We start from the raw sequence: 57,671 nt of genomic DNA on the forward strand, positions 1-57,671 counted from the left end.
CGTTCCACACGGCGTACGACACCCTCCTCGACCGCTGGCCCGCGCCGGGCACCGTCGGCACCGGCGGCGTCGAGCGGATCGACCTGGCCTCGGCGCGAACTCCCCGGCCGGCCTTCCGCCGTCTGTCCGGGCCATGCCCGCGGTCCCGGATCCCCGGTCGCCCAAGAGTTGTCCTGACACCCCCGTCGCGGCCTGACCGGATGTCGCCCGCCGCTCCTCCAGGCATCCCCCGCGAGCAGGGCCGTACGGGACCGTCCGGAACAGTTCCGTACGATCACGAACCTTGTCCTGCCTCTCTCCGATCGAGGATCTTCCGTGATGCACCCCTCTCCCCGGCACCCGGCCGGAAGCTCGGGGCCTTCCCCACGGAGGTTGTCCTTGCATCGACGAGCACAGTGGAAACGCACACGGTGATCGCGGCCGCCGCTCCGGCGACCGCCGGCACGCCGTTCGCGCTTTCCCAGGCACGCCTGCGGCGGTCACGGGGCCACCGCCGCAGGCGTCCGCCTTCGACCACGTGCTCTACTGGAACAGCGTCTTCCCCGACACCATCCGCACCCTTCCCCCGGGACGGCGTCGACCCGCGGTACAGCCACGACGGGGATCCAACCCGGCTCGCCCGGGCCCCACCGTCCACGTCACCCGGCGCGACCGGGGATAAGAACCGAACATCACCTCCAGGCCCTCCGGGCGGCGGAATCCGCTGACCGCGGGGGGCTGCCTCGCGTCATCGATCTTTGTTAGTGTTTCGCCCGGATCGACGCCAAAGCGTGGCTTGGGGGGATCGTCGTGTCAGGGCCGTTCAGCGCGCCTCCCCAGCCCGACGGCCTGACCAGTCCGGCCGAATTCGTCGCCGCGCTGGGCCGTCTCCGCCAGTGGTCCGGCCTGACCTACCGGCAGCTCACGGCCACCGCGAAGGCGTCGGGGGACGTGCTGCCGACCAGCACGATCGCGGGCGCCCTCGGGCGCACGACCCTCCCCAGAGAGGAGTTCGTGGCGGCCTTCGTACGAGCCTGCGGGCTCGGCGAGGACGACACGGCGCGCTGGGTGGCGCACAGGAAACGACTGGCCGCCGGCATGACGCTTCCGGCCGAGCCTCCCGACACGGCCGCCGGCCCGGACCACCCGCCCGTCCCGCCGGAACAGCCCGGCCGGGATGACCGGCCCGATCAGGCCGATCGCTTCGAGCCCGGCGGTCCCGGCGGGCGCGAGCAGCCCGTTCCCACGGCCCCCGCCCGGCCGGGCGACACGGCCGGACCGACCGGAGACGCCGTACGACCGGAGACCCGGGCGCTGCGGCGGTTCGCCGTTGCGGGGGCGGGCGCCGTGGTCCTGCTCCTCGCCACCGGCGCGGTCCTGCCCGGTCTGCGCGCCTCCTTGACCGGCGGCGACGCGCGGCCCCCGGCGTCTCCCGCCGCCGCGACGGCCGGGAGCGACCGCACGCCGCCCGACGGCTGGTACCACATGGTTCCCTCGCACGTCGCCGGACGCGACCTGTGCGTCGGAGAGGGACGCGAGCGCAACAGGCGGACCGACCGGCCCCTGGCCGTGCAGCGGCCCTGCCGGGACGTCATTCCCGACACCTACCTGCACGCGGCCGGCGGCGGCGCCCACGAGATCCAATGGCACCACCCCGAAGAGGGCCCCGGCTGCCTCACGGTGGACGAGGCGCTGACGGGCCCGGGCGCGCTGATCGCTCCCGCCGACTGCTCGGGGGCGCGGCACCAACGCTTCGTGCTGAAGCCCGTGGGGCCGGGGTTCGCCCTGCGCCCCCTGCACAGCGGGCTGTGCGTCGGAGCGCTGTACGGCGAGGCCGACGTGGCCCCCGGCGCGGAGCTCGCCCAGAAGTCCTGCACCGGGCGTCCCGATCAGGTGTTCCTCTTCCGCCCGGTGCCCGCTCCGACCTGGACACCACGCTGACATTCCTCCCCGTACGGCCCACGCCCGCCAGCGGCTGGCCATCCTTGCGCGTGAATCTCTGGCTATGACGCACCGAAAATCGGAATCCGGACTCGGAGCTTCTGAAAGTCGTTGACCAACCGCGCCTTGGCCGTTTTCATTGATGGGCACGTCACGAGACGGCCCCGATACCGAGAGAAGTCGAATGCCCCTCGGACCCCGTTTTCGCCGGGTTGCGGCGTTGCAGCGCCGATTCGTGGATCGAGAAGCCGCGTTCGAGGCTTTCGAAGAGGAACTCTCCCGAATCGGGCGAGAGCCGCGTGTCCTCAACATCACCGGCGTCGGCGGAATCGGCAAGTCGCGGCTATTGCGCGAGTTTGGCGAACGGGTCAAGGAGTCCCACCGGATCGCGTCGCTCGATCTTCAGGTGCCCGCTCATCGGCAGCAGGAGGACGCCCTCGCCGTACTCCGCATGGAGCTTGGCGGGCAGGGTGTCCGATTCGACCGCTACGACATCGCCTACGCGGTGCTGTGGCAACGCCTTCACCCGCATCTGGCTCTCACCCGCGCCGAGCTGCCGTTCGTCGAACACAGCGAGGTTCTGACCGAGGTCCTCGACGCCGCCGCCGGTGTACCGATATTCGGCACCGCGGTAGGGCTGCTAAAGCTTCTGGAAAAGGGCAACAGCAGCCGTAAGCATCGCCGCCGTCTGCGGGAGAATCAGATTCTTCGGCAACTCGACACGCTTCCCGGCGCTGCCCTGGTCGACGCCGTCACCTTCATGTTCGCCGAAGACCTGCGTGCCTGCAGTGAGGGCGAACCGTACGTGATACTCGTGGACGCCTACGAGGCCTTGGGTCGTACGCCCGGCGACGACGCCTGGCTCCGGGACCTGGCGGCCCAGCTCGATCGCGGTCTGACGGTGATCGCCAGCAGGGAGAGGCTGAGCTGGGATGTCCATGACGAAGACTGGCGGCGCGTCGTCCGGGAGTTTCCTGTCGAAGGACTGCCGATGGAGGCGCGGTTGGAACTGCTTACCGACGGCGGGATGAGCGATCCCGTCCACCGCCACGTCATCGCGCAGGCGAGCACAGGGCTGCCGTTCTACCTGCACCTGGCGACCGAGAGCCAGGCCGACGGCCATGCGATCTCCCAGGATGAGATCGCTCAGCGTTTCCTGCAGCATGTAACCGCCGAGGAGCGACGCTACCTGCAGTTGCTCAGCGTGACCCGGACATTCGACTATGAGCTGTTCCGTGGTCTGGCGGCGGCCTTTCACCTGCCCGGGGGCAGGTTGGCGTGGGAGGGTCTCATCGCCTACTCCTTCGTGTACCCGGCAGGCGACGGCTGTTTTCACCTGCACCAGCTCATGGCCGAGATGTTGCGGGCACGGCTCTCGCCAGAAATGATCGACGAGGCACACCGCGCCCTTCACGAGCTCTGGAGCATGCGAGCCGACGATCCTGCCGGCATCCGCGAGCTTGTCTTACACGGCCTGCACGCGCATGCGCTAACCGCCAACCAGCTACTGGTGTATGCCGACCGCATCACTGCCCGTGGTGGAGCCCGAGGCATCACCGGTCTGATGTCGGACCTACGGGCCTACCTCGACGGGCCTGAAGGTGCAGACAATCCCGCTCTTGAGGAAGCCGCCGCGTGCCTGGCGGCCGAGGCGGCCGTGTTGCTCGGCGATGCTGATCGGATCAACGAGCTGACGCCCAATGCGCCATGGCGGCTTGGGACGGAGCCCGGCGCGCGCTTGGCTGTGGCCGCCGCCCACGGCCGGCGGATCGCCGGACAGACGGCACGGGCTCTGCAGATTTACAGCGACGTCCTGGCCGTGCACAGCGGACCGGCAAGACGCCCGGCCGGCCTGTGGGCCGCCGATCTGCACATGGCCCAGGGCAGGTTCCGGCGGGCCTTCGAGCTGGCGGAGCAGGTCACCAGGGAGTGTCCTGACGACGACCTCGTGCTCCAGGGCGACCTGGCCCGGCTACGTCATCTGGCGCTCCGGTTTTCCTACGACTTCAGCGCCGCGGAATGGCATCTGCGCGAAGCTGCGCAGCACTACGAGCAGGCCCAGACGATCATTGGAACAGCGCTGGTGGCGACCAATCGAGCGGAACTGCTGGCTTGGACCGATCCGTTCGCCGCTGTCGCCGCCGCGAAGGAGGCCGTGGAGGTCAACTCCGAACTCGGCGCCATCCACGAGGTCGGTAAGGCGTACAGCGCTCTCGGCCAGGCCCTGCTGATGCTCGGACGTCACGCCGAGGCCGCCGAGGCACTCGACGCTGCCTGCTCGGCCCTGGAGAAGGCCCGCTATCGCTCGGGGCGGGCCCGCGCCGAGCTTCTACGCGCATGCCTGCATCTGCGCCGTGGGGAGCTGGACGGCGTGGCGGCCTCGGCACGCTGGGCGGTCGACGAGCTTCTCGGCGTCGAGGTCTACCCCACACTGATCGTCGTCGCCGACCACCTGCTGGAACTCGTGAACCGGCCTGATGAGAGGGTAAGGGCAGCCGCCCGGCGGGCCTGGCCGGCGATCGAACCGATCGACTCCCATGACGCGCTGGAGGACCGCATGACGCACTACCTGCGAAGGCTACTGGGATGACAGGCGACCCCTACCAGGCCGCGTACGAAGCCGCTTTGGAAGCACCAGGGAGCAGCGGCTTCTATAACAAGAACGTCCGAATCGACACCCCATCGGGTCCGGTAATCGTACGAATCCCCCTTCAGGAAGCCGACGAAGTCGACTTGCGGATCTGGCCGGAACATGAAGTCTTGTTGGTCATCGCGCCTTACGTGACTCATGCTCCCCGGCTCCTCCACATCTCCGACTCACCCGCGTACCAGGTGCACGAGTTCATCCCCGGCCTCGTCGTGGACGACATCGCGCCACGCGGTGACCATGTCCCTTCGGTCGTCCTGGACGCGGTCGTGGAGTTGTTCTCACAACTCGCGGCGGTCCCCCGCGGCGATCTCCCCGACCTGCCGCAGAACTGGCCGGCCGACGGGGACACAACCGCGTTCGCCCATGTCCTGTCCGACACCACGCAGCGCGTCTACGACGCCTTCGCCGACGAGTTCGCCTGTCTGTTCGCCGAACTGGGCGTCCCTGCCGATCCGCTGGCTGCGGCGCGGGCACGATGGCCTGCCATGGCCTCGCGCCCCTTCCGGCTTCTACATTCCGACGTCCACCGGAAGAACATGATCGTCGATGGCGCTCGAACGATTTTCCTCGACTGGGAGCTCGCCCTCTGGGGTGATCCGCTGTACGAGCTTGCCGTGCACTTCCACAAGATGGCCTACCAGGACGACGAACGGGAGACCGTACTCGGCCACTGGCTCGCCGCGATGCCTCCGGAGCTGACACGGGGCTGGAAGCAGGATCTGGATGCGTACCTCGCCCACGAACGGGTGAAGTCGGCGATCGTGGACACCATCCGCTACAGGCAGCTCATCGCCTCCGGAGAGCTGACGCCTGCGGAAGAGCAGGAACTGATCGACAAGCTGTATGCCAAACACACCGCGGCGGCGGCCGTCTGGGGCATTTCCCAGCCGGTGTCCCGAGAGACGATCGAGAAGTCGGTACGACGGGATTGACCGGTGCCCGTCATCTGTCAGAGATCCACCTCATGGCTGACCGTTGTCCACATGCTCTCGAACCACGTACGGGCCTGGGCGACGTACTGCGAGGCAGCCGAGGAGGGGTCATCGCTCACCGAATGGTGGAACAGCACCGTGTCCCTGCCCATAACGTCGTAGAGGTCTTTGCGCTCGCCATCAAGGCGAGCCGTGTGGCGGACGACCGGGTAGAAGCCGAAGAACACCTGCTCATGGTTGATCACGTACAGCTTGAAGGACGGCGTGGCCGCGTAAGCGCGCACCTCCACTGACGCCTTCCGCACAAGGCCGAGATCGGCGAGTTCGTGCACGCTGTCGGCGATGAGCTGGATGCTCCGCCGCAGAATCTGCCGGGCCCGCTGTCTGATGTCAGGTTCATCGGCAGGGCTTTCGACAAGGCGCGGTAGGAGCATCGGCTGCTCCAGGTCCGGGACGAGGATCCGTAGCGCGATCGAGTCGGGAGTAAGCCGCCCAATGCGGACCTTGTCGAGCGGCTCCTGCAGCACTCCCGCCAGAGTCTCTCCGGAAAACCCGGCGAAGTCGACCGAAACATCCCCCCGCTCGAACGCCCGCTCCAGGTGCGGACGCAGTTCGACTGGACGCTCGGTCCGTTCCCGGACGAACACGCCGCTCCCCTGCCGGGAGACGACGAGCCCTTCGTCCCGCAGCAGCCGGATGGCCTGCTGCACGGTCATCCGGGCCACGCCGTAGGTGGAGGCCAGCTCCGCCCCGGAGGGGAGCTTTTCCCCCGGCTCGAACCTCCTGGTCAGGATCGCCGCCCTGAGCGCGTTGGCCACCTGCTTGTACGGCGGCCGAGGGTCGTCGGGGTCCAGGCTCATCACACCCGAAGTCTAAGTTCACCTAGCCTGCCTAGCTCGGCTTTCATCAATTCCCTTGACACTTCAGTCACATTCCGTAATCGTGACGTCACGACTAGGCAACCTAGGCAACTTCCCCAACTTGAAGGAAACAGGCCAGATGACCAATGACACCAGCGCCCTCTCGCCTACGCTCCCCGACGAGGTCCGGCCGGAACTCGTCAACGCGATGATCCGGCTTCGCCCGGGTGGCCTCGCCTGGCGACGCACCTTCCCCGGCCGCCTAGAGCAGGTGCCCCGCGCCCGCCGCTTCGTACGGTTTCTTCTGGAGGACTCTCCCCTGAGCTACGACATCGAGCAGATCACCGCCGAACTCGCCGCCAACGCCGTAGTGCATACGAGCAGCGGCCACCTGGGCGGCACGTTCACTGTCGAGGTCACCCGTAAGCCCGCCGTCGTCCGCGTATCCGTCTACGACTGTGGTTGGGGCGGCACTCCCAGGTTCAAGCAGTGTGAAGACGACGGCTTGGCCGAGCGGGAGCGGGGTCTGGCCATCGTCGCCGCCCTGGCTTCCCGGGCCGGCTTTCGCGGCACGTAAGCCATCGGACACGTTGTCTGGGCCGAGCTCCTCACCAACCCAGAGAACAACAACAGCGACCTCACCCTCGCAGCCAGTCATAGGGGCAACGGAGACCGGTGATCTTCTCCACGTCCAGCCCTACGCCATGTTGCGACCCCTCATAGGGGCGACGGGGACTGCTGCTCGGCCTGCGGCCGGCCCAGGTCTCCTGTGGTAGGCCCATGACACGGTCATGTCACCGTGGTGGCGCTCGTCGCCCTCGACGCTCCTGCCCGCGCGTAACCCGCTGTTGTAGTTCTTCCCCGTACGGCGGATAAGGCGCGCCCACACCTTCTATGATCACCAATGAATGGGTTCTTCTATATGGAGCAGTGATCGCGCGAAAGGCGACGAATGACGGAGACGGGACGCGTTCCGGCGGGTATTAATCCGAAAGTCCCTAGCGTGGCGCGCATCTACGACTACTTCCTCGGCGGCAAGGACAACTTCGCCTCCGACCGTGAGGCGGCCGATCAGGTCATCCGGCTTGGGCGCGAGCAGGGGTACGACATCCCCGCGCTGGCCCGCGCCAACCGCGCCTTCCTCGTACGGGTGGTCAGGGAACTGGCCGAGGCCGGCGTTCGCCAGTTCCTCGACATCGGGACCGGCCTGCCCACCCAGCAGAACGTGCACCAGGTCGCCGCGACGTTCGGTCCCGGTTCCCACATCGTCTACGTGGACAACGATCCGACGGTTCTCGTGCACGCGCGCGCCATCCTCGCCGACGCGCCCAACACCGTCGTGGTGGAGGGGGATCTGCAGCGGCCCGAGGAGATCCTCGCCGACGAGCGGGTCCGAGCACACCTGGACTTCAGCCGGCCGGTGGCGATCCTCGCGCTGGCGATCCTGCACTTCTTCACCGACGACGCGGAGGTGAGCCGGATCGTCTCGACTCTGCGGGACGGGCTGCCCTCCGGCGGCTACCTCGCCATCTCCCACACCTATGTCCGGCGCTCCGACCAGAACAAGATGGAGCAGGCGCAGTCGGTCTACGGCAAGACCACCGCCGGGGGCTTCGTGCACCGTGGCCCCGGGGAACTCGCCGCCCTGCTCGACGGCATGGAGGTGCTGGAGCCCGGCGTCGTGCCCGTCGAGCTCTGGCGTCCCCGCCACGACCAGTATCCGGGCGACCCCGGCAACAGCGGTTACATCGGAGTCCTGGCCCGCCGGCCCTGAGTCCTCGCCGGCCCTCTTCGCCTTCTCAGCGCGCCGTCAGCGGTATCAGCGAGCGGTCTGTCAGCGGCTGACGGGCGCCCTCAGCGCCCTGTCAGCGCCGTCCGGCAGCATGAAGCCGTACGACGGACGGACGGCTGAGGAGACGCCGTGGAATATGCCATCCAGGCCGAGGGCCTGGCGAAACGGTACGGAGAGACGAAGGCGCTCGACGGGGTGGACCTGGAGGTGCCGCAGGGCCGTCTGCTGGGCGTCCTGGGCCCCAACGGGGCGGGGAAGAGAACCTCGTGATGATCGGCCGTCTGCTGGGCCTGACGAGGGCGGACGCCCGGCACCGGGCCGGGGACCTGCTCGACCGCTTCGCGCTCGCCGACGACATCGTGGTGTTCGACCACGGGAAGGTGATCGCGGAGCGGCACGCCGGACGGGCTGAAGGCGGCGACCGGGGGCCAGGTCCTGGAGGTGCGGCCCATCGAGGCCGCGCATGTCGACCTCGTCCGCCGTGTGGTGGCCGACGTGCTCGACGTCATGCCGGAGGTCTCCCAGGGCCAGGTCACGGCCCCGGTGCGCGACCCCGCGGCCGTCCCCGCGATCGTACGGCGCCTCGCGTCGCCTGGAACTGTGGGATGGCCGGCGTGGGTTTCAGCAGCCGGACGGCCTCGTCGTAGTGGCGCCGCGCCGTCTCGAGGTCGCCGTCCGCCCTGGCGAAGTCGCCCCGCACGTGTCACACCCCGGCCAGCCCGAGGGGGTCACCGGTGGCGCCGCACAGCCGCTCGGTCTCCCGCAGGGCCGCCTCGGCGGCCTCCCGGTCGCCCGCCGCACTCAGCGTGACGGCGAGGCGGGTCCGCAGGAACGGCGTCTCTACGGCCCCGACCTCCTTCAGGAGCGCGATCGCCTCCTTCATCAGGGGCACGGCCTTGCGGAGGTCGCCGCGCATCGCGTTCGTCTCCGCGAGGCCGCTCAGGCAGTTCCCCACCCCCCACCGGTCACCGACTGCCCTGAACGTGTCGAGCGCGAGCGCCAGGTCGGCGGCCTCGCCCTCCTCGGACCGGCCGGAGTTGAAGTACAGGTGGGCGCGGAAGATGCGGGCGGAGGCGGCCACAGCGACTTGTCCACCAGCCTGCCGAGCACGTCGATGTCGCCCCCGCAGACCTGCTCGGCGGCCTCCAGCGTGGCCCCGCCCGCGAACACCGCGAGCGGCATGCCGTCGAGCTCGCGGCAGATGCGCTCGATGTCGTCGCGCGCGCCGTCCACCAGATAGCCGGGCCGTACGGCGGCCGCCCGATCGGCCACAGCCTTTCACCGGTGATTCCGAGCGGCTCCCTGCTGGTGGCGAGGATGCGCAGGCCGGGGCACTCGGCGAGGAGCCGGTCGGCGAGCGCGGCGGCCGGCTCGACCACGTGCTCGCAGTTGTCCGGCACGATCAGCATGTCGCGCGCCGCCAGAGCGGAGACGAGCCGGGTCACCGGGCCGGACTCCCCGCCCGTCCCGGACGGCATGGCGGGCACGGCGCGCACGCGAAGCTGGTCAGCCGGGCCCGCAGGTTGCCCCGGCGCGGCGCGCGCGTCGAGCCGCCGGTGCGTGCTGCGGGCAGGCCGGAAGCGGGCTCGTCGGGGCGGTCCGCAGACGTGTGCTCGGGCAGCGGCGCCACGGTGAGCGGCGGCACCGTGTCCGCCCGGGCGAGCCCGGTGGGCGCCACCGCCCGTGACGGCCGCGTCCCCTCACCGGCGGGCTCGCCCCTGAGCATCGCGAGGTGGAGCTCGGCCAGCACGGGCGAGGGGTCGGCCCCGAGCCGCTCGGCGAACACGGACCGGGCCTCCTCGTAGGCGGCCAGCGCCTCTCCCGGCGGCCCGACCCGTACAGGGCGCGCATGAGCTGCCCGTGCGGCCGTTCCCGCAGCGGGTGGGCGGTGACGAGCAGCCGCAGCTCCGCGACCAGGTCGGCGTGCCGGCCCAGGGCCGGCTCCGCCTCGATCCTTTCCTCGGTGGCCGCGGTCCTGAGCTGTTCCAGCCGGGCCACCTCGACCTCGGCGTTCGGCAGGTCGGTCGGCGGAGCGCCGCGCCACAGGCCGAGCGCCTCACGCAGCAGGCCGGCGGCGCGGCCCGGTTCGCCCGCGGTCAGCGCCGCGGCGCCCTCCCTCGCGAGGCGGGCGAACAGGTGGAGGTCCACCTGGCCGGGGAAGACGGCCAGGCGGTAGCCGGACGGATCGCCGACCACCAGGCTGCGGTCGACCGTGGCCCGCAGCCGGGACACCAGCGCCTGCAGGGCGTTTCCCACGCCACTGGGCGGGCGGTCGTCCCACACCCCTGCCACGAGCGTCTCGGTGGAGACGGTGCGGCCGGTGTCGAGCAGCAGGAGCGTCAGCAGGGCCCGCAGCCGCTGCCCGCCGACCTCGACCGGCCGCCCGTCGCGCCGTACGTCGAGGGGGCCCAGAACGGCGAAGCTCATGCCCGTTCCCGGCGTGTCCCCCTGCATGCCTCGATTGTGGCGGATAAGGGCGCCCGGAGCCTCACAACCCGACATACCGATCCTCCGCACGTACGGATCGATTCGGGAGAACACGGAGGTCAACGGCCCGTACGGGCCCGGTCATCGGTACGGATCACCGCGATCCGGTCGGGGCACCTGTCCAATCCGCGTAGCATCATCGGGCATGGGGTCGCCGAGAAAATCAGCGGTCACGCGAGCCGCCGTCACGGTGACGGCGCTCACGCTGGCCGCGTCGGGCTGCGGAATCCTGGGCGGGGGATCGCCGAGGAACCTCGACGTCATCAGCGTGTCGAGCCCGCAGTTCCGCGACGGCGCGCCCCTGCCGGACGACTACTCCTGCAAGGGGGGGCAGGGCAACCCGCCTCTCCGCTGGTCGGGCACGTCGGGCGCCAAGTCGGTGGCCCTCGTGGTCGACGACAACAGTCCCCACAGCGGTCCGGAGGTGCACTGGGTGGTGTTCGACATCGACCCCGCGACGACCGAGCTGGGCATGAACGACGTCCCCCGGGGCGCCCGGCAGGGCAGGACGACGAGCGGGAAGGTGGGCTATGCACCCCCATGCCAGGCCGACGGCAGCTACCGTTTCACTGTCTACGCGCTGAACACGAAGCTCGACCTGAAGCAGGGCGCCGACCTCGCGGAGACCCTTGAGGGCATCGCGAGTCACACCATCGCCCGTGGGCGCCTCACGGCGAACACGATCGAGTGACATGCTGGGCACCGGAGGTAGTCGTGCTACACCAATCTTCACCTAGGGTGTGACAACGGTCATTGTGGTCGAGCAGAATCGGATCCAATTGCTGAGCGCAGGTGATCAAAGGGGGCAGGTCGCGTCGATGGCCGCGCGACCTCACCGGCGCCGCAGAAAGGCCATGGCCTTGAGGGTGGTGCTATGACTGCGGTCATTTCGGGTCTTGTCGCCGTCGTGCTTCTCGTGCTGCTGGTCGTGGCGCTGGGCATGCGGTCGATGAACCGCAGGGAGAGTGCTCTCTCCGCCGAGCGCATCAAGGCGATGGCTGAGAACAAGGGCCCCAAGCCCCGGCGGCCCGCCGAGGAGACGTTCTTCGAGAGCTTCCCCAAGGGGTTCGACGCCTTCGAGGAGCCCGAGAAGCAGCGCCCGGCGCCCCGCCCTGCCCCCCGCCCCGGCGGGCGGCAGGCGGCGCGGCCCGCGCAGCGCGGCGGCAAGCAGCCCGCCGCCCCCCGCGGCAAGCGCGGCGTGGACGAGTGGGGCGAGGCCGACGACTACGACGACGACTACTGGTCGCGCGTACGCGCCGACGACGGCGGCTTCGGGGGGACGATCGCCGCGAAGATGGCCACCCCCCGGCCGCTGGACGAGACCGCGGGCGCCGCCGGCGCCGCGGCCCAGGCGGCCGACCCCGACGCCGTGACCATGCAGGCCCCCCTTCCCGCCCGCCCCGGTCGCGCCCGGCGCGCCGACGCCGACGAGTTCGTGCCTCCCGCCGCCCCCGTCTCCGCCTCGGCCATGGCCGACCAGAAGACCGTCACCTTCTCCGCGCCGACCCCCGACCTGCTCGACGCCTCCGCCGCCCCCGCCGCCCCCGCCGCCCCCGCCGCTCCCGCCGCTCCGGGCGGCGCCCCCGCGACCGGCCCCTTCGACGCGAGCCGCACGACCGGCCCGTTCGACTCCCCCGCGATGGGCGGCGCCGCTTCTCCGGCGAGCGACCCCTTCGCGGCCGCCGCCGGGACCCAGGCGAGCGCGCCGGGCACGCCGGGGACACCGGGCACAGCGGGCACGCCGGGGACACCGGGGACACCGGGGACACCGAGCGCGTCCAACCGCAGGTCGAGCAGGTCCGGCCGGTCGTCGCGGGCGGCCCGCCGCGCCGCCGCCGCTGCCGGCGAGGCCGCGCAGGCCGGTCAGTCCGGCGGCTCCTACGACAGCCCGCGCGCCACGGGCCCGTTCCCGTCGTCGGCGGGCACCGGCTCGTACGGGACGCAGCCGGCCGCCGACCCCCTCGGGATCGCGGCGAGCACCGGCCCCTTCGGGGCCCCCGCCTACGACACGCCCGCGGGCACCGGGCCGTTCGCCTCGCAGGGCGGCGGGGGCTCCCACGGCGGCTACGACACGGCGCCGTCCTCCCCCATCCCGGCCACCGGGTCCTTCGTCGCCGGCTCGTACGACCCGGCCCGCACGAGCGGCGCGTTCGAGGCGGCATCCCCCGTCCCTCCGGCCGACGCCCTCGCCGACCCCGCGCCCCGCTCGACGGGCGGCTCCTTCGACGCGTGGGCGGCCTACGAGACGCCTCGTTCCGACGCCTACGATCCGTCCCGCGCCTCGACGGGCCCGTTCCGCGCGGCCGACACCTCGTCGTCGCACTCGCCCGCCGCGGCGGGCGCCGGTGTGACGGGTGCGGCCGTGACCGGCACCGACGGGGCCGGCGCCACCGACCCCGGCTGGCCGGTCGCGGGCAGCTACCCGCCGGTCCCCGCCGCCTCCGGTCCCGCGACGGGTTCCTCTTCCTGGCCGGGCGCCCGCGACGTGCTCGACGACCCGGAACCGCCGCGCGGCGCCTCCTCCTGGCCGAACGCGGAGACCTATCAGACCCCGGCCTACGACGGCTACTCGTCCGGTTACTCGGCGGAGGGCGGCTACCCGGCCGCCTCGACGCCGTCGCCCGCCGCGCCCTCCACCCCGTCGTACGAGGTGAGCACGGGCTGGGCGACGATCGACGCCTCCGACACGGTGGCCGGCGCCGCCCCGGGGACCGGTGCCGCCCCGGGGACCGCCTCGCCGTACGAGTCGGCGGGCTACGACGCGCCGTCGGGGCAGAGCCAGTACGGCTACGACCGGCAGCAGCAGGGATACGGCGGCGCGCATCCGTCGTGGCCCGAGCAGAACGCGGGCGGAAGCTGGCCCTCCTACGACGAGGTTCACGATGACGCCCCCACCTCGGCGAGCGGGCGGCGGCGGGGCAGCCACCGCAACCCGGAGAGCGACTATCCCGACTACTACCGGTGATTTTCCTGTCTCCTTCCTGGTGACGGCCTGCGCGGCTGACATATCGTCAGCCCATGACAATCAGTGACGACACGATCTCGCCACGTGACTGGAAGTCCGTGCTCCGGCACGATGTGCCCGCTTCGCTGGTGGTCTTCCTGGTGGCGGTGCCGCTGTCGCTCGGCATCGCGGTCGCGTCCGGCGCACCGGTGGCGGCGGGGCTCGTCGCCGCCGTGGTCGGCGGCGTGGTGGCCGGTGCCCTCGGCGGGTCCGTCGTCCAGGTGAGCGGCCCCGCCGCCGGGCTGTCCCTGGTGGTCGCCGAGCTCGTCCACACGTACGGCTGGCGCGCCACCTGCGCCATCACCGTCATGGCCGGCCTCCTCCAGTTGGTTCTCGGCGGGCTCAAGGTGGCGCGGGCGGCGCTCGGCGTCTCCCCCGCGGTCGTCCACGGCATGCTCGCCGGAGTCGGTGTGGTGATCGCGCTGTCCCAGCTGCACATCGTCCTCGGCGGTTCGCCGCAGCGCTCCGCGCTGGAGAACGTCCTCGAACTCCCCGCCCAGATCCTCGACAACCACACCCACGCCGTCATGATCGGCGTGCTGACTATCGGGGTCCTGCTCGTGTGGGGCCGGATCCCCCGGTTGCGCGCCGTGCCCGCCCCGCTCGCCGCGCTGGTGGTCGCCACGCTGACGGCCGCGGTGGCGGGCTGGGACCTGACGAAGGTGGACCTGAAGGGCGGGTTCTCCTCCGTCCAGGGACCGCTGATGCCGCAGGGCGACTGGCACGCGATCGCCGGCGCCGTCCTGCTCGTCGCCCTCCTCGCCGGGGTGGAGTCGCTGCTGACCTGCGTGGCGTCCAACCGCCTGCACGACGGTCCCCGCGCCGACCTCGACCGCGAGCTCACCGCGCAGGGCGTGGCGAACGCGGTGTCCGGCGCGCTCGGCGGCCTCCCGGTGTCGGGCGTCGTCGTGCGCACGACCACGAACGCGCGGGCGGGCGCCCGCAGCCGCTGGTCCACGGTGCTCCACGGGGTGTGGGTGCTGCTGTTCACCACGGCCTTCGCCTGGATGATCGCACTGATCCCCCTGGAGGCGCTCGCGGCGCTGCTGCTGTTCATCGGCGTCCAGATGGTCAACCTCGGGCACGTCCGCAACCTGCGCAGTCACCGCGAGATGCCGGTCTACTTCGTGACGATGGCCGGAGTCGTGCTGATCGGCCTGGCCGAGGGCGTGGCGATCGGCCTCGGGCTGGCCGCCCTGCTGGCCCTGCGCCGCCTGGCCTGGGTCTCGGTCGACGTACGGCAGGCGGGCGAGCGGCGCTGGCGGGTGGTCGTCACCGGGTCGCTGACGTTCCTCGGCGTGCCCCGGCTGACCGAGGCGCTGCGCGGCATCCCCGCGGGATCCGCGGTCGAGCTGGACCTGCACCTGGACTTCATGGACAACGCCGCCTTCGAGGCGCTGCACGCCTGGCGGCTGGAGCACGAGCGAACCGGCGGCGCCATCGACGTGGACGAGCCGCATGGCGAGTGGTACTCCGGTGCGATCAACGGCGTCCGGCTGTTCCCGGCCAGGATCCCGCCCCGGCACGACCGCTGGTGGCTGCCGTGGGCCTACCGGCGCCGCTCCCGTCCCATGCACGCCGGCGCCATGCACACCGGCACCATGCACGCCGGCACCGGGGACGCCGGCACCGTGGACGCCGGCTCCTACGCGGTGATCGGCGCGGACGGCGGGGACAGTGACGGCAGCGGGAGCCACGACGATGTCCCCGTGCTCTGCGAGCCGCAGGGCATGCCCGACCTGCTGGAGGGGACGCGGGAGTTCCAGCGCCGGACCGCGCCGATGGTCCGCCCGCTGCTCCACCGCATGGCCCGCAAGCAGTCGCCGTCGCATCTGTTCATCACCTGCGCGGACTCCCGGATCGTGCCGAACATCATCACCGCGAGCGGCCCCGGCGACCTGTTCACGCTGCGCAACATCGGCAACCTCGTGCCGCGTGCCGGCGCCGCCCCCGCCGACGACTCGGTCGCGGCCACGATCGAGTACGCCGTGAAGGTGCTCGATGTGCGCACGATCACGGTTTGCGGGCACTCGGGATGCGGCGCGATGGCCGCTTTGCTGGGCGAGGTGCCCGACCTGCCGGCGCTGCGCAGCTGGCTGCGGCACGGGCGGCAGAGCCTGGCCAGGTTCGTGGCGGCCGAGCCGTGCGACGACGACGCCGGGCCGCTCGACCGGCTCTGCCGGGTCAACGTCATCCAGCAGCTCGACAATCTGCGGACCCACCCGTTCGTGGACACCCTCGTACGGGCCGGGAAGCTGGAGCTCACGGGCCTGTACTTCGACATCGGCGCGGCGCGGGTGCACGTGCTGGAGCAGGAGCGCTTCACCCCGGTCCCCGAACTGCGCACCGGCTGAGCTCCGTGCCGGCCTGGCAGGGAGGAACGGCGAGCTTCGCTGTAAGCGGATCATGTCCGCCGACCGTGAAACTGGGCAGACGCCCGGCTTGGGCGGGCCAAGGATGACCGTATGAAAATTCTGGTAATCGGCGGTTCGGTGTTTCTCGGACGCGCCATCGTGGAGGAGGCGCTGCGGCGCGGTCACGAGGTCACGACGTTCAACCGGGGCAGGAGCGGGACGGACCTGCCCGGCGTGGAGGCGGTGCGCGGCGATCGAGAGAACACCGACGACCTGCGGCGGCTCGCCGACGGCAGGCAGTGGGACGCGGTGATCGACGTGTGCGGGTTCGTCCCCCGCGTCGTCCTGGAGTCGGTGCGCACGCTGTCGGGGCACGCTCCGCACTACACGTTCATCTCCAGCATCTCCGCCTACCCGGACTGGCCCGAGAAGTCCGGCATCGACGAGACCTTCCCCCTGCACGAGTGCCCGCCGGACGCGGACGCCGAGTTCGGCGACTACGGCGTGCTGAAGGCCGGCTGCGAGCGGGCGGTCGAGCAGCACTTCGACGGCGGCGCCCTGATCATCCAGCCCGGCCTGATCCTCGGCCCCCACGAGAACGTGGGCCGGCTGCCCTGGTGGCTCACCCGCATCTCCAGAGGCGGGCGGGTGCTCGCCCCGGGCAACCCGGCGCTGCCGATGCAGCTCATCGACGCCCGGGACATCGCGGCGTTCACCCTCGACCAGGCGGCCAGGGGCACCACCGGCCGCTACATGACGGGCGGGGTGCCGGGCAACACCACGTACGGCGGCTGGCTGAACGACTGCGTGGAGGTCACCGGCTCGGACGCGGAGCTGGTGTGGGTCGACGACAAGTTCCTGGTGGACCAGGGCGTGGAGATGTGGACCGAGCTTCCGCTGTGGGCTCCGGAGGCGGGCGACCAGGGCGTGTGGACGCACTCCTCCGCGAAGGCCATCGCCGCGGGTCTCGCCTGCCGGCCGATGCGGGAGACCGTCCGGGACACCTGGGAGTGGCTGAAGGACATCCCGGAGGAGCAGCGCAGCTTCGGCGGCCGGATGCAGCACGGCATCGACCCGGAGAAGGAGGCGCGCGTCCTCGCCGCCTGGGACGCCCGCTCCTGACCACGACCGCCCTGCCCGCCCGCTCGTCTGCCGGCGTTCGGGCGGGCCGAGCAGGCCGGGAAGAGCGGCGCGGACTCCCCTGCCGGAGCCGTCCCTGTGGACCGTAGGCTGTCGGTCATGATCTGGGTGGTTGTGATCGTGGCCGTGCTGGTCGTTCTCGCGGCGCTCGGCGCGGCCGGGCGCCTGCCGAAGACCTCGCGCCGGCGGTCCGCGCCGCGCCCCTCGCCGGGCAACCGCCCGTCAGGCCGTGCCGGCGGGACCACGAAGCCCGGAGGGCGCGCTCCGGCCGCGCGGCCGGGCACCAGGCCCGGTGGCGGCACCGCTCCCGGCACGAGGCGCGGCACCGCCGGACACGCCTCAGGGGCCCGGGGTGGAGGCCGGGGCGCCGGCCGCCCGGCGACCGGCGGCGAAGCGGGCTCGCGCGGTGGTGCGGCCACCCAGGCCGGCCCGCGTCCGGGTGAGATCTGGTGGGCCGACGTGCCCTACGAGGACGGGCCGGGCCACAAGGTGCGCCCCTGCGTGGTGCTCAGGACATACCGGGGCGGCGCCGAGGTCCTGAAGATCACGAGCCAGGATCGCAGCGACCGCGCCGACCATGTGGAGATCCCCACCCGCACCTGGGACCCGGACGCCGACCACAACAGCTTCCTCGACCTCACGGGGCCGGTCCGCGTGCCGGTCGCCGACTTCCAGGACAGGGCGGGCACGCTCGACGCGCGCGTCTGGCGGCAGGTCTGCCGCCTCCACGAGATCACACCGAACTGACCCGCGCACGCCCGTGGGAAGGCGCGCCTGTTGAGCCGCACCGTCTGAAGGCGGCCGGGTTGGTTCACCGCGACGATCCGGGCTCGCCCACGCCAGCGTGCGAGGGCAGCCCGGGCCACGGGCCCGGCCGCCGGCGTCATCGCGACGACGCGGGCCCTTCCGAGCCGCCGCGCGCCCGCAGACTCGCGGCGATGCCGTCGAGCAGCCGGTCCAGGCCGTACGCGAAGCGGTCGTCGGCGGCGGTGTACTCCCGCCCGGCCTCCTTCGTCATCCGCTCCAGCATGGGATAGTTCCCCGTCGCGATGAGCGACTGGATGTAGGACAGGTGGCCGGCCAGCCGCTGGGCCAGTGTGAGCCCCGTCCGCCGGAGCCCCTCGACCTCGGCCAGCTCGCTCTGGATGTAGCCGTTCACGTACGCGAAGACCGCGCCGACGAGGGTCAGCATCTCGTCGATGCTCAGGCCGAGGCCGTCGAGCATGCCGAGGGCGGTCTCCAGCAGACGCGCGCTGTTCGGGCCGGTCTGCGGGCGGCCGGCCGCCAGCGGCGCGAGCCACGGGTGGCGGAGCGTGGTGCGCCGGACCTGCCAGGCGAGCAGGCGAAGGCCGTCGGCCCAGTCGTCCGGCGGCCGTCGGTCCTCCGGCAGGTACTCCCCCACCGTGGTGTCGACCATGAGGTCGAACACCTCGTCCTTGCCCGTCACGTAGCGGTACAGGGACATCGTGCCCGCCCCGAGCTCGGCGGCGAGCCGCCGCATGGAGATGGCCTCCAGCCCTTCGGCGTCGGCGATCCTGATCGCGGCCTGCGCGAGGGCGGCGCGGCTGAAGCTCGGCCGCGGCCCCCGTGCGGGGCGCTCGGGTCGCATCCAGAGGTTCTCGTGGCCCGTCATCGTTGGTCGTCCCAGGTCGTCGCGCTATTGCGTACACCGTACCTGGTATGTAGGCTCGCATCGAGAAAGTGAGTACGCCGTACTCAGTTTTTGGACGGCCGGACGAGGGGATTCCCCATGCCCGCAAACATCGCCGGGGACGACTTCACGGTCCCCGGTCTCGAACTGTTCGACTTCCCGCCACTGTGGCCCGGCGCGCCGTACTGGCTGACCAAGCCCGTGGTGCTGGCGGCGGTCGGCATGGTCCTGCTGTGCGCGCTCGCGTGGGGGGCGTTCGCGCGGCCGTCGCTGGTCCCGCGCGGCCTGCAGCACCTCGGCGAGTACGGCTACCTGTTCGTGCGCGACCAGGTGGCCCGGCCGTTCCTCGGTGCGGACGCCGAGCGGTGGATGCCGTTCCTGCTCAGCCTCTTCTCGGTGATCCTGCTGTGGAACCTGTTCGGCGTGATCCCGGGAGTGCAGTTCCCGGTGAACTCCCACATCGCGTTCCCGGTGGTGTTCGCCCTGGTCGTGTACGTGATCAAGCTCTATCTCGGCTTCCGGCACCACGGGGTGGGCGGATATCTCAAGAGCCTGATGTTCCCGCCCGGCCTGCCGAAGCCGATCGCGCTGGTCCTGTACGCGCCGCTCGAACTGCTCTACACGTTCGTCACCTCGCTGTTCACCCACGCCGTACGGCTGTTCGCGAACATGTTCGCGGGGCACCTGCTGCTGGCGTTCTTCAGCGCGGTGGGGTTCTGGTTCCTCGCCGAGCAGCCGACCGTGCTCGGGTTTCCTGTGGGCCTGCTCAGCGTGGTCATGGCCGTCGTGATGACCGCCCTGGAGATATTCATCCAGTTCCTGCAGGCGCTCCTGTTCACCATGCTGGCGGCCATGTACATCGGCAACGCGCTGAACACCGACCACTGAGCGAGGGAATTTACTCACCGGTAACTGAGTATCGGCGCTCATGTCCCGGCAGGCGTACGCCCTGGACCATGGTGGCATGGCGCAACCGGTGAAATCCTCGTCGACGACGGCCTTCTACGTCCAGGCCGTCCTCTCGTTCGCGATCTCCCTCACGGCCCTGGCGGCCGGCATCTTCTACCTCCCGGTGACGGCCTGGGTGCGCTCCTTCCTCGCCATCGGGCTGATGTACGTGGTGACCTCGACGTTCACGCTGGCCAAGTGCGTACGGGACCGGCAGGAGGAGGCGAGCGTCGTCAGCCGGGTGGACCAGGCCCGGCTCGACAAGCTCCTCGCCGAGCACGACCCCTTCCGGGCCGAGTGAGGGCGAGCCCCGCTCGCGGAGGAGGGCAGACAAGAGGCGACCCCGGCCCGTCGCCGGGCCGAGGTCGCCTGCCGGCTCGACGAGGTCAGCCGGTCTTGCAGCCGTTGCCCTTGCCCGGCTTCGTGCAGTCCGGGCCCGGCGCGGCGACGACGGCGAACTTCGCCGTGCCCACGTTGGAGGTGTTGCCGGCCTTGTCGGTGGCCCGGTAGCTCACGGTGTGCGCCCCCGGCTGGCCCACCGCCACCGGCTTGGAGTACAGCGCGAACGGCTGCCCGTCCAGGGAGTACTCCACCGTGGCCACGCCCGACTCGCTGTCGGTCGCCGAGATGGTCACCGTGGCGGAGCCGACGTAGTTCCACGCCCAGTCCATGCTGCCGCCGAGCTGGGCCGACACCTGCGGAGCGGTGGTGTCCTTCTGCTCCGGCGCCACGACCTTGAAGCTCACGGACCCGACCGGCGAGGTGTTGCCCGCCTTGTCGGTGGCCCGGTACTGCACCGTGTGCGACCCGGTCTTGTTGACCGAGACCGGAGCCGTGTAGGCCGCGAACGCCGCGCCGTCCAGCGCGTACTCGACCTTGTCCACGCCCGACTCGGTGTCGCTGGCCGAGACGGTCACCGTGGCCGAGCCGACGTAGTTGCCGTCGGCGTCCTTGGTGCCCGACACGCTGGCCGACACCTGCGGCGCGGTCGTGTCCTTGGCCGGCGGGACCACCACGGTGAACGTCACCGACGCCACCGCCGAGGTGTTGCCGGCCTTGTCGGTCGCCCGGTAGCTCACCCGGTGCGCCCCCGGCTGGTCGACCGTCAGCGCCTTGGAATAGACCGCGAACGGCTGCGAGTCGAGGGAGTATTCGACCTTGTCCACCCCGGACTCGCTGTCGGTCGCCGAGATCGTGACGGTGGCCGAGCCGACGTAGTTGCCGTTCGTGTCCTTGTCACCGGACACCTGCGCCGACACCTGCGGAGGAGTGGTGTCCTTGGCCGGCGGAGCGACCACCTTGAACGACACCGACGCAACCGCCGAGGTGTTGCCCGCCTTGTCGGTCGCCCGGTACTGCACCGTGTGCGACCCGGCCGTGTTCACCGACACCGGAGCGGAGTACGTGGTGAACGCCCCTCCGTCCAGCGCGTACTCGACCTTGTCCACACCCGACTCGGTGTCGGTCGCCGAGACGGTCACCGTCGCGGAGCCGACGTAGTTGCCGTCGGCGTCCTTCTCGCCCGACACGTTGGCGGACACCTGCGGAGGCGTGGTGTCCTTCTGGTCCGGTGCGACGACCTTGAACGACACCGACGCGACGTCGGAGGCGTTCCCGGCCTTGTCGGTGGCCCGGTAGCTCACGGTGTGCGCGCCCGGCTGCTTGACCGCCACCGGCGCGGTGTACAGGCCGAACGGCTGCCCGTCGAGGGAGTATTCGACCTTGTCCACACCCGACTCGCTGTCGGTCGCCGAGACGGTCACCGTGGCCGAACCGACGTAGTTGCCGTCGGCGTCCTTGGTGCCCGTGACGCTGGCCGACACCTGCGGAGCCGTGGTGTCCTTGGCCGGCGGCGCGACCACCTTGAACGACACCGACGCCACCGCCGAGGTGTTGCCCGCCTTGTCCGTGGCCCGGTACTGCACCGTGTGCGACCCGGCCGTGTTCACCGACACCGGAGCGGAGTACGTGGTGAACGCCCCGCCGTCCAGCGCGTACTCGACCTTGTCCACACCCGACTCGGTGTCGGTCGCCGAGACGGTCACCGTGGCCGAGCCGACGTAGTTGCCGTCGGCGTCCTTGGTGCCCGTGACGCTGGCCGACACCTGCGGAGCCGTGGTGTCCTTGGCCGGCGGGACCACGACCGTGAACGTCACCGACGCCACCGCGGAGGTGTTGCCGGCCTTGTCGGTGGCCCGGTAGCTCACCCGGTGCGCCCCCGGCTGGTCGACCGTCAGCGCCTTGGAATACAGCGCGAACGGCTGCGAGTCGAGGGAGTACTCGACCGTGTCCACACCCGACTCGCTGTCGCTCGCCGAGATGGTCACCGTCGCGGAGCCGACGTAGTTGCCGTTCGTGTCCTTGTCACCGGACACCTGTGCCGACACCTGCGGAGCCGTGGTGTCCTTGGCCGGCGGAGCCACCACCTTGAACGACACCGACGCCACCGCAGAGGTGTTGCCCGCCTTGTCCGTGGCCCGGTACTGCACCGTGTGGGAGCCCACCTGGTTCACCGAAACCGGGGCGGAGTACGTGGTGAACGCCCCGCCGTCCAGCGCGTACTCGACCTTGTCCACACCCGACTCGGTGTCGGTCGCCGAGACGGTCACCGTCGCGGAGCCGACGTAGTTGCCGTCGGCGTCCTTGGTGCCCGACACGTTGGCCGACACCTGCGGTGCGGTGGTGTCCGTGGGGCCGCCGGGGGTGACCACGAGCTCGCCGACCATCTGGTGGCCGGGGATCGCGCAGAAGAAGCGGTACTTGCCGGGGGTGAGGTTCACCTGGACCTCGTGCCGGCCGCCGTCCGCGTCGTACGGGCTGGCGATGATGTTGACGCTGACGTCGTGGTTGTATCCGGGCGTCGACGTGTCGAAGGTCAGCGTGTGCGTCATGCCGAACGTGCTGCCGGTCGCCATGCTGTTCTCGAAGACGATCGTCGCGGGTCCCGCGACCGCCGTGGCCGGCGTGTCCTTGTACGCGGTCATGCTGTTGTCGGCGGTCCAGGTGAGCACCTGCGCCGCCGCCTGGCTGACCTGTTGCCGCGCCTCGGGCTTCGGCGCGGCGGCCTTGGCCGGCGACAGCCACAGCGCCGGCAGCGCCACGCACAACAGCACCACGGCCACGGTGGCGCGTAGCGCCATCCGTAGCTTCCCTGTCAGTAACTGCATCTGAGGTCGCACCTCACAGAACGTGCATGTGGGCGGGCGAACGGCGTCGCACGCCAGGGTCATGGGGATAGCCGGGCGGGGTCTCCCCCGCCCGGCTACCGGGTCAGAGCTCCCGCACCCGGATGTTGCGGAAGTCCGCCAGGTCGGTGTTGCTGTGGTTCTGCAGCCCGATGAACCCGCTGACGAACTGACGCAGGTCCGTGGCGGGGTCGCCGGAACGGGACGACGACTTGCCCGGGGTGTTGTCGAACTCGTTGATCACGACGCCGTTGCGGATGATCGTGTAGTGCTGCCCGACCACCCGGATCTCGTAGTCGTTCCACTGGCCCTTCGGGGTCGCCCCCGCCTTGTCCAGAGTGTTCGGCTGGAAGTTGTAGATCGAGCCCGTCTTCTGCGGCTCGCCCGTTTCGCCGTCGTAGATCTGGATCTCGTGGCCGCAGTAGATCGCGACCCACGCCTGCGACGTACGGGCCGATCCGACCGTGCCGCAGCTCCCGGCCGGACGCTGGTCCAGCGGGGTCCGCGGGTCGGGGAACCGGACGAACACGCCGGTGTTGGCCCGGGCCGTGCCCGGCGCGACGTCACGGAACTGCAGCCGCAGCGAGAAGTCGGCGTACGCCTTGTCGGAGTACCACAGCATGCCCAGCCCGCCGGAGGTGCGGATCGTGCCGTCCTGCTGCAGGTTGAACTGGCCGGACGGGGCCTGCGACCACCCCTGCAGGGACGCGGGCGTCCCGTCGAAGATGGTCTCGTAGCCGTTCGTCTTGCCGATGTCGGACTGCGCCGCCGCCTTGCTCAGCGCCGACGACTCCTTGTTGTCGATGACGCCGGCCTTGCGGAACTCGTTCACCATGTCGTTGAGGTGGCTGACGAACTCGCCGTGGTTCGACCACATGCGCTCGTCGTCGATCAGGTCGTTCATCGTGCAGCCGCCGCCGACGGCGCGGTTGGCCACGCCGGTGTCGGTGTCCAGCAGCCGGACCGTCGGCCGGGCGTCGGGCGCCGGGCAGCCGATCACGACGGTGATCTCGCCGGTCGCCACCTCGCCGTCGGCGTAGGTGACCTTCAGCTTGGCCTTGTAGGTGCCGAAGTTCGCGTACGTGTGCGTCGGGTCGGCCTCGGTCGAGGGCTTGCTGCCGTCACCGAAGTCCCACTCCCACTTCACGCCGCCGGCCCTGGTGCTGGAGAACACCACCGTCTTCGGCGTGCTCTGCCGCTCCGGCCGCACCGTGGCCAGGCTCGGGTTCGGCGTCGCCGGACCACCCTGGTAGCTGATGCGGATCAGCTTCTGGTTCGGGTGCAGGCTGAAGAAGCCACCCGCGTAGTCCAGCATGTACAGCGCGCCGTCCGGGCCGAACTTCGCGTCCATCCACGACTGCAGTTGGGTGGCGCCGCCGCCGGGCTGGATGATGGAGCGCAGGTCCTCGGCGAAGACCGGCGGCTTCGCGTCCTTGACGCCCTTCGGGTCGACGGTGACGGCGACCCGGTTGTTCGCGTTGGACTCGTCACCGATGAACCACTTGTTGTCCCAGTACGCCGGCCACGCGACACCGCTGCCGGTGTCGACCTCGGAGCGGTGGTAGGTCGGCCCGGACATGACCGCCTGGCCGCCGCCGGACAGGTAGGGCTGGGTGAGGGTCTCGTCGCCCAGCTTGTAGGTCGGGAGACCGCTGCCGTCGGTCCGCTTCGGGTAGACCGGGCCGCCGCCCTGCGGCGAGTACCAGATCATGTTGTCGCGAGCCGGCGGGATGTCGACCAGGCCGGTGTTGCGCGGCGAGGTGTTCTTCAGGTTGTCGCAGTTGTACCAGTCGGCGGGCTGGGTGGCGTCGACGTTGCTGCGGTCCCGGTAGGGCTGCTTGTTGCCCATGCAGTACGGCCAGCCCTGGTTGCCGGCAGAGGTGAGGATCGTCGCGGTCTCGTACTTCGCCGGACCCCAGATCTCGCTCGGGGAGCCGGCGTCCGGGCCGACCCATCCGGCGGTCAGCCAGTCGTTCACGTTGTCCCACTGGATCCGCGCGATGTTGCGAACACCCATCACGTAGATCTCCGGGCGGGTCTTGCCGCCGCCCTCTTCCTTCCCGGTGAACAGGTTGCCCTTGGGGATCGTGTACGTCCCGTCGGCCTCCGGGTGGATACGGACGATCTTGCCGTTCAGGTCGTTGGTGTTGCCGGCGGTGCGGCGGGCGTCCTGGAACGAGATGCCCTTGTAGTCCTGGGTCCAGTTGTTCCCGGAGTATCCCGCGCCGGCGCCCTGCGAGGAGTTGCTGTCACCGGAACCGACGTAGAGGTTGCCTTCCTTGTCGAAGGCCATGCCGCCACCCGCGTGGCAGCAGCTGTGGATCTGGGTGTCCCACTGCAGCAGGTCCTTGCGGGTCTTCTGGTCGATCGTCTGGGTGGCGAAGTCGTACGTGAACCGGGAGATCGTCCGCTTGCCGATCCGCTTGTCCCTGTCGATCGACTCGTGCGGCATCCAGTAGACGTACAGCCAGCCGTTCTGCTGGAACTTGGGGTCGGGCACGATGCCGAGGAGACCCTCTTCGTTCTTCACCAGCTCGTCGCCGCTGCCGCGGTTGCCCATGACGGCGAGAGTGGTGAGGAGCTTGACCTGCTTGGTCTTCGGGTCCCACTGGTGGATCGTGCCACAGCCGAGGCCGACCTTCGGGTTGTTCCAGTCGGCGATCGGGCCGGTGGGGCAGGCCGCCTTGCCGACGTAGAAGACCTTGCCGTCGGGGGCGATGGTCAGGCCGTGCGGCTCGCCGATCTGGTCGAGCTGGCCCGACTGGTTCTGCGCGGTCAGCCGTTCGGTCTTGTAGTTCGACGCGATGGTCGCCTGGCAGTCACCGCGGACCAGGCCGGCCGCCCACTTGATCGCGCCGCCGAGGTGGCTCCGGAACTGCTCGTCCTTGGTGTAGCTGTCCTCGGTGCCGCCCATGCCGGTGTAGAACGACCGGCCGCCGTCGTAGTCACGGCACCACGAGATCGGGTGGAACGCGCCGTTGCCGTTCAGGCCCGCCTTGTAGGTCCACTCCTCGACCTGCGCGACCGTCTGGACCTTGCCCAGCGGGCTCGGGCTCCAGTTCATCCACTTGTCGGACCGCGTCGCGTTGAACGGCAGGCCCTTGTTCGCCGGGAACTGGCGGTCGGTGAAGTCCACCGTGGCCTTCTGCACCTGGCTGTCCGGCGGAGGCCCGGCGTCGGGACCGAACAGCCGCAACTCGGCCAGCTGGACGAGGGGCTCACCGCTGTTCGCGGTGATGTTCAACCGGTAGTACGCGTACGCCGTCCCGTTGTTGAACTTGTATTCCTTGGTCTGGAACCGGGAGGGGAAGGTCTCCCCGGTCCGCTTGTCCAGGTCCGTCCAGCTCTTGCCGTCCTGGGAGCCCTGCAGCGTCCAGTCCTTCGGGTCACGACCGGGGAAGTCGTTGGCCGAGGTCAGCGCGTAGTGGGCGATCGCCTTCGGCTGCTCCAGCTTCAGCGAGACCCAGCCGGTCGGGTTGAACGTCAGCCACTTGGTGTTGTTGTTCCCGTCGACCAGCTTCTCTTTGGTCTCGTTCGGCGGGTTGTCCGCGTTCGCCGTGATCTCCACGACCTTCTCGGCCGGGGGCAGGCTGCCCGCGGGGCGGGTGCCGACCAGCTCGGTGAACCAGGACGAGTCCGGCTGCGCGCGTACGGCGTCGTGGACGCCGACGAAGCCGCCGCCGTCCCGGATATACGCCTGGAAGGCGGCCTCCTGGGCGGCGTTCAGCGTCACGCCCTTGGCGGACAGGAACACCACGCCGCGGTAGCGCGCCAGATTGCTGGAGGTGAAGACCGCCGGGTCCTCGGACACCTCGACGGAGAAGCCGTTGTCCTTGCCCAGGCTCTTGATCGACTCCGCGGCCTTCTCGACCGGGTCGCTCTGATCCTTCGCGGGACCGTGGAACACCAGCACGCTGACCGATTCGCCGTCTTTATCGGGCTTGGCGGGCTTTCCGGCGTCTGGTTCGGGAGGGTTGGGCTTGGCCTGCACCTGCGCTGCCGGGAAGGCCGCCAAGGCCGGCGCGGCCTGCGCCTGCGCGGCGGGGACCGTCGCCAGTCCCAGCGTCAGGGCGGCGCTCGACGCCGTGATCAGCGCACGGCGCCAGGCGGGTGGCCGAGGGTATACGAGCAGGTCTCTGCGACCCATCGTTCGCTCCTTCAGGTTGGGGGGTTGGATCAGCACCTTGCGGAGGTCGTCCGGTCAGCCGTGGCGGCGACCGGGCTCGCCGATGCCGGAAGTCACGGAGGTTTCGCCGATTTCCTTCTCCTCTCGCTTGCGGATCGGCCCCTGAGGCGGCGTCGCGGCGAACGCGGCCAGGGCGGTTCTGGGGAAGCTCCGCGATCACCCCGGCCGTCGCGGGCGTGCGGCATCGCCTTTCGTCGCACTGCCGGCGGGTGATCGCCGCGGAGCCCGCCGTCGCGGGCGCGGGACTGCGTGCAGCGGTCGCCGGACGTCCCGTCGGGACGGCGACCGGAATGAGGGGTGTCTGTCTCCCCGGCCTCAGGCCGGGGAGCCGCCGGGGCCTGGTCGGGCGTGTCTGAGCCGCAGGTCCGCCAGGGCGTGAGAGGGCGGGCCGTGCAGGGCGGATGTCGGCCGTGGGGGGTGTCGCCGAAGCACCGCTGAGCCTTTCGGAGAGTCGCGGATGGTTGCGTGGGCGGGCGGGTGGACGAGGGCCTGATGATGCCCACGAGACGGAACGGACTGCCGCAGTCCAGTGGCGTCAAATGGGCGGTTTGGGGTCAACGTAGCAGCCTCACGGCACTTCATCCAGTCCTGTGACAAAGTTCTCTTGATTACACTCTGACTTCTTGACTTTTTGGCGGAACTATCGCCTACTTCCATCAAAAGCTTCATCTACGGCGTCGAAAGCCTCGCTGGCTGGCCCGCCGGCCGCTCACCGGCCGGAACGCGCCCCCACCTCGGGGGCCGGCATCGAGACGTCACGCCGTCCAGGCCGGTCCCCCCGGGCCGGCGCCCAGACAGATGCCGTTCGCCTCACGGCAGTGAGGCGTCATGACCGGATTGGGGAACCATGACCGAGGTAGGCAGGGGTACGATGCGAGGCCTGTTCTCCCGGCGCGCCTTCACCACGGCCGCGACGGCCGCCGCGTTCGCACCGCTGGTCGGGGCGGCCCAGGCCAACGCGGCGCCGTCCGACAAGGTCACGGGCAAGCCCGACAAAGGCGACGTCCGCCGCATGACCCTCTACGCGGAGAAGTTGCCGAACAATCTGCTGGGATACGGCCTGGAGCCCGGCAAGGCCACGATCCCCGGCCCGCTCATCGAGATGGTCGAAGGCGAGACCCTCGAGATCGAACTGGTCAACAACACCGACATCACCGTCAGCCTGCACGTGCACGGCGTGGACTACGAGATCACCAGCGACGGCACGAGAATGAGCAACAGCGTGGTGGAGCCGGGCGGCCGGCGCACCTACGTCTGGCGCACCCACGCGCCGGGCCGCCGCCCCGGCGGCACCATCGAACCCGGCAGCGCCGGCTACTGGCACTACCACGACCACGTCGTCGGGACCGACCACGGCACCGGCGGCATCAAGAGAGGGCTCTACGGCGCGCTGGTGGTCCGCCGGAAGGGCGACATCCTGCCGGACAAGCAGTTCGTCGTCTTCTTCAACGACATGACGGTCAACAACGCCAAGGCCGGCGAGGCGCCGCACTTCATGGCGAAGATCGGCGAGCGCGTGGAGTTCATCGTGGTCACCCACGGCGACTTCTTCCACACCTGGCACCTCCACGGGCACCGCTGGGCGGACAACCGCACCGGCCTGCTGGACAACCCGCAGGACCAGAGCCGCATCATCGACACCAAGACCACCGGACCGGCCGAGTCGTTCGGCTTCCAGGTGATCGCCGGGGAGCGCGTCGGGCCGGGGGCCTGGATGTACCACTGTCACGTCCAGAGCCATTCGGACATGGGGATGGCCGGCGTGTTCATGGTCGCCGACGAGAACGGGAACGTTCCCGGCCACGACATGGGCGGCATGGGCACCGGCTCGGGCATGAGCACCATGCCGCACTGATCGGGTCCCGCCCGCGCGGGCGCCGTTTCGATGGGCGCCCTTTCGATAGGCGCCGTTTCGATGGGCACTGGGTGGGGCCGGTCCACGGCACGGGCTCCCCGGTGCCCACGGGCGGGCCGCCCGTCCCCGCGTATGGACGACCAAGGTCAGTAGGGTTCGGCCCATGACCAGCGACATACGCGGGCGCGGGCTGGTGGCCGTCACCGCCGCGTCAGAACCGCAGGCGGCTCTCGACTACTACCTGATCATGTCGGCGGCGGGCACGGACGGAGCTCCCGCCGAGGGAGTCGTCGTCGAGGAATTCGCGCTCACCGACGACTTCAGGACCATCGGCCTGAACACCGCCGGATGGACCGCCGCCGACGGCGTCTGGTGGAGCTCCGCGGCCTTCGGGCGCGCGATGCGCGAGGATCCCGATCTACGCGCCCGGGCCCGCGCGGTGAGCCGCCCCGAGGCCGAGGCCGCCTACCACGGTCTCGGCGGGGGCGAACTGCCCGGCGAGACGCGGCTGCGGGCCCGTTTCCACGACTACCAGCCTCTGCCGGACTCGCCTCCCCTGCGCCTCAACCCGCCGTACGTCCCCGACGGGTTCCACGACACGCGGGTCTACCGTGTCCTGTTCGCCGGTGAGCCGCACCTTCCCCGCCTCTCGGACGTGGTGACGCTCGCCGGCGAGGCCGGCGACCCGCGAACCCGGGTCCTCGGCGCGGGTGAACTGCGAAAGGACTCGGACGTCTTCACCTGGCAGGTACGCCGGATCGGGCCCGGTGTCGCCTGCTGCCTCGATCTCACAGCCCATCTGGGGACCACGTCCGGCCAGGCCCTCGGGCCGCTGCTGCGGCGGCTGACGACGGCGATGCGCCACGCGGGACCGGTCCCCGTGACCGTCGAGCGTTTCTCCTGACCGTGTCCGTACGGGAGACGCCCGCATTCGCGGGGAGGGCAGGGGACGGCTCTTGCCACGGGAGGATCCGCCGCTCTACGTTGCGCGATTTGGGCGAGGGATGGTCAGGCCAGTGGGAGCCGGACCACGAAGGCCGCACCACCGGCCGTTGACCGCTCCACGTGCACCTCGCCCCCGTGGCCGTACGCGATGTTCCGCACGATGGCCAGGCCGAGGCCGGTCCCACCGCGGTCGCGGGAGCGGGCGGCGTCGAGGCGGGTGAAGCGGTCGAAGATCCGCTCCCGGTCCTCCTCCCCGATCCCGTCGCCGTCGTCGGCCACGACAAGTTCCGCGGTGTCGGCCGTACGCCGGACCTGGACGAACACGAGTGTCTTGGCGTGTCGCTGCGCGTTGTCGAGCAACTCGGAGAGCATTCGCCGGAGCCGCGCGTCCAGGCCTCGCACCAGAACCCCGGGAACGGCCTGCACCTTCACGGCGAGCCTGTCGGTGCGCCGGGCCAGTTCGCTCTGCACGAGTTCCCCGAGGTCCAGCAGGGCCGGCTCGGCCGGCTGCGCGGCGGCCTGAAGCTGGGCCAGCAGGTAGAGGTCGTCGACCAGCGCCTGCAGCCGTTCCACGTCGGTGAGCGCCCGTTCGAGCAGGTCGTCCACGTCGATCTCGCTGGGATGCAGCCGGGCCTCCTCCAGCTGGGCCCGCAGTCCCGCGATCGGGGTGCGCAGCTCGTGCGACACGTCGGCCTCGAACCGTCGCTGCCAGTCGATCGCCCGATACAGCTTGCCGCACATGCTGTCGATGCCGTGCTTGATGCTGCGCTCCAGCTCGTCGAGTTCGCCAAGGCAATCACGGAGGTGGCGAAGCGATGTCACGTCTATAAGCTTCCCGAACCCATCCGTGCCAATTCCCATGAACAGCTAAAATCGGCACATACACCTTGTTTCCGCCATGGAAATGCAGGTGCGAGGCCTTTTCCCTGATCCGCCGACGATCACGCCCGAACTCCGCGCACAATTCCGCCGAACAGAGTTTTCACACCGAGCCATCGGTCGCCCGGCCGTGCCCCCGGCCGAACCAGTCCTCCGTCGCCCGAAGGTGCCAGTCTTCGCGGGCCTCGGCCAGCCATCCGGGCCTTTCGCGAAGAGCATCGATCTCCAGGCAGAGCAGGTGGAGATACAACCTGACATAGGCGTCGACCGTCCAGAACCCCCGGTCCTTGTACTCGATGAAGGACCTTCCCATGGGGGGACTCTAGCTCGGGGCACAGTCAGGGCACATGGCCATGGAAAGCACTGGCAAGCGAGGACAACGAACGGAAGCGTAATTGCAGGTCAGTCGTAAGGTAGGGCGATTGCGCGCAGGTAGGGACCACGCGAAATTGGAACGGCCCACAGGCCGACTCGTCCACCTTCCGCCTTCTCGATCTGGGCCTGCTCCCGGCGCGCTCCTGCTGGGGCAGATCAGGGGCCCGGACCGCGCGCAGGTGAGCCCATCTCACGCTTGCCGAAATCGGCTCGCGTGGCAGGCCTCCGAGCGCCTAGCGTTGGCTCTCCACGGGTGGGGCGGACGTGCCCTGTCTGTGACTTTGAACCAGCAGATCGGAGGTGCGGAGCGGAATGACCTGTCACCTCGTCGCGCTCTGCTTCGACGCGCACGACCCGCTCCGTCTCTCGCGCTTCTGGGCCGGCGTCCTGGGCTGGGAGACGGCCGACGATCTCCACGACGGCATCACGCTCCTGCCGAGCGACGACACCGGGTTCCGGATCCGATTTCTTCCGTCCCGGGAGAAGAAGACCGGCCAGAACCAGATGCACTTCGATCTGACGAGCACGTCCCTCGACGACCAGCGGCGGACGGTGGCGAGGGCGCTCGAACTCGGCGCCCGGCACATCGACATCGGTCAACGCCCGGAGGAGGGTCATGTCGTTCTCGCCGACCCCGAAGGCAACGAGCTCTGCGTCATCGGACCGGGCAACAAATTCCTCGCCGACTGCGGATTCATCGGAGCGCTCGCGTGCGACGGTTCGCAGGAGGTCGGGTACTTCTGGAGCGAAGCGCTGGGCTGGCCGTTGGTCTGGGATCAGGACCAGGAGACCGCCATCCGCTCGCCGCACGGCGGCCCGAAGATCACCTGGGGTGGTCCTCCGCTGATGCCGAAGACCGGGAAGAACCGGCTGCATTTCGACATCGCTCCACCCGCCGACGGTGATCAGCGGGCGGAGGTCGACCGTCTCATCTCCCTCGGGGCAAAGCGCATCGACATCGGTCAGGGCGAGGTCGGCTGGGTGGTCATGGCCGATCCCGACGGCCATGAGTTCTGCGTTCTGCCCCCGCGATAGCCGGTTCCGATGTTCCACAAGGACCGGACGGGACGACGCCGTCGAAGCCGGCCGAGCGGTCGGAAGGAGACGGCCGGGCCTCATCACAGGCGGCTCACCGGGTGGTCCGGCTCAAGCGGCCGCCCGGTCTCGGGGTCCAGGACGACCATCTGTCCGCCCCAGAACGCCTGATCGTCGTCCGGCCGGTCGTCCAGGCGCACGTGCGAGGAATCGACCCAGGTCACCGTGGGCAGGCCGTCGTCGTGTTCGGACCTGAAGCGCTCCACCAAGGGCCATTCACGAGTCAGAAGGCCGTCGTTCTTACGGACCACGAGCGTCCAGTCGGGGACGATCCAGTCGTCGTTCAGGACACGCACTTCCAGCCCGCTGCCGACCGGGCCGGGGATCCGGGCATGCACCTGCCAGTCGTTCACGTAGCTGATCAACCCGACGGTCGTCCAGATCATCCCGAGCGCGATGACGGGCCCGCTGAGCCCTCCCCCGAAGGCGAGCGTCCCGGAGACGATGATCAGGCTCGCGGCCAGGGTGCCCAGGAGGAGCGGCCGGTCGAGGACCGTGTAGTGCCCGACGGCACCGACCACGGCGCCCACCACCGCGAGGAGCGCCAGGACGAAGAAGACAACGGCAGCCCGTGTGCGTGCATGCGAACTCACGGTGGCACGCTATGGATCAGGTCTTGCGGTTCACTGGGAAACGAGTCAGAGCGGATCGAGATGGCGGGCCCTGCCCGGCCGGTACATTCTGCGTGACGGCGCCGGCGACCCCCTTCGGAAAGATATCCCTTCACGATAGGCGCTCGATGGATTTCTTGTTCCACAGAAAGTCGCTTTTTGTCATTGATAAATCTTCAGGTCAAATTGAGAGCCAGGCGAACATTCCCGAGGGGACGCGCCCTCGTGAACCGCGCTCCCGCCGAGAACAAGTAGGCCAGGTTCATCGATGAAGGGCTGAACGTGACCCGCTTGACTCGAACGTGCACGGATTCTTGTCCGGACTTGTCCAAATGCGGGCAACCGAGTCAGAATCAGTTCAGCCTTCAACTACTTGGTTGGAGGGTCACTGCACGGATGAGGAGAGGCATGAAGCGCACCATCTCCGTTCTCACCGTCACCACCGGCGTCCTCGGTGCCACGCTCACCGGCATCAGTCCCGCGTCCGCAGCCGCCCCCGCAGTCGACTGCTCCACGGGCGGGTACACCCGGGTTCTGAACAGCTACGTCCCCACCAACGTCCAGCGGCCGGCGGTGGACGGTCGTAGCTACAACATCGCCGGTCCGTTGGCGTACACGTACGAGGTCTGCCTCGACATCCCGGACACCTCGACATTCACCATCGAGGCACGGATCCGGTCCGCCGACGGGTCCACGAGCGTGTTCGTGGACGACCGGCCCGGGGACAAGGTCTTCCGCTACTCGCCCGGCGCCAACAGCTTCTGGCAGGTCTACGGCACGATGACCGGGCCCGACAGCACCTACATCCACTACACCTGGAACGAGAAGCAGATCCCGGCCTGACTTTGAACGGGCCGGCCGCCTCGCTCGGCGAGGTGGCCGGCCGTACCCTCTCAGGCGGCCCGGGCTGCGCGGGATGTCGGCGGTTCGGGTCGAAGACGCGCTCCATGATCAGGGCGTTCCGGCAGCGGCTCACGAATCGGCTCACGATCACGCCGAGCTGGTTGGAGCGCCTGTCGATGACGGTGCGGCTTTCCTTCACCGGTCCTTCTGGAGCCGCCTTACACGGCGAACAACCACAACCAGCAGTGCGAAGAGAACCGCTCCGACGAAGATCCCCAGGGGACCCAGCAAGAACCAGGTTCTCGACACCTCGATGGCGTACCCGCCTGCGGGCTGAGCCTCCTGTAGGGCGTTATTCAGCTCCCTTGCCTGGCTGGGCGTTTCCCACTCGGCATGGAAGCGGTGACCATCGGTCGTCGTAATCTCAACACGTTGTTCTGTGTCCTTGATGGTGGCGCTCCAGACCTTATGTTCCTGGATCTGCCTGGCCACGAACCGGAGGCCGGCCTGCTCGTAGTCATCACGGTTGAGGAGAACAATCCCGGCACCGAGCACGGCGACAACGACTAGTGTCCAGACCAACGGCTTACGCAGCAGGCGTTTCCGCTTCGGTCCGGACACGGGGCGCTGGAACATCCCGACTCCCTCGAAGTGCTCACAAGCAGTCTGGAGGCTCCCGGTCGAGAAGGCCAGGGCGTGCCCCGCGCGGCCCCGCACGCTCGAGCCGCTGTCCTGATCTCTCGTCCGCCTTCGACCCATCCGCGCCAGCTCGGAGGGGTGGAAGGTGGACGAGCCGGCCTGTAGGCCGGGTTCTTCCAGGGCAGGTCTCCGACCTGGCCGGACTCCCCCGGTTCGCCTCCCTACCAGGCAAAACAGTGATGACCAGTGTTGATCATTGCCGGACGGTTTCGAGCATCCAACGGAATGAGCCGGAACTAGAGGATCTTGCTAGGGGCACCTCGTGTCGGCAGGCAGGCCGACAGGGGGAAGCCCTGAGAGCCAGCGAGAGCCAAGGTCTCCCCCTCCCAGGTCTCCCAGGTGCCCCCGGTATCGAGACCCGACTACAGAGCCGGGTACAGAGAAGGCCGGTACTCCGATCCGGGAGGAGTACCGGCCTTCCTAGTGCGAGATCACTTGTTGGTCATGATGACTACCCAACGAGGGGGACGGGCGTAAGCCTTCCCCATCTCGTCTGAGCAACCCTGGTCACAGCCACAGCCCGGAATGACCATTTCGCACCTTCCTAAAGGTTACGCATCTCGTCACTCTCAGTGTGAGTCCCTAGCACTGTCGGTCAAGGGAGAGTAATCTCCCTCGCATGCCAGAACTTCACATCGAAGCAAGAGAGCTTCAGATCGGGGACGAGATCGAACTGTTTAAGGGTGATCCCGAGGAACCTCTTACCCGGATGCCCTGGAGTCCCGTGGCATGGTGGACCGTAGTCGGTCTAGAAGACGGGGGAGAAATCGAAGTCCTCGGAATCGGCCAATTCACGCACATGGAAGCAACCATTGTCGCGGAATGCATCCGAGAAGTTGGGTCGGTAGATCTCGGCTTGGACGAGACGCAATGGCGTAACTTCCGTTCTTCGCGCCGGACTTAGCGAGGACACTCCGAAGATCCGCGTCACGGAGAAGAAGCGATTCATCAAGAATCACGGCGTCAAGGTCCGTAGGGCGGAAGAATCCGGAGACTCCAAAAGTCTTCGGTGGAAGATGAGGAACGCGAGTTGATGGCACCCAAGAAGCAACCAGTAGACCTAGACGGCTGAATGGTCCAGGTATCCCCTCTAGAGCCTGTGGACTGCCTCGCCGAGACTTACGCAGATCTCCAGACTCTCCGACATGAGACTGTGGACGTGACTTCCAACCGAGATGAAGCGTGGTCTACCGTCCGGCAGGAAATCGAGAACGGGGGACATGGACACGTCGTTATCTATGACGTGACGTTCCCAGACAACCCTAAGCGGATTCGCCGCCTCGGCAGGATCGATACCCCTACGCAAGAGCAGCCGTTCCACCCATGAACATCACGCAAGACCAGAGAGACGGCCACGCATGCATTGTCTGCGGCATCAATTGGCATAAACTCTGGAGGACTGAGCGCAAGAACATCACTCCGATACCCGCCGGAATGCTCGCTAGCGGTGAGCAAGTGATGATGTGCCAGGATCACGTGTTCCACAAATGAGCCACAGACACAAGGATAGCCGGACTCCTGAGGGATAGGAGGCCGACTAGGACGGCATAGGAGCCGCTGTAGCTCACTAGGACAGCCGGACGGCACGAGGGAGCCCTACCGGCAGGCCGGATAGCTCAGGGCATGAGAAAGCCCCTGTCCGATCTCGGCTCTACCAAACGAGCGGACAGGGGCGGCTCCCGATCAACCGTGACGTTAAGGAGCCGGAAAGCATCCGGCACAAGGACATCGCTACCGGTGCGCTTATAGGCGTACCATCCCCGCTGTCCCTTCGGACGGCCATTAGAGCCGGACACGTGCGGGATGAATTCCACGGTCGTACCTACCCGGTCCACAATGCAGAACTGAGTGAAGTCGCCGGCCAAGAGAACATTGTCGGCACCGGCAGCTAACGCGCCATCCATATTGCTGTTCTCCCAGAAGTTCCAACCGAGCATCTTTGGTGGAGTGGTCGAATCGTCAACCATAAGCGTGTTCACGTTGGCAGCCAGAGGCAGCAGACGGAACGCATTGATAATCGACAGATTCGCCATAAACCGAGCCCTAGGACGCCACCTAGCCGGCAAGGCCGACTGCAAAGCAATAGCCTGGCTGGTAACGCCAGACCATGAATCGGTAGCCGTCGTTTCGACCCTCGAAATCAGTCGAAGCGGGTTAGCCGTACCGGCACTAGTCGAGGGTGGACGAGTCGGCCTGTAGGCCGGGTTCTAATCCCGCATGCTCGCTACCTGCACGGATCCGCTCTGCATCATAAGCGACCTGCAAAAACGCTTCCGTTCGTTGTCATCGCTTGCCAGCGTTCTCCGAAGCCATGTGCCCCCGAAGTGCCCCGGCTCCGTCATGCCCACAAACCTGGCTTCCGCTTTTCGACAAGATCCAGTCACAATGCAAGCTGCTCATGTGTGGAGTCCTACGACGGGCTCGACGAGGGGTAGCATCGTCGCGCCTAACCTGCCCCCTCGTGTTAAGGACAGGCGATGTCCCGCCTGATTGACAGCCTCACGGACGTGATCACCGTCGAGTATCGACAGGTTATGATCATGGACCTCGATGGAGCGAACGGAGTACCGGAAGGGGCCGAGGACCTCTGGGAACTCTCAGACCGCGCGAACGTGACCAACTGGTTCATCGCCACGGCGAACGTCGGCATCATCACCAGTGAGGCGTATGACTGGCACAGGGTTGAGGTCACCCTGGAGCTCTGGGATGGGGATCCGCTGGCCGATGACGCCCTGTGGGCCAGAAGTGAGACGGTAGAGCTGTACTCGAGTTCCGGCAAGCTGCGTATGGTCGGACCCTTCGGTAATTCCTCCGGCAAACTCATTGACCTCCGCAAAAAAGCTCGGAACTGGCTCGTGCGTGCAAATGTCCGCCCTGGTCCCGGTGCGCGCTACCCGGACGAGCAGCCTCCCGAAGGACTTGAGACGTACCGCCTGCAATTCTGGCCCGCACTGCCGTGACACGTTTGCTTATCAGGCAACGGCAACCGTTGCTCGAACTGGTCTCACAGACCTCTTACCTGCGGGGATCGTCTGCTGCCGTCCGCCAGTGTCCATGGTCGTCGTCACGCAGTTCGTCACTCATCTATCCAAGGCTGTCCTCACCCTGCTCAGTGCGTGCGCAACCTGGGAGGACTCATAGGGTCCATCGCCATCTGTGTCGTACTGAGGTTCATCGAACTTCACCCAGTACATGCGTAGATCGCGGCCAGCGCCTTGTTCGTCTATGTAGGAGCCGATCACTGACCCGGTAGGTTCCGCCGGCCAGGGGCCAGGTCCATATTCAGGGTCTCTGTGAATCTTGACACGAGTACCAGGGGGAAGATCGGGCAGATCCATGAGGCCGAGCCTAGGGCTCAAGGCCAACTGGCCTATAAGCCGGGTTCAATTTCCGCGCGCTCTCTACCTGCGGCGAATCGCTTCGCATGACAGGCGACCTGCGGTAACGCTTCCGTTCGCTGCCATCACTCGACAGCGTTTTCCGACCGCGTGTGCCCCCGATGTGCCCCCGCTCGGCGGAGGCAGTGCCCAACTTAGACCTCTTGATCGGGCTTCCCGAGCAACGAGTGGTAGTCATACCCGAGCTCGTCAAGACGGGTGCGGACCCATTGAGTATGTGCGTCGTCTGCTCCCTGCAGAAGGAGTCTCAGGCTCTCACTGGCCCTTCGCTCCCGTTGCCGCTTGCTGCGCGAGCTAAGACTTCCGGGCAAGTTGTGGCATATGTCGGCGATCACTCGTATCTGCTCGTGGTAATCCTCCGGGCGGTCAATCCACTCCAGGAGCGTCGGATCGCGACGGTAACTCATGGTGCGGATCTCTATGAATGCCAAGCTCATCAGACCTATGACGGCCTCCTGCGCCGAAATTCGCATTCGAACCACCGGGTTCTCCCACGCTCGTGCGGACCCGCACATTATCCGCTGGCCTGATCTCTCGTCTGCCATCGACCCATCGCGAAGCGGCAGCGGGCCGGGGACGGAGGGGCAAGCCCATGCCTCGCGTGTACCTGCTCCCGGTGACCTTCCTCGCCCGCTGGTTGTCCTGGCCGCACGGCTGGGCTTGACCTGGAGGAGCCGGGCTGCTGGGCTCTGCCTGGGTCGATGGCGGGCGAGCGATCAGGACTTCCACCCCAGCCAGCTACGGCGTGAGCTATGCGCGGCCCCCTCTCGGAGCCGGAGTGCCCCGGGGTTTGGGGCAGCGCCCCAAGGTCTTCCCTGCGTCTTTGGGAGAGATCTTCATCAGTGCCAACGTTTGCCGCCAGTTCGCCGACGTTGCGCCGCTTGCCGGCAGGGGTGCGCGACTGCCGAGGCGGGACCGGCCGGAGAGCCGCAGCCCGCCGACGGCGGGGCGCGCGGCCCGTGGCCGGCTGATGCTCGTGCTCGCGTGGTCTCCGGTTGCGGGCCGTCGTGGTTCCGGTCCTCGCTGTGCTTTTCTGCTCTCTCCTCTTGCGTGCTCTTGGGTCGGGCTCTTCCATGCTCCCCGCGGCACTCCCCGCCAAAGGCGGCTTGAAGACGTAAGCGAACTCGTAACAGAGGTGCTGGTGGTCAACCTGACTGCTGCCGGTGGTACCTCAGACGCTTCGCCTCAAGTAGTTGCCGCACGGTTGGCCACTCTTCGCGAGTGACCTGGAGATGGCTCGGCGCGGTTCGGCTGCCGGTATGGGGGTGGCGGCATGAGCAAGCGGAAGATCGCCTTCACCGAAGACGTCGTCGTGGTCGCCCCCAAATCCAAGAGCGACAAGAAGCTGATCGACGCCCCCGGCAGCCTGGCGTACGACCCGGAGTTCGCCGAGTACCTGGCGATGAAGCGGGCTGGGGCGTTCCAGAAGTCGGGGAAGGCCCGGGGGGCTGCGTGAGGGGTCTCGATCCTGCTGCGCAGCGGGCCGACTACTTCCAGCGTGTTCCGGGCGGGCTGCGTCGTCGTTTCCGCGGAACACCGGCATGGGCACCTCGCGCACCGACGCCGGACTCTTCGGAGTCGCCAGCGTCGGCCGACGATCTACGATCACCACCTGACGATCAACCCTGATCATCTGATCGGCGAACCTGACGCGATCCACCGACAGCCCGAACGCTTCCCCTTGCCGCAGACCGACAGCCGCGCCCAGAAGCACCAACGGTCCGTACCTCGGCGGCATGGCACGGCTCAGCCTCATGACCTGATCGGGCGCCAGGAGTCGCCTCGCCGAAGCGTTGGAGAAGCACATCGCCGACCACTCCCCCGCCGATCTCCTCTTCTCGACCTCGCGCGACAACCTGATGCGGCGGGACTACTTCAACGCTCGCATCTGGAAGCCATCGATCAAGGCGGCTGGCCTGCTGCCCGACACGACCTTTCACGACCTTCGGCACACCTTCGCGAGCACGGCCCTGGCCGAGGGCGTTCCGATCTCCGAGGTGTCCCGATGGCTCGGCCACGAGTCGATCACCACGACGGTTGATCTCTACGGGCATCTCGTGCCGGAAGCCTCCGAGCGGGCTCGTACGGCGCTCGATTCGGCGTTCCGTTCCGCGCTCGATGTGCCCCCGATGCGCCCCGAGCAGGAGTGATCCGGAAGTCGGCCCAGCTCAGAGGGATGGTAGGTGGACGAGTCGGCCTGTAGGCCGGGTTCTGTGGCCAGCCGTGAGGGCTGACCGGCGGCCATCCATCTAGGACCGCCGTTGCCGGCGGCCTCAAGCGGTCTACCCGCGCGGCTCGGGCGGGCAGCCCTCGAACGTCGCGCGCGGGACGTTCCGGAGAACGTCCCTTCTTGACCTTGCTCCGGGTGGGGTTTACCGAGCCGCCCACGTCACCGTGGGCGCTGGTGGTCTCTTACACCACCGTTTCACCCTTACCCCCGCGAAGGGGGCGGTCTGTTTTCTGTGGCACTGTCCCGCGGGTCACCCCGGGTCGGCGTTACCGACCACCCTGCCCTGTGGAGCCCGGACCTTCCTCGGCAGGGCCGTGAGGCCCTGACGCGGCCGCCCGGCCGGCTCGTCCACCGTGAAGGTAAGCCTAGCGGCTCCCGAATCATTCCCCGGCCCGGCCGGGGATCATGTGAAGACTCTCTGAGTTCTCCCGCCGGGCGGGAGCGCAGGACGACACCGGCGCAGGTCGGGGGCGAACCGCTCACAGGAACCGCACAGATCCTCTCAGAGGTCACGCAGACCGGTGGGCGAGCCTGCCTCCCATGATTGAGTTGCGGCAGCTGACCAAGAGGTACGGCGAGGCCGCCGTCGTGGACGGCCTCACCTTTGACGTACGGCCGGGCGTCGTCACCGGCTTCCTCGGGCCGAACGGCGCGGGCAAGACGAGCACGATGCGGATGATCCTCGGGCTCGACAGGCCGACGAGCGGAAGCGCGACGATCGGCGGGCGGCGCTACACCGACCTGCTCGTACCCCTGCGCGAGGTTGGGGCGCTGCTCGACGCGCAGGCCGTGCACCCGCGCCGGACCGCGTTCGACCACCTGCTCTCCCTGGCGTACGGCAACGGCATCGGACGGCGCCGGGTCGAGGAGGTGCTCGGGCTCGTGGGCCTGGCCGACGTGGCGGGCCGGCGCCCAGGCGGGTTCTCCCTGGGGATGAAGCAGCGGCTCGGCATCGCGGTGGCGCTGCTCGGCGATCCCCCGGTGGTCCTGCTCGACGAACCCGTCAACGGGCTGGACCCCGAGGGCATCCGCTGGATCCGCACGCTGACGCGGAGCCTGGCCGCCGAGGGCAGAACCGTCCTGCTGTCCAGCCACCTGATGAGCGAGATGGCCCTCACCGCCGACCACCTCGTCGTCATCGGCCGCGGGCGGCTGATCGCCGACACCGGGCTGGAGGCGTTCGTCCGGTCGGCCGCGCGGCAGGGGGTGCTGGTGCGCACCCCTGATGCGGAGCGGCTCGTCTCCCTGCTCCGGGAGTCCGGCGCCGCCGTGCGGCCGGGCGCCGACGGCGGCGTGATGGTGACCGGAATGTCCGGCGCCGAGGTCGGCGGTCTCGCCGGTGCGCACGGAATCGTCCTGCACGAACTCACGCCCCGGCAGGCTTCCCTGGAGGAGGCCTATCTGGAGCTGACCGGCGACAGCGTCGAGTTCGCCGCGAGTGCCGCCGGGGTCGTCTCATGACCGCGTACGGCGTGCTGCGCTCGGAGTGGGTGAAGTTCCGCAGCATCCGGGCCATGCTCGGCTGCCTGGCCGGGGCTGTGGTCGCGGCCGGGTCGTACGGCCACCTGTTCGGCATGGCGGCCGCACGCGAGTACCTCGGCGCGTCGGCCGCGGACCGGGCGGCCTTCGACCCCACTGAGGCGGCCTTCCGCGCTCTCGTGCTGGTGGGGGTGCTCGTCAGCGCGGTCGGCGCGCTGACCGTGACCTCCGAGTACGCGTCGGGGACGATGCCGGTCAGCATCACCGCCGTGCCCAGACGCGGGCTCCTCTTCGCCGGTAAGGGGGCCGTCGTCGCGCTGACCACGCTCCTCATCGGGCCGCCGCTGGCGCTCCTGTCGTTCACGCTCAGCCAGGCGGCGCTGGCGGCGCAGGGCGTGCCGAGCGTGGGACCCGGTGATCCCGGGGTGCCCGGTGCGCTGCTGGGCGCGGGCCTGTTCACCTGCCTTATCGGGCTGTACGGAATGGCGCTCGGGTTCCTGCTGCGCAGGTCGGCGGGGGCCGTCTCGCTCGGGACGTTCCTTCTGGTCCTGCCCGGCATGGCGAGCCTGTTCCCGGAGTCGGTGGCCAGGTGGATCGTCACCTGGTGGCCGAGCGCGGCGGGCGCCCGGATCTTCGCGGTCCATCCCGGCACCGAGTATCTCGCGCCGCTCGCGGGCGCCGGTGTGCTCGCCGCCACCGTGCTCGTCCTGCTCTGCGCCGCCGTCGCCGTCTTCCGCCGGCGGGACGCGTGACGGGCGCCCGGGCCCTGGCGTATCAGGCCCTGCGTGGAACCGGCGCGGCCCTGCTGGGGTTCGCGGCGATGACCGTCGTCGCGGCCCTCGGCCTCGCCGCGCTGTGCGCCGAGACGCCGGGGGCCGTCTCTCCCGCCCTGGTCGCCGCCGTCGTGACGGCGGCCGTCTCCGGCGGCATCCGCCGTACGGCCCCCGGGCAGGGGCGTCGCCCTGGTCGTGCTCGCGGGAGCGCTCGCCGCCCTGCTCACACCCGCTCTCACGGGAGCGCCGCCGACCTCCGCGTCGCACCGGGCAGCGGCGGCGACGCGCACGCCGCAGGTGTACGCGGCGGTGTGGCCGGGGCTGGTCGTCGCCGTGGCGGTGCCCGTCCTGGCGGCACTCAGCGCGATGTCCCTCGATCTGACCGCCACGCTTCAGGGGAGCGTCCTGCCCGTCGTGCGTCTCGGCAGCGACCCCTTGGAGACGGCCTGGCGGGCCACGCTCCTGGCGGCGCTTCCGGCGGGGCTCCTCGCGGCCTCGGGAGCCGCGATCGCCGGTCGCGTGCGGGTGCTCGTGGCGCGCCGGCCTGTACGGCGGGTTTAGCACCGTGTGCCTATTCTTCGGTGATCGGCGAAGGGAGGCCGACGTGGACGGGCGGCACCTGCTGGTGGTCGACGACGAACCCGTGGTGCGGGAACTGCTGGCCGCCACACTGCGCTTCGCGGGATACGAGGTGACCTCGGCCGCGACGGGGTCGCAGGCCCTGGAGACCGCGCGGACCACGCCGCCGGACCTCGTCCTCCTCGACGTCATGCTGCCCGACATGGATGGCTTCGAGGTCATTCGCCGTCTCCGGGAGCTTCCCCGCCCTCTGTCCGGCGGCCGTCCCGGTCAGGTGCCGGTGCTGTTCCTGACCGCGCGCGACACCACGCAGGACAAGATCAACGGTCTGCGTCTGGGCGGCGACGACTACGTCACCAAGCCGTTCGACCTGGAGGAACTGCTCGCCCGGATCGAGGCCGTGCTCAGGCGGGCCGGGGCCGCTCCCGAGGACCGCACGCTGCGGGTGGCCGACCTCGAACTCGACCCGGAAGGTCATCAGGTGATTCGGGCGGGCGCCCCCGTGCGGCTGTCTCCGACCGAGTTCCGTCTGCTCCACTACCTGGTGCTCAACGCCGGGAGGGTGGTGTCCAAGGCGCAGATCCTGGAGCATGTCTGGCGGTACGACTTCGCCGGCGACTCCAGCATCGTGGACACGTACGTGAGCTATGTACGCCGCAAGATCGACAGGGTGGGGCCCAAGCTGATCCACACCATGCACGGCGTGGGTTACGTCCTGCGCGGGCCGCGGCCGTGACCACGACGCCGTCCCGGTCGTGGAAGCGCTCCGGGTCACGGCCCCCGGCGATGGGCCTGTCACTGCGTGGGCGGCTCCTGCTGACCACCATGGCCCTGCTCGCGGCGGGCCTGACCGTCAGCGGCGCGGTCGCGGTCGCCACACTGCGGACCCACCTCATCGGACGCGTGGACCAGCAGCTCACCCCGATGGCGGCGGTGTTGTCGCGGCTCCCGGCCTGGCTGATCACCGTACCGTCCGAGCGGCAGAGCCCGCAGCTGCTGAGCACGGTGCCCGGCATGGACCTTTTCGACCAGGTGTACGTCGCCTATCTGAGCGCGGACGGCGGCGTCGAGCAGGAGAGCAGCCGGTGGCTGCGGGACGGGCCGCGGGATCGGGGCCCGGCGCTGCCCCGGCTCGACACCGCCGCGGTCGAGCGGCTGGGCGGGCGGCCGTTCGACGCGACCGGCTCCGACGGCGGCGGGTGGCGGGTCGTCGCCGTCCCACGCCCCGCCCCCGCGACAACACCCGCGACAACGCCTGGCAGCGTCGTCGTGGCGGCGTCGCTCGGCGGGGTCAGGTCGACCGTCGGCCGTCTGACGGTGGTCTGCGCGGCGACCGCGGCGGCGCTCATAACGTCACTCGCCGTCATCGGGTGGTTCGCCGTTCGGCGGGGGTTGCGGCCGCTGCGGAAGATCGAGGAGACCGCGGCGGCCATCGCCGGGGGCGACCTGTCCCGGCGTGTCCCCGCGCTGGCCGCGCCCCGGACCGAGGTCGGCCGGCTGGCGGCCGCCCTGAACGTCATGCTCGGCCAGTTGGAGGCGGCCTTCGCCGCGCGGGAACGGGCGCAGGCCCGGATGCGCCGCTTCGTCGCGGACGCCGGCCACGAGCTGCGCACCCCGCTCTTCGGCATCAAGGGGTTCGCGGAACTGCACCGGATGGGCGGGCTGCCCGACGTCGACCTCACCCTCGACCGTATCGAGAGCGAGGCGGGACGCCTGGTCCGGCTCGTGGAGGACCTGCTCCTGCTGGCCCGCCTGGACGAGGGCGAGGACGCCCTGCCCATGGATCTCGCACCCATGGACCTGCGGACACTCGCCGCCGACGCCCACAACGACCTGCGCACACTCGACCCCGCACGGGAAGTCACGCTGACGGGGCCGGACGGCGGGCCGCCGGGCGAGGCGCCGGTTCTCGGAGACGAGGCGCGGCTGCGGCAGGTGATCTCCAACCTTGTGGGCAACGCCGTCGCCCACACCCCGCCGGGCACGCCGGTGCGGATCGGCGTCGGCACGGCCGGCGGGGACGGCGTCCTCGTGATCGCCGACGAGGGGCCGGGGATGCCCGCGGAAGATGCCGCCCGGGTGTTCGACCGCTTCTATCGGGTGGACGGCTCACGCAGCCGCACCGGCACCGGAGGGGCAGGGCTGGGCCTGGCCATCGTCCGGTCGATCGTCACCGCGCACGGGGGGCGGGTGGAACTGCGGACGCGGCCCGGCGCCGGGGCCGCCTTCCGCGTCGTCCTGCCCCGCGAGGGACTCCCCCGCCACACGGCCGGCTCTAGCTCCGCGTGACGTCCTTGACGAACACGATCCCGTCGTACCCGGCCAGGTGGGCCGGGTCCAGCGGGGCGTAGCCGAACCAGGGGGACACGCGGAGGGCGGGCCGCGCGTCGCCGAGGGCGGTGGCCAGCCGTCGGGCGTCGACGACGTAGCGGTCCTCCGGGAGCGCGTACAGGAGCCCTTCGAGGGTGTCCGGGGGCGGGGCGTCCACTCCCTGGTGCCGGATCGTGCCGAGGGCCGTGGCCAGGAAGGCGAACCCCTCGCCCAGATGGGCGCTCACGATCGCGCCGGAGCTCCACCACTCGAACGGCAGGTCACCCATCCGCATTGTGCTCTTGTCCCGCTGGAAATGCGCGTTGTGGGCGTGGACCAGCGCCGGGCCCCGCTCGGCGACGGCGAGGAGGTTGGCGGCGATCATCGAACTCCGCAGGCCCAGCAGCCGCGGCATGCGGCCCGGTGACGTGTCGGCCATCCAGTAGTGGTAGCGCAGCAGGCCGGTGGCGGCGCGCCCGTACAGGCGTGCCCGGTCCCAGTCGTCCCGGGACGACGTCGCGATCAGGTGCGGTGTCTGCGCGTCGAGCAGCGCCACGAGATCGTCGGCGAGCAGCAGCTGCCCGGCCTCGGCCGACCGCCCCACGGACTGGGACGGGTCCATCATCGTGGCGGGATTGGCCCAGCGGTCGTCGGCGCCGAGCAGGCTGTCGAGCGTTTCCGCGTCGCACGGGAGCAGGTCCGTGTCCACCCGGGCCGCGAGGTAGCCGTGGAGAGCGGTGAGGGCCTGCCGGGGGCTCGCGGCGTGGCTGATCTCCAGCGGGCCGTCGAGACCGGCGAAGCGCAGCCGCTCGGACGCGGGCCGGCCTTCGTTGTACGCGCGCATCCAGCGCACGAGCTCGCGGTTGGCCGCGGACGCGCCCCACCCGTGGCTGAAGCCGCGTTCCATGACCTCGTCAAGGGTGCCCGTGCCCGAGGTGACGTAGTCGTCCACGGCCAGGCCCATCAGGCAGTCGCTCTCGATCGCGATCGTCCGGTAGCCCTCCTGCTCGACGAGCTGCCGGAAGAGCTCGTTGCGGACGTCGAGCAGAAGGTCTTCCCCGTGAGTGGGCTCGCCCAGGGCGAGCAGCCGCGGCGGGTTCGGAAGCAGCCTCATGACGGAAGCGGCCTCGACGGCGTGGACGGTGTCCTTGATGCCGATATCCATACCTTCAACGATATCGTTGAAGTACATGGTTAATACTTTCTCGCGATATCGGCAGATAAGCAGAGCAAAACCTTCAAATAGCGGGTTGATAGCGCGGGTTGCGCTGGCAGATTCCCACGGCGGCCCTCGGAAACACGCGGGGCTTTCCGTTCGTGCGCTTCTGCGCGTGTCGAAGAGCAGGGGCGAACCGCCGCAATGGCTGAGCTGCGGACCCATGAGGGCGAGGCGCCGAGGCCGGAGCCTTTCCCCGGTGCGAGGGCCGGCTTCGCGCCGGCGCCACGGCGCACGGCTGACATGCGCGGCCGCGCGCCGCGTCTGAAGGTGACGTCAGGAAAGGTGGCGTCAGGAAAGGTGCGCGGTGTCGTTCAGCGCCCGTACGACGGCGGGCCCGTCGGCGTAGTAGTCGATCGCCGACAGGCAGGCCAGGTCGAGGTGCATCCGGTAGAGGGCCTCCGGCGGTGCGCTCAGCGCGAAGCGCACGAGCATCTTGATCGGGGTCACGTGGGAGACCACGACGACGCTGCGGCCCTCGTGGGCCTTCACGATGCGGTCCCTCGCCTGCTCGACCCGCCTGGCGGTGGACGCGAAGCTCTCCCCGCCGGGCGGCGCGACGTCCGGGTCGGCCAGCCAGGCCGCCAGTTCGCGGGGCCAGCGCTGCTGGATCTCCGCGAACGTGTGCCCCTCCCAGTCGCCGAAGTCGGTCTCGCGGAGGTCGTCGTCGACCAGCACCGCCAGGCCCGTCCGGACGGCCACCGCCTCCGCCGTCTGCCGGGCGCGCGCGAGCGGAGAGCTGACGATCACCTCGACCTCGTACGGCTGCCGCGACAGGCGCAGGGCGGCGGCCTCGGCCTGCGCGAGCCCTGTGGAGGTGAGCGACGGGTCGCCCAGCCCGGAGAACCGCTTCTCCACCGACAGCGGCGTCTGCCCGTGCCTGAGCAGGAGCAGGGACGTGGCGACGCGGGAGGCCCGGGGCATCCATCCGTGCCCGCGCCTGTCGTGGGACGTCGCGGTTCCGGCCGCCGCCGTTTCCGCACGTCCTCCGGCGGCGGCCGTAGCCTGGGCGCCGGACGCATCGTCGAACAGCGAGGGCGCGTCGGTGTTGGGCGGCTCGGCGCCGGGCTCGAAGGCGGGGGCGGACTCCGGCGCGGAGGTGATCTCGCTCGCCTGCCAGGTCTCCCCCCGGGCCGCCGCGTCCATCGCCTCGTTGGCGAGCCGGTCGGCGTGGCTGTTGCGCTCGCGCGGAACCCACGTCCAGGTGACGCGGAACCGCCGGGCCAGGGCCGCCGCCTCCAGGGCGAGCGGCCGCAGGCCCTCGTGCTTGACCTTCCACCGGCCGGCCATCTGCTCGATGACCAGCTTGGAGTCCATCCGCACCTCGACCTGCCCGCCTTCCGCGCCGAGCGCGAGCAGCGCCCGGAGCCCGGCGATCAGGCCGCGGTATTCGGCCACGTTGTTGGTCGCGGTGCCGATCGACTCGGCGGCCTCGGCGAGCACCCGCCCGGCGTCGTCCTTGACCACCGCGCCGTACCCGGCCGGGCCCGGGTTGCCCCGCGACCCGCCGTCGGCCTCGACGATGAACCCCACGGCGACCGTCACAGACCCGACTCGGCCGTACGGACCAGGATGCGGCGGCACTCCTCGCAGCGGACCACCTCGTCGTGCGCGGCGGCCCTGATGCGGTTGAGGTCGGCGATCGACAGGCTCGTACGGCAGCCGAGGCACCGGCCGCCGTGCAGCATGGCGGCGCCGACCCCGCTCTGCTCGCGCATCTTCTCGTACAGCCCGAGCAGGTCGGCGGGGACGTCGGCGGTGATCGCGGACCGGCCTGAGGTCAGCTCCCCGGCCTCCTTGTCGATCTCGGCGAACGCCGCGTCGCGACGGTCCTCGGCGGCCCGCAGCGTGCCCGCGACCTCGTCGCGCTCCGACTTCAACGTGGTGACCCGGGCGTCGGCCGCCTCCCGGCGCTCCATGATCTCCAGCACGACCTCCTCCAGGTCCGACTGCCTGCGTCGCAGGGAGACGATCTCGGACTGGAGGCTCGCCAGGTCCTTCGGCGAGGAGACCTGCCCGGAGTCGAGGCGCTTCTGGTCGCGGTCGACCCGGACGCGTACGGCGTCCACGTCCGACTCGGCCTTGGACTGGTCGCGGGCGAGGTCGCCCGCCTCGGTCTCGGCGGCGATGATCTGCGTGGAGACCCGGGCCAGCCTTTTGGACAGCTCGTCGATCTCGGCGAGTTCCGGCAGGGTGCGGCGGCGGTGCCGCAACCGGTCGAGACTGGTGTCGAGCTCCGCGAGATCGAGGAGACGCTTCTGTGCTTCCGGTGCGGCCTTCATCCCAAATCCCTCAAGATGCTCGGGGGTCCAAGTAGGTGGTCGTCGCCGTCCAGGCGTCGGTGACGGCGTCCGAGACGCGCGCCTCAACAGTAATGCCCCTGGCCGCCAACGCTGACGTCAGACGCCGGGCGGCGTCCGCGAGCCACGGCCACTCGGTGGCCCAGTGGGAGGCGTCGACCAGCGCCGGCCCGTCCGCCTCCATGTGCTCGCTGGCCGGGTGGTGCCGCAGATCGGCCGTCAGGAAGACGTCCACGCCCGCGGCCCTGGCCGTGCCCAGCAGGGAGTCGCCCGCGCCGCCGCACACGGCGACCGTGCGCACCGGGCGGCCGGGGTCGCCCGCGACCCGCAGCGGCCCGGCCGTACGCGGCAGGCCCGAGGCGGCCAGCGCGGCGAACTCCCGCAGCGGCATCGGGGCGGGCAGGTCGCCGATCCGGCCGAGCCCGCGGCGCGGGTCGTCGGCGGAGGGCTGGAGCGGCCGCAGGTCCCCCGTCAGGCCGACGGCCCGCGCCAGCGCGTCGGAGACCCCGGGGTCGGCGACGTCGGCGTTGGTGTGCGCGGCGTACAGCGCGGAGCCGCCGCGGATGAGCCGGTGCACGACCCGGCCCTTGAAGGTGGTGGCGGCGACGCTCGTGGTGCCGCGCAGGTAGAGCGGGTGGTGGGTGACGACGAGGTCGGCCCCCCAGCCGAGGGCCTCCTCCACGACCACGGCGACCGGGTCGACCGCGAACAGGACCTTCCGTACGGCCTGCTCCGGATCGCCGCAGACGAGGCCGACCGCGTCCCAGGGCTCGGCCCACGAGGGGTCGTACAGCGCCTCCAGGCACTCGACCACCTCGGCGAGGGTGCAGGAGATCGATTCCACCCGCGCACACTACAGCCTGCTGGCGGAACGATCCGGAAAGAGTAACGTCCCCAGTGACGCCCGCCGCCAGGAAGGACCCTATCGTGCCCGTTGACCAGCAGACCCTGCACGGCAGGTCCGTGGTCGCCGACACCCACAACGACCTGCTCATGGCCGTCTCCGCCCGGCCGCCCGCGATATGGGCCTCGTTCTTCCGCGAGAGGTGGCTCCCCCAGCTCGTCGAGGGCGGGGTCGACGTGCAGGTGCTGCCGGTGTTCGTGGAGAGCCGGTTCCGCCCGGAGGGCGCGCTGCGCCAGACGCTGCGGATGATCGAATGCGCCCACGTGCTGGCCGAGGGCAACCCCGACGCGGTGGCGCTGTGTCACGACGGGCAGCAGATCGACGAGGCCCTCGCCCTCGGCAGGATCGCCCTGGTGCTGGCCCTGGAGAGCATGCCGGGGATCGACGAGAGCGTCGAGCTGATCCCGACCCTGCACCGCCTCGGGGTCCGCGTCGCCTCGATCGCCCACTGGGGCCGTACGGCTCTCGCCGACGGCAGCGGCCAGGACGGCACCGGCTCCAGGCTCACCAGCCACGGAGTCGAGGCGCTGCGCGAGATGGAGCGGCTCGGCATGCTCTTCGACATCTCGCACCTGGGCGCCACGGGCGTCGCGCACGTGCTGGAGATCGCGACCCGGCCCGTCATCGCGACCCACTCCTCCGCGCGCGCCCTGCGCGACCACCACAGGAACCTCACCGACGAGCAGCTCAGGGGCGTCGCCGCGGGCGGCGGCGTCGTCTGCGTGAACTTCCTCGCCGCCTTCCTCACCGAGGACGCCCGCTCGGCCACGATCGACCATCTCGTGGACCACATCGAGCACGTCGCCGCCGTCGCCGGCATCGACCACGTGGGCCTCGGCCCCGACTTCATGCGCGAGGTGAACGAGGACCTCACCCCGCCGTGCTGCGAGGGTTTCAGCTACTCGGGCATCGACTCCGACGCCGCCGTCCCGGGCCTGGAGGGCCCCCGGGGCCTGCCGCTGGTGACCGACGCGCTGGTCAAGCGGGGCTTCGCCGACGACGAGATCCAGAAGATCCTGGGAGCCAACGTGATGCGCCTGTTCCGCGCGGAGCTGGGCCGTACGGCTCGGGAACGGCCGCAGCGGTGAACCTGGAGGCCATGCTGGCCGACCTCGAGGAGCTGGTGCTCTGCGAGTCGTACTCCACCGACCACGAGGCGGTGGCCCGCAGCGCCCGCGTCGTGGGGGCGCTCGGCCGCAGGCTGCTGGGGGCGGAGCCGGAGACCCTGGTGATCGACGGGGTCACCCACCTGCGCTGGTCGTTCGGCCCGCCGCGGGTCCTGCTGCTGGGCCACCACGACACCGTCTGGCCCGTCGGCACGCTGCGCGAGCACCCCTGGTCGGTGCGGGACGGGGTGGCGCGGGGGCCGGGCGTGTTCGACATGAAGGCCGGTCTCGTGCAGCTCTTCCACGCGGTCGCCTCGCTGCCGTCCCCCGACGGCCTGACCGTGCTCGTGGTCGGGGACGAGGAGCTCGGCTCGCCGACCTCCCGCCCGCTGATCGAGTCGATCGCGTCGCGGTGCGCCGCCGCGTTCGTGCTGGAGGCCAGCGCGGACGGCGGCGCGCTGAAGACGGCCCGCAAGGGCATCTCGCGGTATGAGCTGACCGTGCACGGCCGGGCCGCGCACGCCGGCCTCGAACCCGAGCTGGGGGCCAACGCCGGCGTCGAGCTGGCCCACCAGGTGCTGGCCATCGCGGGCATCGCGGCCCGGGTGGAGTCGTCGTCCAGGGCGGGGGCGACGTCGGTGACGCCCACCATGTTGACCGCGGGGACGAGCACCAACACGGTGCCGGCCCGGGGCCGGGTGGCCGTCGACGTACGCGTGCCCGACCGGGCGGCGCAGCGGCGGGTGGACGAGCTGATGCGCGCGCTGTCCCCGCGCACCCCGGGGGTCCGGCTGGAGCTGCGCGGCGGGCCGAACCGCCCGCCCCTCGACGCCGCCGCCTCCGCCGGGCTGTTCGAGGTCGCCGTACGGCTCGCCGGAGAGCTGGGCATGGCGCCGCTGCGCGGGGTGGCGGTCGGCGGCGGCTCGGACGGCAACTTCACCGCGGGTGTCGGCTGCCCGACGCTCGACGGCCTGGGCGCGGTGGGCGGCGGCGCGCACGCCGCCGAGGAGCACGTCCTGGTCGCCGAGATGCCGGTCCGCGCCCGCCTGGTCGCGGCGCTGGCCGCGTACGTGCTGTCGGGCGGGCCGATCGGCCCCGGCGGCGCGGACGGTGCGGCCCAGGGCACCACACCCCAGGGCGCGATGACACAGGGCGCGATGACACAGGGCGCGAGGCGGACCGCCGGGGAGAGCGCGTGAACCCGGGGGACCGCGTCGTCGCCCGGGATCAGGCGGCCGGGGCCGCCGCGCGGCGCGGCCTGCGGATCGCCGAGCTGCGCTCGGTCGCCGAGTTCGAGCGGGTGGTCCGGCTGTTCGACGGCATCTGGCGCCCGGAGCCGTGGAATCCTCCGATCACGGCGGAGCTGATGCGGGCGCTGACCCATGCCGGCGGGTACGTCGCCGGGGCGTTCGACGGCCCGGAACTCGTCGGGGCCGCCGTCGCCTTCCTCGCGGCGCCCGCGGGGCAGGCGCTGCACTCGCACGTCACCGGGGCGGTGCGGCCGGGCGCCGGATTCGCGCTCAAGCTGCACCAGCGGGCCTGGGCCCTGGAACGCGGGCTGAGCCGCGTCACCTGGACCTTCGATCCCCTCGTACGCCGCAACGCCCACTTCAACCTGGCCAAGCTGGCCGCCCTGCCGGAGGAGTACCTGCCCGACTTCTACGGCCCGATGGGCGACGCGGTCAACGCCGGAGACGAGTCCGACCGCGTGCTCGCGGTGTGGCGGCTGGACGACCCGCGGGTGGCGCGGGCGTGCGACGGCCTGCCGTACCGGCCCGCCGGGGCGGACGGCGCGGTGGCCGCGCTGGCCGAGCGGGACGGCCGGCCAGTGGCTCTGCCCGCGGACGGACCGGCCGTGCTCGTCGCCGTGCCCGCGGACGTGGAGACCCTGCGCAGGTCCGACCCCGGGGCGGCCAAGGCCTGGCGGCACGCCGTACGCGACGTGCTGGGCGGGCTGATGGCGGAGGGCCGTGCGGTGACGGGCTTCGCCGGCGGCTGCTACGTCGTCGAGCGGCGCTCCCCCGCGGCGGGCTGAGCCCGGCGCCACCGCTGCGTACGGAGCCGGAATGGGTAGAGACCGGACAGCGGCGGTCCCCGGCCACGGCGGCGATCACCGGCAGAGGGTAACGTGCCAGGTGAGCCGGGTGGGGACGCGCGGCGGCGGCCACGTGGCCTAATTGATCATCTGATTACCGGGGGGAATCAGATGAGCGCGAGGCGGGGATCCTCGGTGCGGATCCGCTTGACGGTGCTGGCGAGCGCGGTGATGGCGCTGCTGTGCGCCGTCGCCGTGCTGCTGGTCCTCGGCGTCCTGCACGGCACCGCCCAGCGCTACAAGACCGACGAGATCACCACCATCGCCGTCCGCCTCGCCTACCAGGCCAAACGCGACCGGCTGCCTCCGGTGCTGCTGGACCAGGGCGTGGCCGGAGTGCAGGTGATCGACCACAACGGCAGGATCGTCTCCGTCAGCGACACCCTGACCGGCCGCCCGCGCATGGCCGCGTTCCGGCCGGAGCTGACGACCCCCGAGACGAGCAAGGTGCTGTGCGCCTCCCCGGCGTTCCCGGACCGGTGCGTGGTCGTCGTCGCGTTCCGCTTCCACAACGCCGACGGCCTGTGGACGATCTACGCGGCCGACGACACCGTGCCGTGGTATGTGAGCGGCCCGCTGCTGGGGGCGCTCCTCGGCGGTTCGCTCCTGCTGGTCGGGCTCACCGTGCTCGGCACGTACCAGACCGTGCGCAAGGCGCTCGGCCCGGTGGAGGCGATCACGAGCAAGCTGGCCCAGATCACCGCGACCGACCTGAGCCAGCGCGTGCCGGTGCCGAAGAATCACGACGAGATACGGCGGCTCGCCGAGACCGCCAACCAGACTCTGGACCGGGCGGAGGTGGCCGTCGAACGGCAGCGGCGCTTCGCCTCCGACGCCTCCCACGACCTGCGCAGCCCGCTGACAGCGATGCGGACGGAGATCGAGGAGGCGTTGCTGCACAGCGAGGACGCCGACTGGCCGGCCACCGCGCGCGCCCTGCTGAGCAGCTGCGACCGTCTGCAGGCGCTCATAACCGACCTGCTCCAGCTCGCCCGGCTCGACGCCGGCGCGCCGCCCCGGCGCGAGCCCGTCGACCTCGGCGGCCTCGCCGCCCGCGAGCTCGACCGCAGGCCGCGCAAGGTGGAGGTGGTGCGGCACCTGACGCCCGGCGTGGTCGTCGTCGGCGAACGGCTGGCCCTGGCGCGCCTGCTCAACAACCTCCTCGACAACGGCGAGCGGCACGCGGTCTCCACGCTCACGGTGACCGTGCGCCGCGAGGGCCGAAAGGGCGTGCTGGAAGTGCTCGACGACGGCGCGGGAGTCCCGCCCGACAAGCGGGAGCTGGTCTTCCAGCGCTTCGCCCGTCTCGACGCCGCCCGGTCGAAGGACGCCGGGGGCACCGGGCTCGGCCTGCCCATCTCCCGCCAGATCGCCCAGGCGCACGACGGGACGCTCACGATCGAGGACAGCGACCGGGGCGCCCGCTTCGTGCTGCGGCTCCCGCTCGCGCCCCCGCGCTGACCGCCGCCCCCCGCTGCCGGGGGTCGTCCTCGGCTTCACCGGGCAGGGGAGCGCGTCATTCCTCCTCGGGCACGACGATCACGGTGGGCACCTGGACGCCCAGGGCCTCGGCGACCGCCTCCTCCAGCTCCCCCGGCGTCTTGACGGCACGGCCCCGCGCGCCGTACGCGGCGGCGAGCGCGGGGAAGTCGGGCGCGTGCAGGTCCACGGCGACCGGCCGCATGCCCCGCTCCCGCATCTCCTCGCGGATCTCCCCGAAGCCGCCGTTCACGGACACGACGACCGGCAGGCTCAGCTCCAGCTCCACCGCCGTGGCCAGCTCCTGCAGGCTGAACTGGAAGGCCCCGTCCCCGGCCAGCGCCACCACGGGGAGGTCGGGCCGGCCGAGCTTGGCGCCGATGGCGGCCGGCAGCGCGAAGCCCAGCGTGCCGAACCCGGTGGGGAACAGGAACCGCCCGGGCGGGTCCATCGGCATGCCGACGAGCGCGCCGTGGTAGACGAACATCGAGTTGTCCCCCACCAGGACGGTCTCCGGCGGCAGGGCCCGGCGCAGCGCCGCGAGCTGGCCGGACCATCTGCGGGTGAGCTCTTCGAGCTCCGCCTCGTGGCCCGCGCCGGGATCCCGCTCCCGGCGGGGCCGCGGCACGGCGCCCTGCCGGTCGAGCCGTTCGGCCAGCCCCCGCATGGCGAGCTCCGCGTCCGCGACGATCGCCACGTCGGCCACATGGTCGCCGTGCATCTGCCCCGGGTCGATGTCGACGCGCACGAGGCGGCCGGAGAGCGCGAATGCGTCGTCCCACAGGTCGGCCGGGCCCAGCTCGGTGCCGACGGCCAGCACGACGTCGCACGCGGCGAGCCACCGGCGGACGGCCGCCAGGTGCAGCGTGGTGCCGAGCGCCAGCGGGTGGCTCTCCGGCACCGCGCCCTTGCCGTTGACCGTGGTCACGACCCGCGCGCCGAGCCGTTCGGCCAGGCGCATCGCCAGGCTCCCCACCGGGGGCTCGACGTCTCCCGGGCGCCGCTCACCCGGGCACTGGGCGCCGCCGCCGAGCACGAAACCCGGTCGGCGCGCCGTGCGCAGGAGCCTCGCCGCCGCGTCGAGGGCGTCCGGATCCGGCTCGCGGGGGGTGATCCGGTACGGCGGGACGATCTTGACCTGGCCCCTCAGGTCGAGCAGGTCGAAGGGGATCTCGACGTGCACCGGCCGGGGGCGTCCCTCGGCGAAGCGGCCGAAGGCGCGGGCGACGGCGGCGGGGATCTCCCGCACGGTCGTCACGCGGTGGCTCCAGGCGCACAGCGCGTCGATCGCCCGCGACTGGTCCCTGCTCTCGTGCAGGTAGCCGCGGCCGTCGCGCGGATGGCCGGTGGGGACGCCCGGGGAGACGAGCAGGATCGGGGAGGAGTCGGAGTACGCCTGCCCGAGGGCCGTGGCCGCGTTGACCGCGCCGGGTCCGGTGGTGGTGACGACCACGCCGGGCCTGCCGGTCACCCTGGCGTACCCGTCGGCGGCGTATCCGGCGCCCTGCTCGTGCCGGGGCGTCACGCACCGCACGCCCGCCCGGTCGAGCTCCTCGTAGATCGCGAGGTTGTGGGTGCCCGGAATGCCGAAGATCGTGTCGACGCCGTGCAGCCGTAGCGCCTCGACCAGGGCGCGCGCCCCCGTGGGCGTCGTGATCGTCCCCGCCGGGGGGATCGGGTCATGGCCGTCCACGTATCACTTCCCGGGAGAGTGGAGGGGTTTCCCTTGGGTTTCCCAAATGGTTTCCCCTTCCACGCATCGCCCTACCGTTCCGCGTGCCGGATTTTTTTCCTCGGGGTATCAGAAAGGGGGCCGCGGACGCGATCCCACCTCGTGTTCGTCCGATCCGTACGTCAGCACATTCTCAATGGACCGCACGGCCTGGCGCACCATCCGGTCCATCGCCTCGGCGGTATGGGAGGCGATGTGCCCGGTGATCAGAAGGCGTTCACGGAAATCCCGCCGCAATTCGGCGGCCTCCTCGCATTCGTGGCCGTAGAACCCGTCGAAGACCGCCATGCCGACGCGGCCCTTCTCCAGACCGGTGTAAAGGGCGCCGGGACTGACGATGGCCGGGCGGGCGGTGTTGACGAGGATCGCCCCCTCCGGCATCCGGTCGATCACCGACGAGTCGATCATCGACCTGGTCTCGCCGGTCTCCGGCACCATGACCACGAGGATGTCGCTGCCCGCGGCCAGGTCGAGCAGGGGCAGATAGGAGATGCCGAGGTCCCGCTCGGCGTCCGGTTTGCGGGTGCGGCTGTAGTAGGACACCCGGACGCCGAAGCCCCGGCGCAGGATCTCCGCGATCCGCCGGCCGTTCGCGCCCATGCCGATGATGCCGACGCTGCGGGCGGCGAGCTCGTGGGGCAGTTCGTCGGAGCCCTGCCAGCCGGGGACCCGGGCGCCCAGATGCCGGGGAAGGTTCAGGTTGGCGTTGACGATCTGCGCGACCGTGAACGTCGCGACCGCGTCGGTGGCCGCCCCCGGCGTGTTCGTGACGGCGATGCCCAGCCGGTCGGCCGCCGCCACGTCGACGAAGTTCTCGTAGCCCACGCCGAGGAAGGCCACGACCTTCAGCGTCTTGCGCGCCTTGTGCAGCGCCCGCGCGGTCGCCCGCTCCTCGCCGCCGTGCAGGTAGGCGACCGCCCCCCGCAGCTCGCACACCAGCTGGTCCTCGTTCAGCGGCGACGCCGGCCGGCGCACCGTGAGCCCCTGCCGGGCGAGCGGCTCCAGCAGCGCCGCGCCGATGCCCGCACCGGTCACCAGGACCGCCCCACTCCTGCGCGCCGCTCCGGCCGCCGGCCGCGGCTGCGCGGGACGACAGTCCGTTATATCCCTTGGAGCCGCGGTTTGGGACATTTCAAATATCTCTCAGACTTAGGACATATATGTCTGTTTTTCTCTGTGGTATCTCTCCAATCACGACAACCAGGCGGTGTACGAAATACCACGGATGGTCCAGGCGACGGAGCTGGAATCCAATGGTATAAGGGTTGTGGTGGTTCCGTCTCCACCTGACTCGGAAAAGGAAACCCCTAGGGAGGGTCTGGGGACCCCGGCCTCGGTCCCGCCCGGCCACACGAGCGTGCCTTTCTCCCCCGACGGCGGTACGGAGAAGGGTGTGACGAAGACGGCCTGATGAAGAGGGCCCGATGCAGAGGGCTCGATGAAGAGGGCTCGATGAAGAGGGCGCAGCGCAGAGAGGGCCACAAATGAAACTCCAGCCGCGACAGCAGCTTCTGGAGCTGTGGGAGGCGGCCGCGCGCGCCTCCTACCGGGGCGGCGTCTGGACGTGGGGCGGCCGGGACGGGTCGAACTCCATCTCCGACGCGGAGCAGCTCCTGTGCTTCATGTACCCGGCCTCCGAACTGCCGGGCTTCCGCCTGG

Annotated in this window: 46 protein-coding genes, 1 other RNA gene and 2 pseudogenes (1 of these 49 running past the window's edge); 30 read left to right on the forward strand and 19 right to left on the reverse strand. The window is 70.2% G+C overall.

Annotated elements, in window-relative coordinates; all coding sequences use genetic code 11:
• Positions 1–789: 789 nt before the first annotated feature.
• The 3 genes from ABZ857_RS29960 (at position 790) to ABZ857_RS29970 (ending at position 5,502) form a co-directional block, all read left to right on the forward strand.
• Positions 790–1,920 carry a hypothetical protein gene (locus ABZ857_RS29960; RefSeq protein ID WP_357049208.1) on the forward strand — a complete coding sequence of 377 codons (1,131 nt, stop codon included), beginning with the start codon at positions 790–792 and terminating at the stop codon, positions 1,918–1,920.
• Positions 1,921–2,155: 235 nt separating this feature from the next.
• Complete coding sequence (locus tag ABZ857_RS29965; protein ID WP_357049211.1) at positions 2,156–4,510, forward strand: hypothetical protein; 2,355 nt, start codon at positions 2,156–2,158, stop codon at positions 4,508–4,510.
• Positions 4,507–5,502 carry an aminoglycoside phosphotransferase family protein gene (locus tag ABZ857_RS29970; protein ID WP_357049215.1) on the forward strand — a complete coding sequence of 332 codons (996 nt, stop codon included), beginning with the start codon at positions 4,507–4,509 and terminating at the stop codon, positions 5,500–5,502. The genes ABZ857_RS29965 and ABZ857_RS29970 overlap by 4 nt, the downstream gene beginning before the upstream one ends.
• A 17-nt stretch (positions 5,503–5,519) precedes the next feature.
• Here ABZ857_RS29970 and ABZ857_RS29975 read toward each other — a convergent pair whose 3' ends face one another.
• Positions 5,520–6,362 carry a GntR family transcriptional regulator gene (locus ABZ857_RS29975; RefSeq protein ID WP_357049218.1) on the reverse strand — a complete coding sequence of 281 codons (843 nt, stop codon included), beginning with the start codon at positions 6,360–6,362 and terminating at the stop codon, positions 5,520–5,522.
• Positions 6,363–6,501: 139 nt separating this feature from the next.
• Between ABZ857_RS29975 and ABZ857_RS29980 the strand changes: the two genes are divergently transcribed.
• The 3 genes from ABZ857_RS29980 (at position 6,502) to ABZ857_RS29990 (ending at position 8,424) form a co-directional block, all read left to right on the forward strand.
• Positions 6,502–6,939, forward strand: coding sequence for an ATP-binding protein (locus tag ABZ857_RS29980; RefSeq protein ID WP_357049221.1), 438 nt, complete (start codon positions 6,502–6,504; stop codon positions 6,937–6,939).
• A 375-nt stretch (positions 6,940–7,314) separates the two neighbouring features.
• Positions 7,315–8,136, forward strand: a complete 822-nt coding sequence (locus ABZ857_RS29985) for an SAM-dependent methyltransferase (protein ID WP_357049224.1) — start codon at positions 7,315–7,317, stop codon at positions 8,134–8,136.
• A 147-nt stretch (positions 8,137–8,283) separates the two neighbouring features.
• Entirely contained in the window at positions 8,284–8,424 is a 141-nt protein-coding gene (locus tag ABZ857_RS29990) for a hypothetical protein (protein ID WP_357049227.1), read from the forward strand.
• A gap of 433 nt (positions 8,425–8,857) precedes the next feature.
• Here ABZ857_RS29990 and ABZ857_RS29995 read toward each other — a convergent pair whose 3' ends face one another.
• Entirely contained in the window at positions 8,858–9,235 is a 378-nt protein-coding gene (locus tag ABZ857_RS29995) for a tetratricopeptide repeat protein (RefSeq protein WP_357049229.1), read from the reverse strand.
• Between the two features lie 360 nt (positions 9,236–9,595).
• Positions 9,596–10,656, reverse strand: a pseudogene (locus tag ABZ857_RS30000) (AfsR/SARP family transcriptional regulator).
• Between the two features lie 130 nt (positions 10,657–10,786).
• Here ABZ857_RS30000 and ABZ857_RS30005 point away from each other — a divergent pair.
• From ABZ857_RS30005 to ABZ857_RS30025, 5 genes are all read left to right on the forward strand, one after another.
• Positions 10,787–11,332 carry a YbhB/YbcL family Raf kinase inhibitor-like protein gene (locus ABZ857_RS30005; RefSeq protein ID WP_357049232.1) on the forward strand — a complete coding sequence of 182 codons (546 nt, stop codon included), beginning with the start codon at positions 10,787–10,789 and terminating at the stop codon, positions 11,330–11,332.
• A 183-nt stretch (positions 11,333–11,515) separates the two neighbouring features.
• Positions 11,516–13,606 (forward strand): hypothetical protein, encoded by a 2,091-nt coding sequence (locus ABZ857_RS30010; protein ID WP_357049235.1) that lies wholly within the window; start codon positions 11,516–11,518, stop codon positions 13,604–13,606.
• A gap of 53 nt (positions 13,607–13,659) precedes the next feature.
• The gene (locus ABZ857_RS30015; RefSeq protein WP_357049238.1) at positions 13,660–15,999 is read left to right on the forward strand and encodes a SulP family inorganic anion transporter; all 2,340 of its coding nucleotides are present in this window, start codon (positions 13,660–13,662) and stop codon (positions 15,997–15,999) included.
• 111 nt (positions 16,000–16,110) lie between these two features.
• A complete protein-coding gene (locus ABZ857_RS30020) occupies positions 16,111–17,121 on the forward strand; it encodes an NAD-dependent epimerase/dehydratase family protein (RefSeq protein WP_357049241.1) in 1,011 nt (336 codons plus the stop codon).
• 117 nt (positions 17,122–17,238) lie between these two features.
• A complete protein-coding gene (locus ABZ857_RS30025; RefSeq protein WP_357049244.1) occupies positions 17,239–17,886 on the forward strand; it encodes a type II toxin-antitoxin system PemK/MazF family toxin in 648 nt (215 codons plus the stop codon).
• Positions 17,887–18,022: 136 nt separating this feature from the next.
• Here the strand turns inward: ABZ857_RS30025 and ABZ857_RS30030 are convergent, their stop codons facing one another.
• Positions 18,023–18,772 (reverse strand): TetR/AcrR family transcriptional regulator, encoded by a 750-nt coding sequence (locus ABZ857_RS30030; protein ID WP_357049247.1) that lies wholly within the window; start codon positions 18,770–18,772, stop codon positions 18,023–18,025.
• A gap of 117 nt (positions 18,773–18,889) precedes the next feature.
• Between ABZ857_RS30030 and atpB the strand changes: the two genes are divergently transcribed.
• Together atpB and ABZ857_RS30040 are read left to right on the forward strand one after the other, a co-directional pair.
• Positions 18,890–19,678 carry a F0F1 ATP synthase subunit A gene (gene atpB, locus ABZ857_RS30035; protein ID WP_357049250.1) on the forward strand — a complete coding sequence of 263 codons (789 nt, stop codon included), beginning with the start codon at positions 18,890–18,892 and terminating at the stop codon, positions 19,676–19,678.
• Positions 19,679–19,754: 76 nt separating this feature from the next.
• Positions 19,755–20,039 carry a YiaA/YiaB family inner membrane protein gene (locus ABZ857_RS30040; protein WP_357049253.1) on the forward strand — a complete coding sequence of 95 codons (285 nt, stop codon included), beginning with the start codon at positions 19,755–19,757 and terminating at the stop codon, positions 20,037–20,039.
• An 85-nt stretch (positions 20,040–20,124) separates the two neighbouring features.
• Here ABZ857_RS30040 and ABZ857_RS30045 read toward each other — a convergent pair whose 3' ends face one another.
• Together ABZ857_RS30045 and ABZ857_RS30050 are read right to left on the reverse strand one after the other, a co-directional pair.
• Positions 20,125–22,905, reverse strand: a complete 2,781-nt coding sequence (locus ABZ857_RS30045; protein ID WP_357049257.1) for a chitobiase/beta-hexosaminidase C-terminal domain-containing protein — start codon at positions 22,903–22,905, stop codon at positions 20,125–20,127.
• 103 nt (positions 22,906–23,008) lie between these two features.
• Positions 23,009–27,070, reverse strand: coding sequence for a ThuA domain-containing protein (locus ABZ857_RS30050; protein WP_357049260.1), 4,062 nt, complete (start codon positions 27,068–27,070; stop codon positions 23,009–23,011).
• A gap of 910 nt (positions 27,071–27,980) precedes the next feature.
• Here ABZ857_RS30050 and ABZ857_RS30055 point away from each other — a divergent pair.
• Positions 27,981–28,964, forward strand: coding sequence for a multicopper oxidase domain-containing protein (locus ABZ857_RS30055; RefSeq protein ID WP_357049263.1), 984 nt, complete (start codon positions 27,981–27,983; stop codon positions 28,962–28,964).
• A gap of 163 nt (positions 28,965–29,127) precedes the next feature.
• Positions 29,128–29,868, forward strand: coding sequence for a hypothetical protein (locus ABZ857_RS30060; RefSeq protein WP_357049266.1), 741 nt, complete (start codon positions 29,128–29,130; stop codon positions 29,866–29,868).
• Positions 29,869–29,972: 104 nt separating this feature from the next.
• Here the strand turns inward: ABZ857_RS30060 and ABZ857_RS30065 are convergent, their stop codons facing one another.
• Both ABZ857_RS30065 and ABZ857_RS30070 read right to left on the reverse strand, forming a co-directional pair.
• On the reverse strand, positions 29,973–30,731 hold the full coding sequence (locus ABZ857_RS30065; RefSeq protein ID WP_357049269.1) for a HAMP domain-containing sensor histidine kinase: 759 nt from the start codon (positions 30,729–30,731) through the stop codon (positions 29,973–29,975).
• Between the two features lie 160 nt (positions 30,732–30,891).
• A complete protein-coding gene (locus ABZ857_RS30070) occupies positions 30,892–31,101 on the reverse strand; it encodes a hypothetical protein (RefSeq protein WP_357049272.1) in 210 nt (69 codons plus the stop codon).
• Positions 31,102–31,475: 374 nt separating this feature from the next.
• Here ABZ857_RS30070 and ABZ857_RS30075 point away from each other — a divergent pair, with 374 nt between their 5' ends.
• Complete coding sequence (locus ABZ857_RS30075; RefSeq protein WP_357049275.1) at positions 31,476–32,198, forward strand: VOC family protein; 723 nt, start codon at positions 31,476–31,478, stop codon at positions 32,196–32,198.
• Positions 32,199–32,281: 83 nt separating this feature from the next.
• On the opposite strand, the gene ABZ857_RS30080 is transcribed toward ABZ857_RS30075, so the two are convergent.
• Positions 32,282–32,851, reverse strand: a complete 570-nt coding sequence (locus ABZ857_RS30080; RefSeq protein ID WP_357049279.1) for a hypothetical protein — start codon at positions 32,849–32,851, stop codon at positions 32,282–32,284.
• A gap of 426 nt (positions 32,852–33,277) precedes the next feature.
• Here ABZ857_RS30080 and ABZ857_RS30085 point away from each other — a divergent pair, with 426 nt between their 5' ends.
• Complete coding sequence (locus ABZ857_RS30085) at positions 33,278–33,712, forward strand: hypothetical protein (protein ID WP_357049282.1); 435 nt, start codon at positions 33,278–33,280, stop codon at positions 33,710–33,712.
• 195 nt (positions 33,713–33,907) lie between these two features.
• Here the strand turns inward: ABZ857_RS30085 and ABZ857_RS30090 are convergent, their stop codons facing one another.
• Together ABZ857_RS30090 and ABZ857_RS30095 are read right to left on the reverse strand one after the other, a co-directional pair.
• Entirely contained in the window at positions 33,908–34,348 is a 441-nt protein-coding gene (locus ABZ857_RS30090; RefSeq protein WP_357049285.1) for a hypothetical protein, read from the reverse strand.
• A gap of 1,679 nt (positions 34,349–36,027) precedes the next feature.
• The gene (locus ABZ857_RS30095; protein ID WP_357049570.1) at positions 36,028–36,555 is read right to left on the reverse strand and encodes a phage major capsid protein; all 528 of its coding nucleotides are present in this window, start codon (positions 36,553–36,555) and stop codon (positions 36,028–36,030) included.
• A 333-nt stretch (positions 36,556–36,888) separates the two neighbouring features.
• Here ABZ857_RS30095 and ABZ857_RS30100 point away from each other — a divergent pair, with 333 nt between their 5' ends.
• The 3 genes and pseudogenes from ABZ857_RS30100 to ABZ857_RS30110 form a co-directional block, all read left to right on the forward strand.
• Positions 36,889–37,371 (forward strand): hypothetical protein, encoded by a 483-nt coding sequence (locus ABZ857_RS30100; protein WP_357049288.1) that lies wholly within the window; start codon positions 36,889–36,891, stop codon positions 37,369–37,371.
• A 1,711-nt stretch (positions 37,372–39,082) separates the two neighbouring features.
• Entirely contained in the window at positions 39,083–39,265 is a 183-nt protein-coding gene (locus tag ABZ857_RS30105; protein ID WP_357049291.1) for a hypothetical protein, read from the forward strand.
• Positions 39,266–39,596: 331 nt separating this feature from the next.
• Positions 39,597–39,959: pseudogene (locus ABZ857_RS30110) on the forward strand (tyrosine-type recombinase/integrase); the annotation flags it as partial.
• A gap of 34 nt (positions 39,960–39,993) precedes the next feature.
• On the opposite strand, the gene rnpB reads toward ABZ857_RS30110, so the two are convergent.
• An RNA gene (gene rnpB, locus ABZ857_RS30115) (RNase P RNA component class A) lies at positions 39,994–40,386 on the reverse strand.
• Between the two features lie 193 nt (positions 40,387–40,579).
• Between rnpB and ABZ857_RS30120 the strand changes: the two genes are divergently transcribed.
• On the forward strand, positions 40,580–41,500 hold the full coding sequence (locus tag ABZ857_RS30120) for an ATP-binding cassette domain-containing protein (RefSeq protein ID WP_357049294.1): 921 nt from the start codon (positions 40,580–40,582) through the stop codon (positions 41,498–41,500).
• Complete coding sequence (locus ABZ857_RS30125) at positions 41,497–42,270, forward strand: hypothetical protein (protein ID WP_357049297.1); 774 nt, start codon at positions 41,497–41,499, stop codon at positions 42,268–42,270. Before ABZ857_RS30120 ends, ABZ857_RS30125 begins: the two co-directional genes overlap by 4 nt.
• A gap of 22 nt (positions 42,271–42,292) precedes the next feature.
• On the opposite strand, the gene ABZ857_RS30130 is transcribed toward ABZ857_RS30125, so the two are convergent.
• A complete protein-coding gene (locus ABZ857_RS30130; RefSeq protein WP_357049300.1) occupies positions 42,293–42,448 on the reverse strand; it encodes a hypothetical protein in 156 nt (51 codons plus the stop codon).
• A gap of 38 nt (positions 42,449–42,486) precedes the next feature.
• On the opposite strand from ABZ857_RS30130, the gene ABZ857_RS30135 reads away from it, so the two are divergent.
• From ABZ857_RS30135 to ABZ857_RS30145, 3 genes are read left to right on the forward strand one after another with little or no spacing between them, the layout of a single operon-like run.
• A complete protein-coding gene (locus ABZ857_RS30135; RefSeq protein ID WP_357049303.1) occupies positions 42,487–42,852 on the forward strand; it encodes a hypothetical protein in 366 nt (121 codons plus the stop codon).
• A 43-nt stretch (positions 42,853–42,895) separates the two neighbouring features.
• On the forward strand, positions 42,896–43,606 hold the full coding sequence (locus ABZ857_RS30140) for a response regulator transcription factor (protein WP_357049306.1): 711 nt from the start codon (positions 42,896–42,898) through the stop codon (positions 43,604–43,606).
• Between the two features lie 50 nt (positions 43,607–43,656).
• The gene (locus tag ABZ857_RS30145) at positions 43,657–45,159 is read left to right on the forward strand and encodes a HAMP domain-containing sensor histidine kinase (RefSeq protein WP_357049309.1); all 1,503 of its coding nucleotides are present in this window, start codon (positions 43,657–43,659) and stop codon (positions 45,157–45,159) included.
• Here ABZ857_RS30145 and ABZ857_RS30150 read toward each other — a convergent pair.
• The 4 genes from ABZ857_RS30150 to ABZ857_RS30165 all read right to left on the reverse strand — a co-directional run bounded on the left by ABZ857_RS30150 (position 45,146) and on the right by ABZ857_RS30165 (position 49,540).
• Positions 45,146–46,345 carry an erythromycin esterase family protein gene (locus ABZ857_RS30150; protein ID WP_357049312.1) on the reverse strand — a complete coding sequence of 400 codons (1,200 nt, stop codon included), beginning with the start codon at positions 46,343–46,345 and terminating at the stop codon, positions 45,146–45,148. The two genes, ABZ857_RS30145 and ABZ857_RS30150, sit on opposite strands and share 14 nt — an antisense overlap.
• A 342-nt stretch (positions 46,346–46,687) precedes the next feature.
• Complete coding sequence (locus ABZ857_RS30155; RefSeq protein ID WP_357049315.1) at positions 46,688–47,941, reverse strand: bifunctional RNase H/acid phosphatase; 1,254 nt, start codon at positions 47,939–47,941, stop codon at positions 46,688–46,690.
• Positions 47,938–48,678, reverse strand: a complete 741-nt coding sequence (locus ABZ857_RS30160; protein ID WP_357049318.1) for a C4-type zinc ribbon domain-containing protein — start codon at positions 48,676–48,678, stop codon at positions 47,938–47,940. The genes ABZ857_RS30155 and ABZ857_RS30160 overlap by 4 nt, the downstream gene beginning before the upstream one ends.
• Before the next feature lie 10 nt (positions 48,679–48,688).
• On the reverse strand, positions 48,689–49,540 hold the full coding sequence (locus ABZ857_RS30165; RefSeq protein ID WP_357049320.1) for a Nif3-like dinuclear metal center hexameric protein: 852 nt from the start codon (positions 49,538–49,540) through the stop codon (positions 48,689–48,691).
• Between the two features lie 83 nt (positions 49,541–49,623).
• Here ABZ857_RS30165 and ABZ857_RS30170 point away from each other — a divergent pair, with 83 nt between their 5' ends.
• From ABZ857_RS30170 to ABZ857_RS30185, 4 genes are all read left to right on the forward strand, one after another.
• Positions 49,624–50,688 carry a membrane dipeptidase gene (locus ABZ857_RS30170; protein ID WP_357049323.1) on the forward strand — a complete coding sequence of 355 codons (1,065 nt, stop codon included), beginning with the start codon at positions 49,624–49,626 and terminating at the stop codon, positions 50,686–50,688.
• Positions 50,689–50,699: 11 nt separating this feature from the next.
• The gene (locus ABZ857_RS30175) at positions 50,700–51,905 is read left to right on the forward strand and encodes a M20/M25/M40 family metallo-hydrolase (protein WP_357049326.1); all 1,206 of its coding nucleotides are present in this window, start codon (positions 50,700–50,702) and stop codon (positions 51,903–51,905) included.
• Entirely contained in the window at positions 51,902–52,741 is an 840-nt protein-coding gene (locus tag ABZ857_RS30180; protein ID WP_357049329.1) for a GNAT family N-acetyltransferase, read from the forward strand. Before ABZ857_RS30175 ends, ABZ857_RS30180 begins: the two co-directional genes overlap by 4 nt.
• A gap of 195 nt (positions 52,742–52,936) precedes the next feature.
• Positions 52,937–54,262 carry a HAMP domain-containing sensor histidine kinase gene (locus ABZ857_RS30185; protein WP_357049332.1) on the forward strand — a complete coding sequence of 442 codons (1,326 nt, stop codon included), beginning with the start codon at positions 52,937–52,939 and terminating at the stop codon, positions 54,260–54,262.
• A 55-nt stretch (positions 54,263–54,317) separates the two neighbouring features.
• On the opposite strand, the gene ABZ857_RS30190 is transcribed toward ABZ857_RS30185, so the two are convergent.
• Together ABZ857_RS30190 and ABZ857_RS30195 are read right to left on the reverse strand one after the other, a co-directional pair.
• Positions 54,318–55,973 (reverse strand): 5-guanidino-2-oxopentanoate decarboxylase, encoded by a 1,656-nt coding sequence (locus ABZ857_RS30190; protein ID WP_357049335.1) that lies wholly within the window; start codon positions 55,971–55,973, stop codon positions 54,318–54,320.
• A gap of 108 nt (positions 55,974–56,081) precedes the next feature.
• A complete protein-coding gene (locus ABZ857_RS30195) occupies positions 56,082–57,047 on the reverse strand; it encodes a D-isomer specific 2-hydroxyacid dehydrogenase family protein (protein WP_357049338.1) in 966 nt (321 codons plus the stop codon).
• A gap of 449 nt (positions 57,048–57,496) precedes the next feature.
• Between ABZ857_RS30195 and ABZ857_RS30200 the strand changes: the two genes are divergently transcribed.
• Positions 57,497–57,671: the beginning of an SCO2524 family protein gene (locus tag ABZ857_RS30200; protein ID WP_357049341.1), read on the forward strand. 1,661 nt of this gene lie beyond the right edge of the window; the window shows 175 of its 1,836 coding nt (coding positions 1–175); it begins with the start codon at positions 57,497–57,499; the stop codon falls past the right edge of the window.

It is taken from the genome of Microbispora sp. NPDC046933 (assembly GCF_040644635.1).
GTDB lineage: Bacteria > Actinomycetota > Actinomycetes > Streptosporangiales > Streptosporangiaceae > Microbispora.

Excerpts from the sequence above, each read along its gene's own strand:
- ABZ857_RS30015 (WP_357049238.1), top strand. The coding sequence starts at position 13,660 with ATGACAATCAGTGACGACACGATCTCGCCACGTGACTGGAAGTCCGTG.
- ABZ857_RS30105 (WP_357049291.1), top strand. The coding sequence starts at position 39,083 with ATGAGCAAGCGGAAGATCGCCTTCACCGAAGACGTCGTCGTGGTCGCC.
- ABZ857_RS30030 (WP_357049247.1), bottom strand. The coding sequence starts at position 18,772 with ATGACGGGCCACGAGAACCTCTGGATGCGACCCGAGCGCCCCGCACGG.
- ABZ857_RS30120 (WP_357049294.1), top strand. The coding sequence starts at position 40,580 with ATGATTGAGTTGCGGCAGCTGACCAAGAGGTACGGCGAGGCCGCCGTC.
- ABZ857_RS30055 (WP_357049263.1), top strand. The coding sequence starts at position 27,981 with ATGCGAGGCCTGTTCTCCCGGCGCGCCTTCACCACGGCCGCGACGGCC.
- ABZ857_RS30090 (WP_357049285.1), bottom strand. The coding sequence starts at position 34,348 with ATGTTCCAGCGCCCCGTGTCCGGACCGAAGCGGAAACGCCTGCTGCGT.
- ABZ857_RS29970 (WP_357049215.1), top strand. The coding sequence starts at position 4,507 with ATGACAGGCGACCCCTACCAGGCCGCGTACGAAGCCGCTTTGGAAGCA.
- ABZ857_RS30125 (WP_357049297.1), top strand. The coding sequence starts at position 41,497 with ATGACCGCGTACGGCGTGCTGCGCTCGGAGTGGGTGAAGTTCCGCAGC.
- ABZ857_RS29975 (WP_357049218.1), bottom strand. The coding sequence starts at position 6,362 with ATGAGCCTGGACCCCGACGACCCTCGGCCGCCGTACAAGCAGGTGGCC.
- ABZ857_RS30005 (WP_357049232.1), top strand. The coding sequence starts at position 10,787 with ATGGGGTCGCCGAGAAAATCAGCGGTCACGCGAGCCGCCGTCACGGTG.
- ABZ857_RS30045 (WP_357049257.1), bottom strand. The coding sequence starts at position 22,905 with ATGCAGTTACTGACAGGGAAGCTACGGATGGCGCTACGCGCCACCGTG.
- ABZ857_RS30010 (WP_357049235.1), top strand. The coding sequence starts at position 11,516 with ATGACTGCGGTCATTTCGGGTCTTGTCGCCGTCGTGCTTCTCGTGCTG.
- ABZ857_RS30100 (WP_357049288.1), top strand. The coding sequence starts at position 36,889 with ATGTCCCGCCTGATTGACAGCCTCACGGACGTGATCACCGTCGAGTAT.
- ABZ857_RS29980 (WP_357049221.1), top strand. The coding sequence starts at position 6,502 with ATGACCAATGACACCAGCGCCCTCTCGCCTACGCTCCCCGACGAGGTC.
- ABZ857_RS30085 (WP_357049282.1), top strand. The coding sequence starts at position 33,278 with ATGAAGCGCACCATCTCCGTTCTCACCGTCACCACCGGCGTCCTCGGT.
- ABZ857_RS30160 (WP_357049318.1), bottom strand. The coding sequence starts at position 48,678 with ATGAAGGCCGCACCGGAAGCACAGAAGCGTCTCCTCGATCTCGCGGAG.
- ABZ857_RS30040 (WP_357049253.1), top strand. The coding sequence starts at position 19,755 with ATGGCGCAACCGGTGAAATCCTCGTCGACGACGGCCTTCTACGTCCAG.
- ABZ857_RS30150 (WP_357049312.1), bottom strand. The coding sequence starts at position 46,345 with ATGGATATCGGCATCAAGGACACCGTCCACGCCGTCGAGGCCGCTTCC.
- ABZ857_RS30020 (WP_357049241.1), top strand. The coding sequence starts at position 16,111 with ATGAAAATTCTGGTAATCGGCGGTTCGGTGTTTCTCGGACGCGCCATC.
- ABZ857_RS30130 (WP_357049300.1), bottom strand. The coding sequence starts at position 42,448 with ATGCCGCCGGAGACGGCCGCCGTCACGACGGCGGCGACCAGGGCGGGA.
- ABZ857_RS30050 (WP_357049260.1), bottom strand. The coding sequence starts at position 27,070 with ATGGGTCGCAGAGACCTGCTCGTATACCCTCGGCCACCCGCCTGGCGC.
- ABZ857_RS30145 (WP_357049309.1), top strand. The coding sequence starts at position 43,657 with ATGGGCCTGTCACTGCGTGGGCGGCTCCTGCTGACCACCATGGCCCTG.
- ABZ857_RS30025 (WP_357049244.1), top strand. The coding sequence starts at position 17,239 with ATGATCTGGGTGGTTGTGATCGTGGCCGTGCTGGTCGTTCTCGCGGCG.
- ABZ857_RS30060 (WP_357049266.1), top strand. The coding sequence starts at position 29,128 with ATGACCAGCGACATACGCGGGCGCGGGCTGGTGGCCGTCACCGCCGCG.
- ABZ857_RS30175 (WP_357049326.1), top strand. The coding sequence starts at position 50,700 with ATGCTGGCCGACCTCGAGGAGCTGGTGCTCTGCGAGTCGTACTCCACC.
- atpB (WP_357049250.1), top strand. The coding sequence starts at position 18,890 with ATGCCCGCAAACATCGCCGGGGACGACTTCACGGTCCCCGGTCTCGAA.
- ABZ857_RS30075 (WP_357049275.1), top strand. The coding sequence starts at position 31,476 with ATGACCTGTCACCTCGTCGCGCTCTGCTTCGACGCGCACGACCCGCTC.
- ABZ857_RS30070 (WP_357049272.1), bottom strand. The coding sequence starts at position 31,101 with ATGGGAAGGTCCTTCATCGAGTACAAGGACCGGGGGTTCTGGACGGTC.
- ABZ857_RS29985 (WP_357049224.1), top strand. The coding sequence starts at position 7,315 with ATGACGGAGACGGGACGCGTTCCGGCGGGTATTAATCCGAAAGTCCCT.